Here is a 56,518-nt window from a genome sequence, read left to right as displayed (position 1 = left end):
GCTTCTCGCGTTCGCCGCTGCTGCCGCTGATCCGGCACAGCGACATCGAGGTCGTGACCGACACCTGGGGACGGCCCGCCATCCGGCTGTCCGGCGAGATCGGGGAACACCTGCGCGACACGAATGTGCACGTGTCGCTGACCCATGACGGTGACACCGCCGCGGCGGTGGCGATCCTCGAGGGCAGGTAGCCCGGGGCCGCTCAGACCGTCGTCGACTCCTCCAGGAGCAGATAGCCTGCGAGCATCCGCTTGAGTTCGGCGACGGTCTCGTCGTGGTCGTGGCCGTCCTGCACGGAGAAGCTCAGCAGCGAGTAGGCCGTGTGGACGAGCACCTGCGACATCATCTCGCGTCGCTCGCGTTGTGATGGCGTGAGCGGCGCGATGATTCGTGCGACCTGTTCGGCGAGCACTCGTTCGTTCAGCGATGCGGTGGCACGGGTCGCCGGTGTGGATTGAACGGCCAGCCACACCGCCCGCCGCGACGGATCGGTGCGCCACAGTGCCGCGAGGTGGTCGAGGAATTTCTCGAGCAGGCTCGGCCATTCCAGGGACGGCACCTCGGAGGAGAACGCGGTGAGTTCCTCACGGACGTCGACGGTGTCCTGGCGGTCCAGCTCGCACACGATGACGTACTTGTTCGCGAAATACTGATACAGGGTCCCGATGGGGACCTCGGCCCGCGTCGCGATCTCCTCGCATGTCAGCGACTCGAATCCGACATCGATCAGCAGCTCGCGGGCCGCTTCGAGCATCGCCTGGAACCTGCGCTTGCTGCGCTCCTGCGTGGGCCGCTTGCGCGGCACCAGCGGTTCGGCGGACTCGGACATCGGGGCCGGCTCAGACAGACAGGTCGCGGCGCAGCTTGGCGACGTGTCCGGTGGCGCGGACGTTGTACTGCGCTAGCTCGATCGTGCCGTCGGCGTCGACCAGGAACGTCGACCGGATGACCCCGGTGACGGTCTTGCCGTACATCTTCTTCTCCCCGAACGCGCCCCACTCGGTGAGCACCTTCTTCTCCGGGTCGCTCAGCAACGGGAACGTGAGGCCCTCGGATTCGACGAACTTCGCGAGCTTCGCCGGCTTGTCGGGGGAGATGCCGAGTACGGCGATGCCCGCCTCGTTCAGCTCACCCAGATTGTCTCGGAAGTCGCAGGCCTGCTTGGTACAACCCGGTGTGGCGGCTGCCGGATAGAAGTAGACGACGACCTTGCGGCCGGCATGGTCCGACAACGAGACCGGGTCGCCGTTCGCGTCGGGCAGGGTGAACGACGGGGCTTTGTCGCCCACGGACAGTCGGGTGGTGGTCTCTCCCATGAGAGCCAGGCTAGTGCATGGCCACATGCCCGGATGCCGGGATGTCGTAGCATCGAGACGCTGCCATCTGGTGGTTGGTCCTCGCATCCGGTCGGTTCTTCGGATGGCCGGAGGAGCGGAAGTCATACGAGAAGCGCCGGAAGGATGCAACGTGGCCGGAGATACCGAACGTATCGAGCAGGACATCGCCAAGGCCCGTGAGGACCTCGCCAGCACGCTCGACGCGCTGGCCGAACGCGCCAACCCACAGCGACTCGCTGACGACGCCAAGTCGAAGGCCCTCGCCACCCTGCAGACGCCCGCGGTCAAATACGCGATCGCCGGTGTCGGTGCGCTGGTGCTGCTCATCGTCGTCCGCAAGGTCGCGAAGTGATCGGCTGATCCCGCCAGTGGTGGAGCGAGCTCGCCCACGCAGGCCCGTCAGCGGCAGAAACCGCGCCGACCAGGCGATTTCACTTCTGCCGCGAGGGTCATGTAAGGTTCCATCTCGCAACGCCAAGCGCCATTAGCTCAATTGGCAGAGCAGCTGACTCTTAATCAGCGGGTTCGGGGTTCGAGTCCCTGATGGCGCACAGAGTCCCCAAGACGCCTCGCATCGAGCGGGGCGTCTTGTGGCATCTCAGAGGGTCTGGATCGTCGGCGGTGGTCGATGAACATCTGGTGAACGTTCGGCGTTTCGGGTGCGCAACACGCCACTCGAACGGATGACCGGCGAAGTGTTCGGTCCGATTTCTCGTACACTGGTCCGCGACATCGGGTTCGGAATGTCCGGTTCGGCGATTCGGGTTCGGTGTGCAGTTTTTCTCAGGTTGCGGGGCAGCGTGACCGACCGCTTCGGGGTCGGGACGCCGACAGGCGGGAGTGAGATGGGGATCGGTCGTACTCGGCGGATGCCGCTGATCATCAGCGGTGTGATGCTGGCAATTGTCGCGCTGGTGACGTCGTGCACGCAGGAGGCGTCGTATTCCGACAACGTCAGCAGCTCCAGTCTTTTCGACGACCTGCTCAAGCCGGGTCTCGAGATCACCGAGTGGGCCGAGCGCCCGCTGAACGACAACGCCGTCGGTGTGCAGCCCGGCGCGCCCATCAAGGTGAAGACCAGCGAGGGCACCATCAGCCGGGTGCTGATCAAGAAGTCCGACGGCACCCCCGTCAAGGGCACCCTCGCCGACAACGACACGGTCTGGGTGAGCGACGAAGCGCTCGGTTACAACCGCACCTACACCCTGGAGACCGACGCCGTCGGCATCGGCGGAGCGGTCACCAAGAAGGTCACGTTCACCACCAGCAGTCCGAACAACCTGACGCAGGCCTACCTGACCCCGAGCCCCGGCGAGACCGTCGGTGTCGGGCAACCGGTCGCGGTCAAGTTCGACGAGCCGATCGCGGATCGTCGTGCGGCGCAGCGCGCCATCCGGATCACCACCGATCCTCCGGTCGAGGGGGCCTTCTACTGGATCAGTCCCAGCGAGGTGCGCTGGCGGCCGGCCGAGTACTGGAAGCCCGGCACCAAGGTGCGGGTCGCGGTCAACACCTACGGCATCGATCTCGGTGACGGCCTGTTCGGCCAGGAGAACGTGCGTACCAACTTCACCGTGGGTCGCTCGATGATCGTCACGGCCGACGACAACACCAAGCAGGTCGTCTTCGAACGCGACGGCAAGGTCATCCGGAGCATGCCGACGTCGATGGGCAAGGCCGGCGACGAGACCGACAACGGTATCTACCTGGTCTCGGACAAGCACGACCACATCATCATGGACTCGTCGACCTACGGTGTGCCCATCAACTCGTCGAACGGTTACCGCACCCCGGTCGACTACGCGACCCGGATGTCCTACAGCGGCATCTTCTTCCACTCCGCACCGTGGTCGGTGTGGGCGCAGGGTAATACCAACACGAGCCACGGTTGCCTGAACCTGAGCCCGGCGGATGCGCTGTGGGTCATGGAGAACACCCTCCGCGGCGACCCGGTGATCGTGAAGAACACCACGGGTGGAACACTGTCGGGCACCGATGGTCTCGGCGACTGGAACATCCCGTGGTCAGTGTGGCGTAAGGGCAACGCCGACAACGCGTGACTTGATCGGCCGCCGTCGTGATTCGCAGCCGCTGACCGGGTGGGTCCGGTGATACATTCCCTTCGAATCTGATTCGAGGGGGACACGTGACCGGTCTCGGCCAAGTCCGCTGGCTCGGCCCGGTGTGCGCCGCTGCTCTACTCGCCGGCGGGCTCGGCGGCTCCGCTGCCATCGTGCACGCGGCGCCGTCGACCCCGCTGCCCAGTTCCGGGTGTGCGGCCGACCTGCCGCCGAAGCCTCAGAGAGGTCCGGCGGACCCGCGCGACCTCATTCCACGTCTCCCGGACCGGTTCAGCATCCCGCTGCCGTATCCGCGGATACTGCCGGTGCCGGAGCCGGCCCCGGAAAAGCCGGTGATCCGCATCCCGTCGCAGTAGGCGCCGAAGGATCCGTGTTCGGATCCGTGCCCGGACATCACCGACCCGCCCAGGCCGCGTCCGGGAGCCGGCGGGCCGGCGCTCAGTATCGAGTTTCCCAAGATCACTCTCGATCCGGCGCCGAAGAACATCCCGATCCCGGTGCCGAACCCCGACCCCCCGTCGGTGCCGCCACCACCGCCGGCAGCCGCGCCCGGGGTCGATCCCGGACCCGTCGCACCCAAACCGACGCCGCCACGCATCACCGGTGTCGATCTGGTCAGCACGGTCACCGGCAAGGGTTCGACGAGTCGTACCGACAAGCGATGGCAGATCCACGGGACCGACCTGGGCATCATGTGGGAGTCGCGGCCGGGGCAGGTGGCGATCGCGTTCGGAGACACGTTCGGCAAGGGATTCAGACCGCCCGGCGCCAACGGGCGAGACTGGCGCAGCAATGTACTGGGCTTCTCCACGGACAAGAAGCTCGCCGACGGCATGAGCATCGACACGATGATCCAGGACAGTCGGTGCCACGCCGCCGAACTCCTCAGCGCACGCCGCGTCGACTACTACGAGGTCACCGTGATCCCGACATCGGGATTCGCGATCGGCGACCGACAGTTCATGACGTACATGTCGGTCCGGACCTGGGGCAAGATCCCGGGTCTGTGGCTGACCAACCACGGCGGACTGGCCTACTCCGACGACGGTGGCTCCACCTGGACCAAGGACCCATACGCGCGGTGGGACAACATCTTCGGGACCAGTCAGTTCCAGGTGTCCTCGATGGTGCCGCACGGTGATCACGTCTACATGTTCGGGACGCCCAACTCACGTATCGGCTCGGTCGGTCTGGCACGGGTCCACCGTGATGACGTGCTCAACAAGACGGCCTACCAGTACTGGCGGGACGGGCGCTGGGTACCCGCGCGCGACGGCAATGTGGCGTCGGTGATCTTCGCGGGTCCGGCGGGCGAGGTGTCGGCCCGCTACGACGCGGAGTCGCAGCGTTGGCAGATGACCTATCTCGACGCCTTCCGCGGGTCGATCGTGATACGCACCGCGCGCGAGCCGCAGGGATTGTGGTCCGAACCAGCCGAGTTGGTGCATTCCTCGCGATACGCGCAGCTCTACGGCGGATTCTTGCATCCGTGGTCGAGTGGCGAGGATCTGTACTTCACGATGTCGACCTGGACCGAGTACAACGTCTCGCTGATGCGGGCCAGGGTCCGCTGACCCCGTCAACCCGAATCGCCGTCAACCCGAATCGCCCACCCGGAAGGTGCGGCTCGTGCCGGCGACGGCTCTCGTCGACCCGTTCGCAACCCTGCGGTCGCCGAAGTAGCGGATGCGGTACACCCCGGGCGCATCCACGGGCGGTCGCCAGGTGATCGTGATCCGCGACGTGTCCGCGCTGCCGGCCGGACGCGCCCACCGGAACTCCGTCGACCAGTCGTTGTCGTCGGCGACTGTCGTCCACTCGGTTCCGCTGCGCCGCTGCACTTCCAAGTAGGTCCGGCCGTGTCGGAAGTCGTTGTTGGGATGCGCGCCGACGAACTGCACGGTCACCGTCGAACCGGGGCGGTACTCGCCATCGGGTTGGCGCAGCACGTCGCCGTAGCGGCGTCCGGGTATCGGTCGGTCGGCGGGCACCGGCGGCACCAGATCGGGCTGCAGACCCGATTTGTCGATCGGTGCCGGGCCGCGACCGATCCTGCGACCGGACCTCATCGCGGCCGCGAGCGCGGCGAATTCCTGGAGATAGGCGGAGAGCGTGTAGCGGCCGTACTGGGTCTCGCCGCCTTCGTAGTGCTGTAGGTCGTATTCCTCGGGCGTCGTGACGTACTGGGTGTAGGCGTTGGCGAACCCTTGCACGAGGACGTTGTCGATGTCGGTCCGCAGCTCGTCGGCGACCACCTGACGGAGCCGGAGACCCGCGACGACGGTGACCTCGGCGGGCACGCCGACGAGGACGAGCTCGCCGATGCGCATGAGTTGCAGCGGTACCACCGACGGAATCCAGCCCGACGGCGGCAACAGGCCGAGCGGGAAGGCGATCAGTTTGGGCGCCTGCATGTCTCGCATCCACGGTGCGATCGGCGGGACGCGGTCCCCGCCGAGGGCGGCGACGAGGGGGTTGGTCATGCCCTCCACGAGGAAGGGGAGTGGTTGCTCGTAGTTGTCCTCGCTGCTGGTCGCCACTGCGCCGGCACCCATCATCGCGGGAGTCGTGGAGGCTGGCCGACCGTCGGGTGTGTACCTGCCCGAGATCTTGATCGATGACATGTCAACGTATTTCACGATCGAGTCGACGCCACCCCGCGTCATCGGCCGGGCCGCGTCGAATCCGGTTCTGCCGGCGACATACTGGCGCTCACCGATGACTTCGCAGTTTCGTCTGTTGTTCGTCGTCGGGCCGCTCGGCTCGAACGGCGCCAGTGCGAGATTCGGCGTCATGTCGCCGGAGTTGGTCTGCGGGAACGCCGCGACGAACCCCGGCTGGGTGCGTTCCCACAGATAGCTCGCATACCCCTTGTTGTCACCGGCGATGAGGACGTTGCGGTCGGTGAGGGACGTGCCGTGGGTCGGGAACCATGTGATGGCACCGACATCCCGGCCACCGGAACTGTCGTGCTGTCGTAGTCGCAGCACCGTGACCCGTGGGTCGATCGCGTTCGGGAAGTGGCGTCTGTCCGACGACGGGTTCGCGTCGAAGGCAACCCGGGATCGGTTGCGGCTGGCGTCGTGCAGTTCCTCGCGACCGATCGTGAGCGTGCCCGGTGCCAGATTCTCGTGGGCGCGAACGATGGCGGCGAACATGCCGTCGACCTCGGCGTCGTAGGAGTTCTTCTTGAACCCGAATGCGGCGAGTGAGTACGCGTAGTCCCAGGATGTGCCGCCGCAGGAGGCGTGGGTGTGCTGCGCGTTCAGGTTCACGTTCGACTCGCTGTAGAGAGACCCGAACCGGTTGCGCAACTTGGCCATCAGACCCATGTGGTGCGACTGGAACAGGCAGGCGAGGTCGGCGGTGAGGAAGACGACGCGCTTGCTGGTGGCGGGATGGACGATGATGTAGGCCCGCGCCCAGCATCGTTGGAGGAGTCCGGCCGCGACCTGCTCGGGATTCGAATAACCCATCATGCCCTGCCCGGCCACCGCGCCGGTGACGTCCGCGATTCCGCAGCCGACGAGATAGTCCGTGGACTCCGGCGGCGACGCGGAGGTCTCGCCTGCGGCGAGGGTGCTGCCGAGCGCCGCGCAGGCGGCGGTCGTGGCGGCGCCGGCCATCCACTGTCTGCGTGTGAGGTCCACGTGGCGTCCTTCCGGGCGTCGGACGACACCGTCAGACATGCGGTGTCATCGCGGCACGCACCCCGACGGTGCGGCCGTGTGATCGTGCCTCGCCAGAGGCGTCGACCTCAGTCCTTGTCGCTGTGGTCCTTGTCGCTGTGGTCCCTGTCGCCGGGGATTCCGACGATGAAACCGATCCCGATGATGATGCACGAGATCAGCGCGACAGCAGGCATGACCCAGTAGGAAGGCATGCAGTGGACGTTACTGCGCCACATGCTCATGCGCCGGGGTTCGGGGACTATTGAGGTCGAAGGTCCCCGAGCGCGGCGGCGAGGTAGTCGTCCTCGACTTCGTTGCCGGGCAGGTCGAGCGCGCGACGGTATGCGTCGGCCGCGCCGCGATCGTCGCCCAGCTCGGACAGCGTGAGTGCCCGGGCGATGTGGAACGGCCGGAACCGATCGAGTTGACTGTCCGACTGCAACCGGTCGAGCATCGCGATGCCGCGCGCCGGCCCGTAGGCGCGACCGACCGCGACGGCGCGGCCGACGCGCACCACGGGGCCGGGATCGTGCGCCTCTAGGAGCCGGTACAGGACCGCGATCTGCGCCCAGTCGGTCTCGCCCGCGGTAGGTGCCTCGGCGTGTACCGCCGCGATTGCCGCCTGGATTGTGTAGGGGCCGGCATCCGACTGTGCCGCAGCACTTTCGGCGAGCGCGATGCCCTCGACGACGAGGCTTCGGTCCCAGAGGTTGCGATCCTGGACGTCCAGCGGGACGGGTCGCCCGTCCGCGTCGAGTCGTGCCGGGCGGCGGGACTGGGTGAGCAGCAGGAGTGCGAGCAGCCCGGTCGTCTCGGCACGGGGGAGAAGTGAGCGCAGGGTGCGCGCGAGGGTGATGGCCTCGTCGGTGAGGTCGTCGCGAACGTGTGCGTCGCCGGTCGAACGGGCGAACCCCTCGGAGAACAGTAGGTAGACCACCCGCAGGACCCCACCGAGCCGACCTGGGAGGTCGTCGCCCCGCGGCGGCGTGAACGGAACGCCCAGTGCGCCGATCCGCTTCTTGGCGCGCACGATTCGCTGCTGGGCCGTCGGGACTCCGATGAGCAACGCATGCGCGACCTCCGCGGTGGTCAGCCCGGCGACGAACCGCAGGGTGAGCGCGATCCGGTCCTCGGCGCGCAGCACGGGATGAGTGCAGGCGAAGAACATGCCGAGTCGCTCGTCGGGGAATCGAGGTGGCGGCGCATCGGCCGGGTCCGTGAAATCCGCGTGCGCGGGGGCCCGTTCGGCCTCGGCGTGCAATCGGGCGAGCTTGCCTGCCAAGACCGATTCACGCCGCACCACGTCGAGTGCCTTGCGTTTGGCCGTCGTCGTCAGCCACGCCTCCGGCGAATCCGGGACACCGGTCCTCGACCAGGTGGTCAGGGCCTGGGCGATCGCATCCTGCAACGCGTCCTCCGCGAGGTCGAGGTCGCCGAATTTCCTGGTGAGAGTGGCGAGTACACGCGCGCGGACGTCACGGTCGACCGCGGACACCGCCCGGCGGGCCACGGACTCCGCGGAATCCGTGGCCGTCGAGCGGCGCGGAGCACGAGACATGGTTCAGTACGGCGCGAGCGGCCGGATCTCGACGTGACCGCCGGGCGCCGAGCCGGGGCTGCGTCGGGCCCACTCGATCGCCTCGTCGACGTTCGCGACGTCGATGACATAGACCCCGCCGACGAACTCCCGCACTTCCGCGAACGGCCCGGACGACGCCACCACCCGCTCGCCGCTGTCGTCGGTGTGCACGACCGCACGCTCGTCCTCGAGGGCAAACGAGCTGACGACGACACCGGCCTTGGTGATCTCCTCGTCGAAGGCGAAGAACTCCTCGGGGCTCGCGCCACCCTCCTCGCCGCACGCCGGATCGTTGACGTGTCCCATGAGCAGCAGTGCGTACTTCATCGTTCCTCCAGTTCTGCCGACTGCGAGTTGCAGGCCGACTGCAGTTCAAGGCCGATGTGGCCATGATGCCGAACCGGATCGGTCCGACACCATGGTGACGTACGACGGTTCCGGGTATCGACAGCCACGCGAAAAAAAGATCGCGACGCGAAAAAACCCCGTCTGCGAATCGCAGACGGGGCTTCGTCGGGGTGGATGACGGGACTCGAACCCGCGACAGCCAGGATCACAACCTGGTGCTCTACCAACTGAACTACATCCACCATCGGCGTCGGAAACCTGGGCGTACGCGCCGGGCCTCAGAGCCATCAATACTCTAGCGGGTCGATGCGGCAGAACTCCAATCGGTTACCCGACCTGCGGGTCAGGCGGGGCCGAGGTCTTTCACGATATCGGCGAGGGCGTCGGTGTCCGGGCCGGGAGCCGGGACGAAGGCCGCCGCGCGGTAGTAGCGCAGCTCCCGGATCGACTCGCGGATGTCGGCCAGTGCGCGGTGCGCGAGGCCCTTGTCCGGCTGGCCGAAGTAGACCTTGGGGTACCAGCGTCGGCACAGCTCCTTGATCGAGCTGACGTCGACCATCCGGTAGTGCAGGTAGGCGTCGAGTTCGGGCATGTCCCGGGTGATGAACCCGCGGTCGGTGGCGATCGAATTGCCCGCGAGGGGAACCGCGCCGGCGGTGGTCACGTGCTTGCGGATGTAGTCCAGGACCATCTTCTCCGCCTCGGCGAGCGAGACCGTGGACGCCCGCACCTCCTCGGTGAGGCCCGACGCCGCGTGCATCTTGGTCACCACATCCGGCATCGACGCCAGGGCAGCGTCGTCGGCGTGGATGACGACGTCGACGCCGTCGCCGAGGATGTTGAGGTCGCTGTCGGTCACGAGAGCCGCGATCTCGATGAGTTTGTCCGACTCGAGTCGGAGTCCGGTCATCTCGCAGTCGATCCACACCAGTTTGTCCTGCACGCGACAACCTTAGCCAACCTCACGCGCAGGGCCGCGGGAGATCGGCGCCCGGGGCTATCGTGTGCTCGTGACCGAAGCCTCCAGTCCCGCCCCCGGCAGTCCGACCCAGGGGAGTCCTGCGCAGGGCATCGCCGCGGGATACGCGTTCGCGACCCCCGCACTCGAACTGGGTGCGGTGTCGGTCTCCGGGCAGGTCGACCCCGATGCCAAGGTGCGAATCCCGCTGTCGATGATGAACCGGCACGGGCTGGTCGCCGGCGCGACCGGGACCGGGAAGACCAAGACGCTGCAGTTGATGGCCGAGCAACTGTCGAGCAACGGCGTCCCCGTCGTGATGGCCGACATCAAGGGCGACCTGTCGGGTCTCAGTCGGGCGGGCACGAGCAACGACAAGATAAACGAACGATCCCGGCAGACCGGCGACGATTGGCAAGCAGCGGCGCACCCGGTCGAGTTCGTCTCGCTGGGATCGGAGGGGATCGGGGTGCCGATTCGCGCCACGATCACCTCGTTCGGGCCGATCCTGCTCAGTAAGGTGCTGGGACTCAACGCGACTCAGGAATCGACCCTGGGGCTCATCTTCCACTGGGCGGACAAGAAGGGGCTGCCGCTTCTCGATCTCAAGGACCTGCGGTCGGTCATCGCCTTCCTCACCGGCGACGAGGGCAAGGCCGAACTGAAAGGGATCGGCGGTGTCTCGCGTCAGACGGCGGGCGTGATCCTGCGTGCTCTGTCGAATCTCGAAGCCGACGGTGGTGACACGTTCTTCGGCGAACCCGAGGTCGACCCCGCCGACCTCATCCGGGTGGCGCCCGACGGACGCGGCATCATCACGTTGTTCGAGCTCGGTACCGCCGCGGCCCGTCCCGCGCTGTTCTCGACCTTCCTCATGTGGATCCTGGCCGACCTCTTCGAGTTCCTGCCCGAGGTCGGTGACCTCGACAAACCCAAGCTGGTCTTCATCTTCGACGAGTCGCACCTGCTGTTCGACGATGCGTCGAAAGCCTTTGTCGACCAGGTCGTCCAGACCGTCAAACTCATCCGGTCGAAGGGCGTCGGCGTCTTCTTCTGCTCCCAGCTGCCGACCGACATCCCCAACGAGGTGCTGTCGCAGCTCGGTGCGCGGGTCCAGCACGCCTTGCGTGCCTTCACTCCCGACGATCAGAAGGCGCTGCGCACGACGGTCAAGACCTATCCGGTGTCGGAGGTCTACGACCTCGAGCAGGCGCTGACGTCTCTCGGCACGGGCGAGGCGGTCGTGACGGTGCTGTCCGAGCGCGGCGCGCCGACGCCGGTCGCCTGGACGGTGATCCGCGCGCCACGGTCGGCCATGGAGGCGATAGGTGGCGACGCGATCACCGCGGCCGCGAAGGCCGGACCGTTGTATGCGAAGTACGGCAGCCCGGTCGATCGGGAGTCGGCCTACGAGATGCTCGCCGCGAACACTCTCGCACCCGGTGAGCCGGCCGATGCCCCGGCGCCGGCTCCGGCCCCACCGCCGGCGCCGGTCCCGACACCGCCGCGCGCACCCGCACCGGAGTCTGCGCCCGAGGGGCCTGGACTACTGACCGAGGTGCTCACGAGCAAGCCGATGCAGAGCTTCCTGCGCTCGGCGGCGAGCGCTGCGGGACGCGAGTTCAGCCGCGCGATCTTCGGCACGGGGCGTCGTCGGCGGCGCTGAACGCTGTCCGGGACGATCCCTACTCGGCGCTGAACCTGCGGTAGAAGCCGCCGACGATCGGTGCCACCACGCCGCGGGGTGTGTACCCGCCGGCGACCGACATCGCCTTGGACAAGGTGCCCGGCACTACGCGCATCTTGTTGTGCGCCAACGCGTCCAGGCTCATGTCGGCGACCTTCGCCGAGGAGTGCCACAGAAAGTCCGGCACGACCTTGTCGACGATGGACGCGTCCTCGGGAGCGGGGGTGTGGGTGCGGACCGGTCCGGGCGCGAGCAGCGTCACGTGTACGCCCTGCGCGGACACCTCGCCGCGCAGCGACTCGCTGAAGCTGTTCACAAACGCCTTTGACGCCGCGTAGGTCGCATTGTTGGGGATCGGCATGTTGCCGGCCGCCGACCCGACCATCAGGATTCCGCCGGAGCCGCGCTTCACCATCTGGGGGAGCACCGCCAGGGTGAGGTCGTGGACGGCGTTGACGTTGAGTCGGACCTGCGCGCGTTCGTAGTCGGCGTCGAGATCGGCCACCGGACCGAACGTGGCGATGCCAGCGTTGTTGCAGAGGATCGAGATGTCGCGCCCGGCGAATTCGGCCGCGAGAACTTCGACCTTCGTCGGGTCGGACAGGTCGACGGCGCGGACCTCGACCGAGACCTCGTGTGCGGTGCGCAGTTCCCCGGCGAGCTCTTCGAGGAGCTCACCGCGGCGGGCGACGAGGATGACCGAGTGGCCCCGAGCGGCCAACGCGCGTGCGAGTTCCCGTCCGATCCCGGACGAAGCCCCGGTGACGACGGCGCGGGCGGTGGCGGAGGGCGGCGGTACCGGCATGTCGCAATGGTAGCCGCCGCCTCTCGTGCCGAGACCGACCGTCAGTCGATGCCCGCGGCGACCTCGGTGCCCTGGCGGATCGCGCGCTTCGCGTCGAGCTCGCCCGCGTAGTCGGCACCGCCGATGACGTGCGTGGTGACGCCGGCCAAGGTCAGCGGGTCGACGAGGTCGCGCACCGACTCCTGGCCCGCGCAGATCACCACGTTGTCGACCTCGAGGACGCGGGTCTCGGTGACGTTGCCCTCGTCATCGCGGAAGCTCAGATGCAGGCCCTGATCGTCGATCTTGTCGTACGATGCGCCGCTGATCTGCTCGACGCCCTTCATCTTCATCGTCGCGCGGTGAACCCAGCCGGTGGTCTTGCCGAGGGACTTACCTTGCTTACCGGTCTTACGCTGGACCAGGTAGACCTGGCGCACCGGCGGAAGCGGCCGCGGCTTGGTGACGAAGCCGGGCTTCTCCGGGTCCTCGGTGACGCCCCATTCCTGTTCCCACTCTTTGAGGTTCAGAGTCGGCGACTCGTCGGTCGTGAGGAACTCGCTGACGTCGAAACCGATACCTCCGGCACCGATCACAGCCACTCGCTTGCCGATCTCCCGGTGTCCGAGCACGGCCTCGGCGTAGGACATCGCCATCGGGTGGTCGACGCCGGGGAAGCTCGGGATGCGCGGCACGACGCCGGTTGCGACGATCACGTCGTCGAACTTCTCGGCGATGATCTGCTCGGCGTCGGCCCTGGTGTTGAGCCGGACCTCGATGCCGAGCACCTCGATCTGGCGGGTGAAGTAGCGGATCGTCTCCTTGAACTCCTCTTTGCCGGGAATGCGTGAGGCGATGGAGAATTGGCCGCCGATGGCCTCCCCGCCCTCGAACAGGGTGACCTTGTGGCCGCGCTGCGCACCCGCCACGGCGGCCGACAGGCCGGCCGGGCCCGCGCCGATCACGGCCACGCGCTTGGCCTTTCGCGTCGGGCCGAGGATGAGTGTGGTCTCGCGGCCGGCGATCGGATTCACCAGGCACGACACGTGTTTGCCGACGAAGGCGTGGTCGAGGCAGGCCTGGTTGCAGCCGATGCAGGTGTTGATCTCGTCGGAGCGACCTTCACGGGCCTTGTTGGCCAGGTGGGGATCGGCCAGGAACGGCCGGGCCATCTGGATGGCGTCGACTCGACCGTTCGTGAGGATCTCCTCACCGAGTTCCGGGGTGTTGATGCGGTTGGCCGCGATCAGCGGGATCGACACCTCGTCGCGCAGACGCTCGGTGAACTTCACGAACGCGCCACGCGGAACCGAGGTGACGATCGTCGGCACCTGCGCCTCATGCCAGCCGATGTCGGTGTTGATCGCGTCGACGCCGTACTGCTCGGCCTTGCGGGCCATCAGCGCGACCTCGTCCCAGGTCTGTCCCTTGCGGATGAGGTCGGCGATCGACTGGCGCAGGATGACGGGGTAGTCGCGCGGGACCTGCCGGCGGATCTCCTTGATGACCTCGACCAGGAAACGCTGGCGGTTCTCGGTGCTGCCGCCCCATTTGTCGGTGCGGTCGTTGGTGTGCGGGCAGAGGAACTGGTTGATGAGGTAGCCTTCGCCGCCCATGATCTCGATGGCGTCGTAGCCGGCCTTGCGGGCGAGCTTCGCGGACTGGCCGAAGGACCTGATGACGTGGCGGATGATCGGCTCGGTCATCCGAAGGTGCTTGAACGGGTGGATCGGCGACGGATCGGTGCCGGGGGCGACCTTGAACGGTGTGTAGCCGTAACGGCCGGCGTGGATCAGCTGCATGGCGATCTTGCCGCCCTCGTCGTGCACGGCCTTGGTCACGCGCCTGTGGCGGGTCATGTCGACGACGTTGGTCATCTTGCCGCCGGCGAACGCGAGCAGCCCGGTCCGGCTGGTTCCGAAACCGCCGGTGATGATCAGTCCTGCACCGCCTTTGGCGCGTTCGGCGAAGTACGCGGCCAGCTTGTCGGTGTCCCAGAACCGGTCTTCGAGACCGGTGTGCATCGACCCCATGATCAATCGGTTCTCGATTGTCATGCCCCCGATCTGCAGGGGCGTGAACAGGTGCGGATAGTGCTGGTTCGGTTGTGCCGTCGGGGCTGACATGGCGCGACCTTTCATCTCGGTGAACCTGGGTGGTCGGTGGGCGGTGTTGACTTGATCTGTGGGACTCGCGAATTCAGCTCTCGGACAATTCGCGTTCGAGTCCGTAGATGACCTCGTCGCACCACTCGATGTATCCCTGCTCCTGGCGGATGCCACCGCGTAGGACGAGGTACTGATGCAGCTTGCGGCCGAGGAGCGCGTCGGGATCGGGGTAGTAGTCGGCCTGGAAGCCGGTGTAGAGCTTGAGCTGCTCGAGATGTTCGTCGCGGTGAGCCTTGAGTTCACCGATGATCGCGGCGAGGTCGCCGAACTCCGCGGCCCGCAACTTCACGCCGATGTCGCTGCGAAGCGGTTGCAGCGGAGTCGGACTTATCGCCCAGTCGGCAAGTGCGTCACGACCGGCATCGGAGATCGTGTAGACCTTCTTGTCCGGACGACCGTCCTGGCTGACCGATTCGACGCTGACCAACTCGTCGTCCAGGAGCTTCTTGAGCGTCCGGTAGATCTGCTGGTGCGTGGCCGACCAGAAGTAGCCGATGCTGCGATCGAACTGCTGGCCGATCTCATAGCCCGTTCCCGGTCGCTCTGCCAGCGACACCAGAATCGCGTGTTCGAGCGCCATGGGAGCAAGCTAACACTGCAACAACGCACTATGCAACAAGGTGTATATGAGTCGAGTTGCATATCCCAGCGAGCGAAGCCGTCGGTGAGCGGACCCGAAGTGAGGCGTCGGCGGGATCCGTGCCGCACACTGTTCGGCATGAGTGAACCGGAGACGAGGTCTCTGAATCTGCTGTCGTGGAAGCTGACCGACAACGCCGTGGTGGCGCCGGAGGAACGGTTGACCTGGCCTCGCACGGTCAGCATCGGTCTGCAACACGTGGTCGCGATGTTCGGCGCGACGTTCCTGGTGCCGGTGCTGACCGGGTTCCCGCCATCGACGACGCTGTTCTTCTCCGGTGTCGGCACGATCCTGTTCCTGCTGATCACCCGCAACCGGCTGCCCAGCTACCTCGGTTCGAGCTTCGCCATCATCGCGCCCGTGACCGCAGCCGTCGCATCCGACGGCGCGTCGTCAGCGCTGGGTGGACTCGTGGCGGTCGGCGCGATGCTCGTTCTCATCGGTGTCATCAGTCATTTCGCCGGGGTCAGATGGATCGAGACCCTGATGCCGCCGGTGGTGACCGGCGCGATCGTCGCTCTGATCGGCCTCAACCTCGCGCCGGCGGCCAAGAACAACTTCGTCGAGGACCCTGTTCTCGCGACCATCGTGCTGGTGCTGCTGGTGGCCTCCGCGGTGCTGTTCCGCGGCTTGCTCGGACGACTGGCGATCTTCCTGAGCGTCGTGGTCGGTTATGTTCTGGCGCTGGTCCTCGACCGGATCGACAGCGACAACGACTTCATCGACACCTCCGGCATCGGCGACGCGGCGTGGATCGGTCTGCCCGACTTCCAGACGCCCACGTTCGACCTGGGTGTCCTGCCGTTGTTCCTCCCTGTGGTGCTGGTCCTGGTCGTCGAGAACATCGGCCACGTGAAGTCGGTGGCGATGATGACCGGCAAGGACTACGACGCCACCATGGGTCGGGCCCTGGCCGCTGACGGAGTGGCCACGATGCTGGCCGGCAGCGGCGGCGGTTCGGCCACCACGACGTATGCCGAGAACATCGGCGTGATGTCGGCGACCAAGGTGTACTCGACCGCTGCCTACTGGGTGGCCGGCGGCGCCGCGATCCTGTTGGGGCTCTCGCCCAAGGTCGGCGCCGTGATCGCCGCGATCCCACCCGGCGTACTCGGCGGCATCACGACCGCGCTCTACGGCCTGGTCGGTGTCATCGGCGTGCAGATCTGGGTGGCCAACAAGGTCGACTTCTCCAAGCCGATCAACCAGTTCACCGCCGCGATCCCGCTCATCATCGGCATCGCCGACTACACCTGGCAGGTCGGCGACCTCGTCTTCGCCGGAATCTCGCTGGGTTCGGTCGCGGCGCTGGTCATCTACCACTCCATGCGGCTCATCGGCAGATGGCGGGGGACCGTCGACGTGGGCCGGGACGGGCAGTCACCACGGCAGCCGTAACGGGATGTCGGGAATCGGGCCCGGCAGGTCGAGGTCGCCGTCGGCGCGATCGTTGAAGAGATAGAGCCACCACAGCGGAGCAGGCGCACCGAGCGGCGGCGGTGGGAGTTCGGGGACGTCGGGCCTGCGAGGGACGTACACGTCGGGCTCTGCGCCGACGATGACCTTCACCATGTTCTGGAAGGCGGTCGATTCCGGATCGTCCCAGTACGCGCCGTGCGTGATCAGCCCCCCGTCGACCGTGCGCTCGTTTCCGTCGACTGGGCGTCCATTTTCGTCGACTGTGCGGCCAGTGATGTCGACTGTGCCGGTGTCGAGCCGGATCACGCCGGGGGCGGTGTCGGGGTCGTGGCCATGGGGGTTCCCGGGGAGGGACTGCACGTAGTGGATCGGGTCGCCGGGGAAGGTCAGCGAATAGCGATCGACGCCGTCGGGATGTGGCGTGTCGTAGATGCCGGTACCCGCCGACGACGCGTAGACGACGCGATCGGGCGCGAGACCGAGTTGTTCGGCCGAGCCCACGATCGAGCCGCCGTAGCTGTGGCCGATGTAGGTGGTGGTTGCACCGGGTGCGTGGTCCGCGATCTCGGCGTCGAGTTCGTGGCCGAACAGTTCGAGGCGGTGGGCCATGGCGGCGGCGAAGCTCGGGCTCGCCGCCGCGCGCAGGTCCGGCGGGAAGTCGCCGTCGAGGTAGAGGAACACCGGGCCGCCGGTTCGTGCCGCGAGTTCGGTTGCCGCCGTTCGGTTGTGACCGACGGCGGTGTCGATGTTCGTGCCCGTGCCGGGAACGTAGGTCGCCGTGTTCGTGGTGCCGGCCCGCAACGATCCGATCATCTCGACCATGCGTCCCCGTGGGGTGTTGACGAAGGTGATGAAGGTTCGCTCGACCAGCCCGTCGTCACCGCGGCGGGCTTCGTCGGGACCGGTGTCGGGGCGGGGCTCGAGAAGCCCGCGCAGTGTCTGAGCTCGGCGGCCCTGTCCGCGGCCGGCCTGAACCTCGTCGACGAGGGCGTTGCGGATGTTGATCTCGTTGGCCTGGGCACGGATCGCGAACGGAATGCCCGGCAGATTGCCGAGGACGTGCGGATTCGCCTGCATCAGGCGTCGCACGTCGGCCGGCCTCATCTGTTCGACGACGTCGCGGACCTGGGCCGGTGTGAGGGTCTCCAGCATGTGGACGGCCGCGTCGGCATCCATCTCGGTACCGCCCGGCAACCGGACGTCGGGTTGACCGGTGATCATCGACGAGAGATCGGCCGCGAAACCCTCGAGTCGTTCGCCGTAGCGCTCGTCGAGTGTGTCGATGGTGTCGAGCGCGTCGGAGACGGAGCTCTCGAGGAGGGCGGCCTGGCCGGCGAGTCCGGTGTCGGGGTGGGTGACCGTGCCGTCGTCGAAGACGGTGAAGCCCAGGCCCTCTGCTCCCCGGACGACGCCCAGCGCGAAGTCGCGGGCGTGGGAGAGGTCGGCGCCGGCGTCGGTCGCCTCGTCGGCGACCATGTGCAGCACGTTGCGTACCTCGCCGGCGTGATCGTGTTCGGCCCAGATGACCTGGTGCGCCGCGTCGTGCGTGACACCCGACCACGACGACGCGGCGTCGAAGGCGCGTACCGCGGTGTCGAGGCCGGTGTCGAGGGACTCCGCGACCGCGGTCGCCGCGGACCCGGCGTCGGTGAACGTCTGCGGACTCCACGCGCGCAGTTGCGAAACGGTGGGCCGCATCAGCGGTCCTCGAGAGCCCGCAACCGCGCGCCCGAACGGGCATCGGCGGCCACGGTCGTCGAGTCGAAGATCCGCAGCATCTCGCCCATCGTGGTCAGACGTTCGCCGATCGAGTCGACCGCCAGTCGCGCGGGGCGGGCGGCCGCTGAGAGCGCACGCGCCACGCGACTCGATGGGCCGACGACCGCACCGATGGCCTCGACGTCCGCGGCGTGGATCGCGATCCCGGAAGCCCTCCAGGTACGCGCGATCTCCTGCACCTCGGCGGTATCGACACCGAATTGCGAAGTCCTTGAACGGCTTTCGCTTCGTCGCCCGCGGGACAGGGGCGGAAATCCGGACAGTGGGCCGGGGAGTGTCATGGTCCTCCAGGGAGTCGCGACCCACCGAAGTGTGGGGCAGGACTATGACGCACGGAGTGCCCGGAACGGTTCCCGGCGTCGGTCATGGACACACGGAGTGCCCCCGGCAGGACTCGAACCTGCGACCTAGGGATTAGAAGGCCCTTGCTCTATCCACCTGAGCTACGGAGGCTGACCGGCGCGCGCGTGAGAGGCACGTGGCGCCGGGCACAGAGAGTCTACGACACGGCGACCGCTGTGCCGCAGACCACGGCGGGCCAGGTCGAATTGGGATCGCGTCAGTTGCCGGTCCTACAGTTGAGTCATGACCCGCACGTCGACGCCCGCCTCCGCGGAGCAGCATCGCGACGCGATGAACGAACCGCGCGGCGTCGTCACCGCGATCCTGTGGGCATCGGGTTGGCTCGCCGCGATCGTCGCTGTCGCCGTCACCGCGATCTCCGCGGCGTCGGCGCTCCGGCTGACCGGCGTACCCGATCCGGGTCCGCTGACGACCTATGGTGCGCCGGCGCTGACGGCGGTCGGCGAGTTCGCCGCGGCGATCGCACTCGGGTCGGCGGTGTTCGCCGCGTTCTTCGTGCCGCCCCAGGCGAGCGGTGTGCTCGACGTCGGGGGCTATCGCGCCATCCGGATCGCGGCCGCCGGCGCGTTGTCGTGGTCTGTCTGTGCCCTCCTCCTGATACCCCTGTCGGCGTCGGAGGTGAGTGGGGCGCCGCTGTCGGAGGCGATCCGGCCCGCGAATCTGCTGACCGCGTACAGCCAGGTCGCCGAGGTGCGCACGTGGTTCTGGACGGCGGTGTTCGCGCTGGTCGCCGCCATCATCGCCCGGATGACCCTGCACTGGGGTCCGACGATCGCGGTCATCGCGTTCGCCGTCTTCAGCCTGATGCCCTCGGCGCTGGCGGGGCACTCCTCGTCGGGTGGCAATCATGACGTGGCCACCAACAGCCTGATCCTGCACATCATCGGCGCGACCCTGTGGCTCGGCGGTCTCGCCGCCGTCGTGGTCTACGCACTTGCCGACGGACGGTGGCGCGCACTGGCGGTCCGACGGTTCTCACGCGTCGCGTTCTGGTGCATCCTCGTCGTCGGCGCCAGCGGTGTCGTCAACGCTCTGGTCCGGGTGCCGCTCGGCGATCTGTTCTCCGACACCTACGGCCGTCTCGTCGTGGCGAAGGTGGTGGCCCTCGTCGTACTCGGCGGGCTGGGCGCCTGGCATCGCCGGGTGACCATCGCGCAATTGGACTCCGACGACAAGCCCTCGCTGTTCGTCCGGTTCGGACTGGTCGAGCTGGCGGTCTTCGCGGCGACCTTCGGTCTTGCCGTCGGCCTGGGCCGGACACCGCCGCCCCTCGTCGACACCGCGCAGATCTCGGCGACCGAGAACGCCATCGGGTACGACCTCGACGGCCCGCCGACCTTCGTCCGCCTTCTCACCGAGTGGCGCTTCGACCTGATCTTCGGACTCGCGGCCATCGTGCTCGCCGTCGTGTATCTGCGCGGTGTCATCCGTCTGAAGCGTCGCGGCGATGCCTGGCCGGTCGGACGCACCGTCGCGTGGGTCCTCGGGTGTCTGCTGCTGTTGCTGGCGACGTCGTCGGGATTCGGCCGGTATGCCCCGGCGATGTTCAGCATCCACATGATCGCGCACATGCTGATGTCGATGATGGTGCCGGTACTGCTGGTGCTCGGCGGCCCGGTGACGCTCGCGTTGCGGGCGCTGCCGCCGGCCGGTCGGGGCAATCCACCGGGCCCGCGCGAGTGGATTCAGCTCGGCGTGCACTCGGCGCCGTCCCGGATCCTGACGCATCCGCTGATCGCCGCGGTCATGTTCGTCGGCAGCTTCTACGTTCTCTACCTGGGCGGCCTGTACGAGGCCGTGGTCCAGTACCACGCGGCGCACCTGCTCATGAATCTCCACTTCCTGCTCAGCGGCTACCTCTTCTACTGGCTGGTGATCGGCATCGACCCCGCGCCACGTCAGGTGTCGCCGGTGGCGAAGCTGGGCATCGTGATGGGCTCGATACCGTTCCACGCGTTCTTCGGCATCGCCCTCATGATGACGACCGCGGTCATCGCCGAGACCTATTACCGCGGCCTCAATCTCCCGTGGAACTACGACCTGTTCGACGATCAGCGCGTCGGGGGCGGAATCGCTTGGGCCGCAGGCGAGATCCCGCTGGTGGTGGTCTTGCTCTCGCTGTTCGTGCAGTGGCAACGCAGCGACACCCGGCAGGCACGACGCTACGACCGCAACGCGGTACGCGACCACGACGCCGACCTCGGCAGCTACAACGAGATGCTCAAGGAACTCAACAAGCGCGGCTGAGCTGCAACAGGTCTCAGCTGGACCCCATCGACACCGTGCACACCGACGACACGGCCTGCACCAGGGCGCCGATGTGGAGCGGATCGAAGCCGTATCCGGCAGCGCTGGAGCCGGTCGCAGCGACCAGTTCCGGTGGGCAGCGGGGGCTCACCACGAGTCCGCGTGCAGCGGCCAGCCCGTCGACGACAGCCACGTTGTATTCGTTGATCGCCGTCCGGACCGGTCCGAGATCCGGTGTCGCGGGCGGGGCCGTCTGGCCGGGCAGCCGCCACCGGGCGAACAACCCGCGCTGTACGGTCTTGCTCGCCTCGATCTGGTCGCGGAACACCGCGCGTACGTAGGTGGGGTCGAGGTCACGGTCGAGAGCCAGCTGCGACACGGTGTCGAGGACCACCTGTTCGCGCGCCGGATCGTCGATGGCCGCACCGGAAGCCCACTTCGTCGCCGCGACGGTGTCGGCCAGTGCGAGTCGGCCCGCGATCGCCTCGGTCAGGCCCGTCACCGTCGGCTGTGTGCTCGGCGCCGCGCCCGATAGGGGTGGGGCCATCAGCATCGTGGCCGCCGCGATCAGACCGACCAGGAACACCCGCATGCGCATCCCGGAATTGTATGGGCGAGGCGCCAGGTGCACCGGTGATCTGTGGGTAACCCGTCGAGTTCTCCACAGCTGCGCGACGTCGACGTTTGCGGGCCCCGTCGCGGGTGATGCTGATGCGGCCACATCTTCCCGTGGCCGACACCCGTAGGAGACGACCATGTTTGAGACGTACACGACCGTCATCGGAACCGTAGTGTCCGATCCCCGCCGGCGGCAGACGACCACCGGTGAGGACGTGATCTCCTTCCGCGTGGCGTGCACCTCGCGCCGCATCGACAAGAACACCGGCGAGTGGACCGACGGTCCCACGCTGTACCTGACGGTCAGCTGCTGGCGGCGTCTGCTGACCGGGGTCGGCCTGGCGATCGCCAAGGGGCGGCCGGTGATGGCGCACGGTCAGATCAAGACGAACGAATACCCGTCGGCGGACGGCTCCCGACGTTCCGATCTGGAGATGACGGCGGTGGCCGTCGGGCTCGACCTGAGCCGTTGCGTCGTCACCTATCGGGGCACGCCCGCCCAGGGGCGTGCGGCCGAGGCGCCGGTCGTTGCGGCGGCGGTACCCGAGGCCCGGGAGCCCGCGGCGTGACCGTCGGTCAGATCCCGGCCGGTTCGCGCAGCGATTCAACGACGCGTCGTTCGACGAGCAATGGCACGAAATCGCGCACCCGGACGTCGCGGAAGTGGCCGTAGGCCTCGTCGACCGTCCGGTCGATCTCGAGCCGGGGCCGGCCGGGGTTCGACGCGCGAACCCGGGATCGGATCTGTTCGATGGAGCGCTGCTCGTCGTTGCTCGCGTGCATTCGACGACCGTATTGCGTCGCCCCCGCCCCGACAGTGACGCAGCACTCACCTCCGCGTGAAAACAATGAACATAAATGCCGGGCGGCCGCGGGCGGAGTCGGCGAGAGCGGGTGCGGCGCCCACCGGCGGGGCGATCGCCGGTGGGCGGCGACTAGGCTGGATTCGATATGTGCGCGCTCTGGCTCGCACCCCCGCTTCCGCGGCTGACAATCACACGGCATCGAGCAGGTCCGAAGGAGTTTTCACGTGGCTGAGTTCATCTACACGATGAAGAAGGTTCGCAAGGCGCACGGCGACAAGGTCATCCTCGACGACGTCACCATGTCGTTCTACCCGGGCGCCAAGATCGGCGTCGTGGGTCCCAACGGCGCGGGTAAGTCGTCGATCCTGAAGATCATGGCGGGCCTCGACCAGCCGTCGAACGGCGAGGCCTTCCTCGACCCCGACGCGACCGTCGGCATCCTGCTGCAGGAGCCGCCTCTCAACGAGGAGAAGACGGTCAAGGAGAACGTCGAGGAGGGCATGGGCGAGATCAAGGTGAAGCTCGATCGCTTCAACGAGATCGCCGAACTGCTGGCCACCGACTACTCCGACGAGCTGATGGAGGAGATGGGCAAGCTCCAGGAAGACCTGGACAACAACGACGCCTGGGATCTCGACTCCCAGCTCGAGCAGGCCATGGACGCGCTGCGCTGCCCGCCGGCCGACTCACCGGTCACCCACCTCTCCGGTGGTGAGCGCCGCCGCGTCGCGCTGTGCAAGCTGCTGCTGCAGAAGCCCGATCTGCTGCTGCTCGACGAGCCCACCAACCACCTCGACGCCGAGTCGGTCCTGTGGCTCGAGCAGTTCCTCGCGAGCTACCCGGGCGCCGTGCTCGCCGTGACACACGACCGGTACTTCCTCGACCATGTCGCGCAGTGGATCTGTGAGGTCGACCGCGGCAAGCTGCACCCCTACGAGGGCAACTACTCCACCTACCTGGAGAAGAAGGCCGAGCGTCTCGAGGTCCAGGGCAAGAAGGACCAGAAGTTGCAGCGGCGCCTGAAGGAGGAGCTCGCGTGGGTTCGTTCGGGCTCCAAGGCACGCCAGACCAAGAACAAGGCCCGACTGTCCCGCTACGAGGAGATGGCCGCCGAGGCTGAGAAGACGCGCAAGCTCGACTTCGAGGAGATCCAGATCCCGACCCCGCCGCGTCTGGGCGACGTCGTGGTCGAGGTCAGCCACCTCGACAAGGGATTCGACGGACGCGTCCTCATCAAGGACCTGTCGTTCACGCTGCCGCGTAACGGCATCGTCGGTGTGATCGGTCCGAACGGCGTCGGCAAGACCACGCTGTTCAAGACGATTGTCGGGCTCGAGGAGCCCGACTCGGGCAACGTGAAGGTCGGCGAGACGGTCAAGCTCAGCTACGTCGATCAGAGCCGCGCGAACATCGACCCGAAGAAGAACGTCTGGGAGGTCGTCTCCGACGGACTCGACTACATCGAGGTCGGCCAGAACGAGATGCCCTCGCGGGCGTACGTGAGTGCCTTCGGGTTCAAGGGACCCGACCAGCAGAAGAAGGCCGAGGTCCTCTCCGGCGGTGAGCGCAACCGCCTCAACCTCGCGCTCACCCTGAAAGAGGGCGGCAACCTGATCCTGCTCGACGAGCCGACCAACGACCTCGACGTCGAGACCCTCGGTTCGCTGGAGAACGCACTCGAGAACTTCCCCGGCTGCGCTGTGGTCATCAGCCACGACCGCTGGTTCCTCGATCGGACCTGTACCCACATCCTGGCGTGGGAGGGCAACGTCGAAGAGGGTCAGTGGTTCTGGTTCGAAGGCAACTTCGAGGCCTACGAGGCGAACAAGATCGACCGCCTCGGCGCCGATGCCGCCCGCCCCCATCGGGTCACCCACCGCAAACTCACTCGCGACTAATCCCTCTCCCGTCGGGAACGGGTGACTAGCATCGGCAGATGTGACGTCACTCGTTCCGGACGCGGTGAACCGCTACTTCAAATCGCGGACCGACGGGTCGGCGACTGAGTCGGCCGCCGACCAGGTCCTGCGGCACCTCGACGTGGCGCGGGTCCGCCGCCGCGGGCATGCGCTGGTCGAAGTGACCGCGGGCGAGGGCGGGACGGTCGAGATCCTCGTCGTGAACGACGACATGCCGATGCTCGTCGAAGCAGTCCTGGCCACGGTCGAGGCACACGACCTCACCGTCGACCGCATGGACCATCCGGTCATGCCCGTACATCGGGACCCCGACGGAACGCTCATCGGCATCGACGAAGGCGAGTCGGCCGCGGAGTCGTGGATCGTCGTCAGTGGGCTGACGCGACATCCGGGTGCCGATCCGGAACCCTTACGCGCCGACCTGCGCAGGGTGGTGGCCCGGGTGATCGACGTCGATGCCGATACGTCGGCGATGCGTTCTCACATGGTCGCGTGTGCCGCCGCGATGTCCGGCGCGGTTTCGGAGACCGACACCTCTGAGACCGACCACGAGGAGTACGCCGCCCTACTCGAGTGGTTCGCGGGCAACCACCTCCATCCGCTCGGCTGGTCGTGGGTGGGAGCGGACGGGTCCGAGGATGCCGAGCGCCTCGGCGTCTGGCGAACCGACTCCGTCGACCGCGACTTTCCCTCGGTCACCGACCGGCCGCTGGTACCCCGGGTCAGCCGGGTGTACGTCGCCACCGGCATCCAACGAACGAATTTCCCAGTGCTCCTGCAGGTTCCGACGTTCGACGAGAACGGCGAACACGACGGGGAGCATCGTTTCCTGGGTACGCTCACATCGGCGGGCAACCATCAGGCCGTCCTCGATGTCCCGGTACTGCGGACCAAGGTGCACGACGTGCTCGCACACGCGGGCGTCGACGAGGACTCCTTCGCCGGTCAGTCGATGATCGAGCTGCTGCAGAACTACCCGCTGGTGGAGATGTTCGCGTCCTCCGAGGACGAGCTCGAACGTCGCCTCACCGAGATGCTCGACGCGGTGGCGACGCGGTCGCTGCGCCTGTTCGTACGCACCAACTTCGACGGGCGCACCGCGGTTGCGCTCATCTATCTACCCCGGGACCGCTACAACACCCAGAGCCGGCTGGCCCTCGAGCGCGCACTGGTCGCCGAGGTGGACGGGACCGCACTGGAATACACGGCACGGGTCAGCGAGATGCCCCTGGCGTTGTTGCAGGTGCTGGTCTGCATCGACCCGGCAACCGCGGCCGAACTCGGTTCCGTGGACACCGGATCGCCGGCGCACGCACGGATGCAGGCCGCGCTGGCCGCCGCGATCCGCAGCTGGGACGAACGGGTCCGCGAACTGGCCACCGCCGAGGACCTCCCGGGACTCGACGGTGGCCCGGACGTGCTGCTGCGCCAGTTGTCCTCGTTGTCGGAGGACTACAAGGAACTCCGCCAGCCGCGTGCTGCGCTCGCCGACCTCATCCGCGTGGTGCGCCTGCAACCGGGTGAGATCGACGTGACCCTCGACGCCGCAGGCGAGACGACCGACGGGCAGCGGGACCGGTGGATCTTCACGCTGTACCTCTGCGGTGCATCGGCGACACTCACCGATGTGCTGCCGGTGCTGCACAGCCTCGGCCTCGACGTCCTGGAAGAACATCCCTACGAGATCCATCGCCTCGACCGAACAGTCTGCTGGGCATACGAATTCAGTGTGCAACTCGCGGCCGGGATGACGGTGGACCTCGACCACTCCGACGACCTCGCGGGCCGGTTCACCGAGGCGTTCCGGCAGATCTGGCTCGCCGGCGCGGATGTCGACGCCTACAACGAACTCGTCATCCGATCGGGCCTGGGCTGGCGATCGGCGGCGATGCTGCGGGCCTACGGGCAGTACCTGCGCCAGTGCGGGTTCTCCTACAGTCCGGCACACGTCGCCAGCGTCCTCGGTCAGCACCTCGCCATCACCCGGGGCCTCGTCGACCTGTTCGTGGCGTCGTTCGACCCCGTCACCGCCGACGAAGAGCGCCGAGCGAGACTTCGAGATCAGCTCCACGAGGAGATCGGACTCGTGCTGAGCCTCGATGCCGACCGCATCGTCTCCGCGTTCGCCGCCGTCCTCATGGCAACCGACCGCACCAATTACTTCGTCGGCGGCCGGTCCACCGGTGAAGACCACTGTCCGGTCATCTCGTTCAAACTCCGCCCGCGCGACATCCCGCAGACCCCGAAACCCCGTCCGCTGCACGAGATCTTCGTGTACTCGCCGCGTGTGGAGGGGGTGCATCTGCGGTTCGGATCGGTGGCACGAGGCGGTCTGCGGTGGTCGGACCGGCGTGAGGACTTCCGAACCGAGATCCTCGGACTTGCCAAGGCGCAGGCAGTGAAGAACGCCGTGATCGTGCCGCTCGGCGCGAAGGGTGGATTCGTCGTCAAACGACCGCCGCCACCCTCCGGTGACGCCGCACGGGACCGGGACGCGCAGCGCGACGAGGGGATCGCCTGCTACCGGCAGTTCATCGCCGGCCTCCTCGACGTGACCGACAACATCGACCTCACGACCGGAGAGGTGATCCCCGCCCGCGGTGTCGTCCGGCTCGACTCCGACGACACCTACCTGGTGGTCGCGGCCGACAAGGGCACCGCGTCGTTCTCCGACATCGCGAACGACGTGTCGACGTCGTACGGGTTCTGGCTCGGCGACGCCTTCGCCTCCGGTGGCTCGGCCGGGTACGACCACAAGGCCATGGGCATCACCGCTCGTGGCGCGTGGGAGTCGGTCAAACGCCACTTCCGCGAGATGGGTACCGACACCCAGTCGCAGGACTTCACCGTCGTCGGGATCGGCGACATGAGCGGCGACGTCTTCGGGAACGGCATGCTGCTCAGCGAGCACATCAGGCTCGTCGCGGCCTTCGACCATCGGCACATCTTCATCGACCCCGACCCGCAGGCGGCGGCGTCGTTCGAGGAACGCAAGCGGCTCTTCGGACTGCCGCGGTCCTCGTGGGCCGACTACGACACGGATCTCATCAGCGTGGGTGGCGGGGTGTGGGCGCGCGACCGCAAGTCCATCCCGATCACCCCGGAGATCGCCGACGCACTGGGCCTCGACGAAGCCGTCGGGGAACTCACACCGCCCGAGCTGATCCGCGCGATCCTGCTCGCTCCGGTCGACCTGTTGTGGAACGGCGGCATCGGCACCTACGTCAAGGCCTCGACCGAATCGCACGGGAGCGTGGGCGACAAGTCCAACGACCCGATCCGCGTCGACGGCAACGAGGTGCGGGCCAGGGTGATCGGTGAGGGCGGCAATCTCGGGGTCACCGAGCGCGGTCGGATCGAGTTCGACCTGGCCGGGGGCCGCATCAACACCGACGCCCTGGACAACTCGGCCGGTGTCGACTGTTCCGACCACGAGGTCAACATCAAGATCCTGCTCGACTCGGCGGTCTCCGCGGGTGAGCTCGACGCAGGCGATCGCGATCCGCTGCTGGAGTCGATGACCGACGAAGTCGCCGAACTCGTTCTCGCCGACAATATCTCGCAGAACTCCGAGCTCGGATTCTGCCGGACCTTCGAGCTGGATCGCGTGGCGGTCCACGCCCGCATGCTCGAACACCTCGCCGCCAAGCGGGGCGTCGACCTGCGTCTGGAAGCACTGCCCGAGGCGCGCGAACTGCGCAGGCGCGTCGGTGGCGAACTGCACCGCGGCCTCACCTCACCCGAATTCGCCACGCTCATGGCTCATGTCAAGCTCGAGTCCAAATCCGACCTGCTCGCCACCGACCTACCCGACAACGACGTGTTCGCACCCCGCATCGCGCGCTATTTCCCGGACGCGGTCCGCGCCAAGTACCCCGACGCGATCGGCGGGCACCGGCTGCGCCGCCAGATCGTGGCTACGACTCTCGTCAACGACGTCATCGACCACGCAGGCATGACCCATCTGTTCCGGTTGAGCGAGGGGAGCAGCTGCACCACCGAAGAGGGGGTGCGCGCATACGTGGTGTCCAACAAGGTCTTCGGCATGAACGAGGTCTTCGAGGGCATCCGGCACGCGCCCGCCCCGGTCGAGGCCGTCGACGAGATGATGCTCTACGCGCGACGCCTGCTGTTCCGTGCCTCCCGGTGGTTGCTCGCATTCCGGCCGCAGCCGTTGGCCATGGCCGCCGAGATCACCCGTTACGGCGAGCGGGTCGCGGCGTTGTCCGCCGTCGCCGACGACTGGTACGGCCCGACGTCGGTGCGCGATGTCGCCGAGCGTGCCCGGGGCTTCGTCGACCGCGGTGTGCCCGAGGACCTCGCGCACACCGTCGCGGCGAGCCTGCACCGGTTCTGCCTGCTCGACATCATCGACGCCGCCGAGATCGCCGACCGCGATGCTGCCGAGGTCGGCGAGCTGTACTTCGCGGTGATGGAACACTTCGGGCTCGAACAGTTGCTCACGGCGGTGTCGGACCTCGACTACGGCGACCGGTGGCACGCGCTCGCGCGACTGGCCGTGCGCGACGACATGCACGGTGCTCTGCGAGCGCTCACCCTGAAGATCCTCGAGGTGAGCGAGCCCGAGGAGAGCACGGCCGAGAAGATCGCCGAATGGGAGTCCTCGCAGTCCAGCCGGCTCAGCCGGGTGCGCAGCGTGCTCAGAGAGATCGACGAGACCGGGGCCGCAGATCTGGCCACCCTGTCGGTCGCCGCCCGCCAGCTGCGCAGCGTGATCCGCTGACGCCGCCGTCGGCAATCGTCTGCCGACCGGTGTCATGACGGCCTAGCCTGGGCGTATGACTCGAACAGCGCCGCGCATCTGCCCACTCTGCGAGGCCACCTGCGGTCTGACCCTCAGTATCGACCTGGACTCCACGACCGGCCGCGAGATCGTCACCGGGGCACGAGGCGACGCCGAGGATGTGTTCAGCGGCGGATACCTCTGTCCGAAAGGCGCGAGTTTCGCGCAGCTCGACAACGACCCTGATCGACTCGAACGACCGCTCATCCGACGCGGCGGCCGGCTCGTCGAGACCGATTGGGACACAGCGCTCGCGGCGGCCGTCGACGGTCTCGGTGAGGTGATCGCGACCTCCGGTGGCGAGTCGATCGGTTTCTACCTCGGCAACCCGTCCGCGCACACTGTCGCGGGCACGATGTACGCGCCGCTGCTCATCCGCGCGCTCGGGACCCGCAACGTGTTCAGCGCCAGCACGCTCGATCAGATGCCGAAGCAGGCGGCCACCGGTTATCTGGTCGGTCATGCGGGAACGTTCGCCGTCCCGGATCTCGACCGCACCGACCACCTCGTGGTCATCGGAGCGAACCCGGTGGTCTCCAACGGCAGTGTCACCACGGCCGCCGACTTCCCGGGCAAACTCGCCGCGCTGCGCCGGCGCGGCGGACGACTCACGGTCATCGACCCGGCACGCACCCGCACGGCCAAACTCGCCGACACCCACCTCGCACCGCGGCCCGGCACCGACGCCGCCTTGCTGGCCGCGGTGATCTGTTGCCTGTTCGACGAGGATCTCGTCGCCGACGACCTCGGCGGGATAGCCGCACATGTCACCGGCGTCGACGCCCTGCGACTCGAGCTGAGTGAGTTCACGCCCGAGCGGGTCGCACCGTTCTGCGGTGTCGCGGCCGCTGACATCCGGGATCTCGCGCGATCGATCGCCGCGTCCCCGTCGGCCGCCGTCTACGGCCGGATGGGCACCACGACAGTGCAATTCGGCACCTTGGGTAGTTGGCTCATCGATGTGGTGAACATTCTCACCGGCAATTTCGACCGGCCCGGGGGAGTGATGTTCCCGCTCGCGCCGACGGCGCCGTCGCCTCGCCCGGCCCGAGCCGGCCGCGGGTTCCGCACCGGACGGTGGCGCAGCCGGGTGTCCGGCCATGCGGAGGTCGGGGGCGAGCTGCCCGCCGTCGCGATGGCCGAGGAATTCCAGACACCCGGCGACGGACGGCTGCGCGCTCTGGTCACGGTGTCGGGCAACCCGGTGCTGTCCGCACCCAACGGCGGCCGTCTGGGGCGCGCACTCGACGACGCGCAGTTCGTGGTCTGCGTCGACCCGTACCTGAACGAGACGACACGGCACGCGCACGTTCTCCTACCGCCCCCGCGCCCGTCGCAGAGTCCGCACTTCGACGCCATCCTGAACAATCTGGCCGTCCGGGCCACCGCCCGCTATTCAGCGCCCGTGCTGCCGCTCCCGCCGGGCCGGCCCGACGAGATCGAGATCGTGTCCCGGCTGATCCTCGGCCTCTCCGGGGCCGGCGTCGATGCCGACCCAGGGCTCGTCGACGAGCAGGTCATCGCAGCGGCGCTGTCCAAGGAGGTCACCGACCCGCATTCACCGGTCGCAGGTCGCGACATCGGCTCCCTCGTCGCGATGCTGCCCGACGCGCCGGGACACCAGCGTCGACTGGACATGCTGTTGCGGATCGGCGCGTACGGAGACGCCTTCGGGGCACGCGACGGACTCACGTTCGCGGATGTGCTGGCCGCGCCTCACGGCATCGACCTGGGACCGATGCGGCCGCGACTCCCCGGAGTGCTCCGCACGGCGTCCGGCAAGGTCGAAGTGGCGCCGGACACGCTCATCGGGGATCTCGCCCGCCTGCGGGCGGCGGTGTCCGCCGACGCCGAGTCTGCTCCGGTCGCCGACGGCAGCCTGCTGCTGGTCGGCCGTCGCCACCTGCGGTCCAACAACAGCTGGATGCACAATCTCCCGGCGCTCACCGGCGGCACCAACCGTTGCACACTGCTCATGCATCCCGACGACGCCGACCGTCTCGGGATCTCCGACGTCGCCAAGGTCCGCGGCGCGGGCGGGTCGCTGACCGTTCCCGTCGAGATCACCACCGACATCCGGCCCGGCGTCGCGTCTCTGCCGCACGGGTGGGGTCACGACGTCGACGGCATCCGACTGGCCGTCGCCGCCGCCGAACCGGGTGTGAACGTGAACGAGTTGAACGACGGCGCGTTGCTGGATCCGCTGTCGGGAACCGTCGTCCTCAACGGTCTTCCGGTGGAGATCGCGCCTGCTTGACGTGGTGGCCCGGTGCGTAGGGTTGGACCGGGGCGGCCGCACACGGTCGCCTGAGGGACATCGATCCGATCCGCACAGGGCGAGACCGATCAGACAGGGGATGACGCACGTGCTCAACGAGGACGCCGGGACCACGACCGCCGACGGGTACCTGGTCAAGGTGCCGGTGCGCTGGTCGGACATGGATGTGTACGCGCACATCAACCATGCCCGGATGGTGACGCTGCTCGAGGAGGCGCGCATTCCCTGGCTCTTCTACGACGGCCGGCCGACCGCGCCCCTGCGGGACGGCTGCCTGGTCGCCGACCTGCATGTGAGATATCAAGCGCAACTGCGTCATTCCGAGGGGCCGATCGAGGTCACCATGTATGTGGAACGGCTACGGGCAGTCGACTTCACGGTCGGATACGAGGTGCGTGCGGCGGGCGCCGACCCGGCGTCGCGTCCGGCTGTCGTCGCCAGTACCCAGCTCGTCGCCTTCGATGTCGCCGGGCAACGTATCGCCCGACTCACCCCGGAACAGAAGGAGTACCTCGCGGGATTCCGCCGTGTCACAGGGGAATCCACTGCGCGGTCCGGCACGCCGAAGTGATGGAGCGGTTCATCGAGATCGCCTCCTCGGACCGGTCAAATGCCCTCGCGTTCCTCGCCCACGCGGTACGTCTAGACGACGCCGCCGTCGTGCGGGTGGCCGCGCGGTCGGATGGGCTGGTGGCGCTGTGGGCGCACACCGGATTCGACGTCCTGGCGACGCGTTCGGTGACCGGCCGCCTCGCACCCGCCGACCTGGTGTGCGACGCGTCGACGCTGCGGTCGGCGCTCGAGTCCGCTGATCCCGGGGCGCCGATCGATCCCGGGTTCTCGCTCGACAGTGCCTGGCGTGGAGCACTTCCCGCCGCGGTCGGCTACCGGCACATCGATGACGTGCCGGCGCGCAGCGTCGTCGAGCTGTCCCGGGAGGGCGCACGGGTCGCGCGCGAGGAGGGGAGTGGGCACGGTCCCGCAACCGGGCTGCTCGATCAGGACGTCCTCGAGGTGACGTCTGAGGAGGGCGCGCTACGGGCCGCGGTGAGCATGCGATCGGTCTTCGCCGTCACCGGAATGGGCTTCATCCGAGACGACGCCGGACGCGCGGTCACCGAGACCTCGGCCACGGACGCGATCGCGGCCGACGAACCGGTACGGATCCGCATGTCCGCGGCGTGGATTCGGATCGACGCACGCTTCGGGTCGGTGTACCAGCGGCGCCACCGCGACCTGGCGGTCACCGTCCTGAACTAGTTGGTGCCTTGGCCCGGTCGACGAGACCAACACCCATTCCCGACCGTCGAACATTTCGGGCGGTGCAGGCGGTCGGATGGGCGGCCATGGGCAAATGAACCCATCGACCCTGTTGTGCGCTCAACCCGTCGCGCCGTGTCCGCATCATCAACTTGTCGACCCTTGACTCGAACGTATATTCGAGTATTGTGGAGGCATGTCATCGGGGGCCGGATCCGCTACATCGGTGGACCCGTCACAGCATTCGGTCGAACCGCGTCTTCGTCCCGACCATGAACTGTCCGCTTCTGAACTTGTCGAGGTCTTGAGTCACTGTGCCGGCCTCGCCGCAGCGTCGGCGCATCGGATGATGGTTGTTGCCAGTCTCATTCACGATGAGCGTGAGATGGACTACGCCCAACAGCGGGCCGAGGTGCACAGCGGTGAACTCGACTCCATCGAAGCGTTCGAGAACCTGTCGGCCCGGGTGGCCGCGGGCGAAAAACCGTACGAGCGGTTCGGTCCGAACGGTCTCGAGCAGGCCATCGCCGAAGTCGGCGCCACTCTCACCGTCACACCGGCCGAGGCGAAAGATCTCATCGAAGCCGGTGACGCGCTGCGTTACCGGCTCGCGTTCACCGGGCACGCCCTGGCGTGCGGCCGAATCGACAAGCGCCGCTTCCTCATTGCACTCAAGCGCACCGACCTCATCACCGACGTCGATGAGATGCAGACAGTGGACGTCCATCTGGCCGAGGCGATCTTCGCGCGCGCACCGATGTCCACGGCACGGTTCACCGCCATGGTCGACGCCATCGTCGCCAAGTGGGCGCCCGACGCGGTCCGTCGACGCAAGGAGCGGGTGAAGTCTGATCGCAAGGTGACGGTCACCCCGGATCGGTTCACGCCCGGTCAGTCCCGGATCTCCGGCACGCTGCCGATCGCGGACGCTGCGCAGTTTGATGCCCGCTTGTCGTCGATGGCCACCGAGGTGCACACAGGCGACCCGCGCACCTTCTCTCAGCGTCGCGCCGACGCTCTCAAAGCACTCGCCCGGGGCGAAGCCGCCCTCACCTGCCGGTGCGACGACTGCCGACCAGCCGCGGCCGACACCGCCCCAGCCGGCATCGACGCCGATGATCTGGCGGACCTCGACGCGGTTAGCGCCGACACCGACACGGACACCGCTCGAACGCTGCTCGCCGAAACGGTTGTGACCGAACCGCTGACACCAGATGTCCCGCCGGCGACATCATCCGCTCCGTGTGCGACCTTCCACATCGTGGTGAATCTGTCGACGCTGATCGGTCTCGACGACGATCCCGCGTTTCTCGACCGCCACGGCATCGTCGATGCGGACACCGCTCGGCAGCTGCTCGCCGAGGCCCGTCGCACCTACATCCACCCCACCCCCGCCGAGCCCGACGCCCCACCGGCACCGGCATCAGCCCCCGACAGTTCGGCGACCCGGTACGCCCCGTCGAAGAAGCTCCAAGCGCTGGTGCGTGCGGGCGAACTGTGCTGCACCTTCCCGGGTTGCAATGCGCCGGTGTGGCAGATCGATCTCGACCACACCGATCCGTTCGACCACGCCGATCCGCGTCGTGGCGGCCCGACCGATGCGCGCAATCTGAAGCCGCTGTGCCGGTTTCATCACCGCATCAAGACCTTCACCAGCTGGCAGGACCACCAAGACGAATTGTTCACCGCCTGGTTCACCACACCCACCGGGCACATGTTCGTCGGCAACGCCTTCAGCGGGCGGGACCTGTTCAACCGACTCACCCCGCGGCGCCCACCCCATCACCCGGCACGGGCGAGGTTGGAGACGGTGCGCGACAAACATCTTCGCCGACAACAACGTGCCCAGAAGCGCTGGGACGACGCCAACCCGCCGCCCTTCTAGGCACCGGCGGCGCGAGGTGTGTACCGCGACTACTGAATCGAACCACTGGCTCTCGCCAGCTGCTCTCGATTCACACCAGCCATGCCGCCGCGTCTGGCGCGAGCATGCCGTCGACGAGAGGTGAACTGACGAGCAGCAATTCGCCGGGCGGGAGGGGGACCGGAACCTCGCCGGTGTTCAATGCGCAGACCAGCCGGCCCTCGGAGCGACGGAAAGCCAGGCACCCCTCGGGCGCGCCGTACCACTCGAGGTGCTCGCCGGCGAATTCCGGGCGGGTCACGCGTAGGTCGATGGCGGCGCGGTAGAGCGACAGCATCGATCCGACGTCCTCGAGCTGCGCTTCGACGGTGAGTGACTGCCACGATGCCGGCATCGGCAGCCAGGTCTCGGGCGACGTACTGAATCCGAACGGCGGCTCGGTCCCTTCCCACGGAATCGGGACGCGGCACCCGTCGCGGCCGCGTTCGGTGCGCCCGGAGCGTTCCCACACCGGGTCCTGCAGGGCGTCGTCCGGCAGGTCGTCGACGTTGGGCAGGCCCAGCTCCGACCCGTTGTAGAGGAAGACCGTTCCGGGCAGCGCCATTTCGACGACGAGCATCGCGCGCGCCCGTCGCGTGCCCCGTTCGAGGTCGAGTGCGCCGGTGTCCGGATCTGCGGCCGCGTAGCGGGTGACCTCACGGGCGACATCGTGATTGGACAACGTCCACGTCGGGGTACCCGACACCGACAACACCGCGTCCAGCGAGTTCTCGATGGCCTCCCTGATCGCGCCGGATTCGAACGGCGCCTTGGCGAGCCGGAAATTGAAGCCGAGGTGCAATTCGTCGGGACGCAGGTACTCGGCGAACCGCTCGTTGTCGCTGACCCAGATCTCACCGACGTTGGCAGCACCCGGGTACTCGTCGAGCACCTTGCGGATCTTGCGGTGGATCTCGTGCACCGCATAGTTGTTGAAGCGGGGATCGTCGTCGGAGTTCTGCAGAAGTTTGGTCGCCGACAGGTCCATGTCGGGGAGGTCTGCGGGTTTGGCCATCCCGTGGGCGACGTCGATCCGGAAGCCGTCGACGCCTCGATCGAGCCAGAACCGCAGCGTCGTCTCGAGGTCGGCGAAGACGTCGGGGTTCTCCCAGTTCAGGTCCGGCTGTTCTTTCGCGAAGATGTGCAGATACCACTGACCGGGCGAACCGTCGGCCTCGGGGACGCGGGTCCAGGCGGGTCCGCCGAAAATGCTGTGCCAGTTGTTCGGCGGCTCGTCGCCGTCGTCGCCGCGCCCGTCGCGAAAGATGTACCGCTCGCGTTCGGGACTGCCGGGGGACGCGGCGAGTGCTGCCCGGAACCACTCGTGCTGGTCACTCGTGTGATTGGGAACGAGGTCCATCGTCACGCGGATGTCGCGTTCATGGGCCTCTGCGATGAGGTCGTCGAACACGTCGAGATCGCCGAAGAGGGGGTCGATGTCGCGCGGATCGGAAACGTCGTAACCGTGATCTGCCATGGGGGAGGCCATGATCGGACTGAGCCAGATCGCATCGATCCCGAGGAGTTCGAGGTATCCGAGTTTGTCGATGACGCCGGTGAGGTCGCCGACCCCGTCGCCGTTGAGATCGGAGAACGAGCGCGGGTAGACCTGGTAGAAGACCGCGGACTTCCACCACGACGTGTCCGACGGATCCAACTGGGGGACAATGGGCGGCGCGACCGGCACATTCTCGGCAACTGTCGCCGCGTCGGCGGCCGGCTCGTCGAGCGCATCGACATCCGACTCGATCGCACCGTCGTCGAACGGCACGTCCTCGGGCTGACCCCCGTCAGATGGCTCGGCGGGGACAACATCTGTCTCATCGCTCACCGTGGTCATTGTGCCCTACCTGAGTTTTCTCGGAGAAATCCAGGTCAGTCGGCGAGTCGGTCGGCGTGTCGGACGGGAAACCGCTCTCAGATGGGGGAATTCATCATGGACTGGGCGGCCATCTCCATGTAGTCGATCAGCGCCTGGCGATGCGGGGCGTCGAGGGTGTCCTCGTCGATCGAGGCAATCGCGGTGTGCATGCAGCGCAGCCACGCGTCCCGCTCAATCGGACCGACACGGAAGGGATTGTGCCGCATACGGAGTCGGGGATGACCGCGCTCGTCGGAGTAGGTGCGCGGCCCGCCCCAGTACTGCTCGAGGAACATCCGCATCCGACGCTCGGCGGGGCCGAGGTCTTCCTCGGGATACAGCGGGCGCAACACCTCGTCGCGCGCCACCTCGGTGTAGAACACGGACGTGATCCGCCGGAACGTCTCGGCGCCGCCGACCTCGTCGTAGAAGGTCCGCGCAGGGGTTTCCGGCGCCGGTGGGGTCGGAGGGTGTGTGTTGGGTTCGCCGGTCACCTCCACCATTGTCCTCACCCGGGCCCCACCTCTCAACGTGGCGCCCGCATCAAGCCTGTGAGCTGGCCCGACACCGCGAAACAGCCTTCACGGAGAACTCGACCGTGATGGACTTGTGCTCGTCGGGTGGTGGGAGGCGAGATGACGCACAGATCACACGGTCGGACGGCACATGGGAAGCCGAGGTCGCGCGCCACCGATGAGGTGACGCCGTTGCGTGACATCGACGCCGAGGAGAACGCGGACGGCACCCGAGGCTGGACGCGCCGTCGAGTGCTGCTCCTCAATGCCACCTATGAACCGCTGACGGCCGTGACGGTGCGGCGTGCGGTCGTCCTGGTCCTGCGCGATCGCGCGGACCTGGTGCACGCCGACGAACATGGCGGTGCGATGCACTCGGTCGATACCGCGGTCCCGGTCCCGACGGTGATCAGGCTCCGGAAGTACGTTCACGTGCCCTACCGGGCGACCGTCCCGATGACGCGGGCGGCACTGATGCGTCGTGACCGGACACGCTGCGGCTACTGCGGTGCCCGGGCGACGACGATCGACCACGTGGTCCCGCGAAGCCGCGGTGGGACACATACATGGGAGAACTGCGTGGCGTGCTGTGCCTCGTGCAATCACCGCAAAGCGGACCGGTTGCTCGGGGAACTCGGGTGGACGTTGCGGACGGTTCCGGCCGCGCCCACGGGCAGGCATTGGCGCCTGCTGGCCACCATCAAGGACATCGATCCGGTGTGGCTGCAGTACATCGATGCGGGCGCCGCATGAGGTGTCACAGGGCCTCGGCGAGGTGCCGCACGCGTCTACGACGCGCTGTAGGCCCCGGTGCACCGGGCGGGGCCCGGTGGGTTAGATTGATCAACGATGACCTGCGCCGACAACCGGGCGGGTCCGGCGCGACCATCGAAAGGGTGACATGGACGTCGACAGCCTGATCGTCCCCATCGGAGTGCCAGTCACGATCGTGACGGTGCTCTTCGTGCTGCTCTGTGTTGTCGCGATGGTGTTCTCCTCCGGGGTCAAGTACCCGAAGGTCAAGGAGTACACCCTCGACCAGCAGTGGGAGCATGCACCGCTTCTCTTCAGTGCCACCGACATCGAACCGATGGCACTTCCGCAGCACGCGGAACCCGGCGACGTTGATGGGAGCTCGGCCAGTGGCAAGTGGTGAGGTTACGCACGCGAATGTGAGCGCCGAGATCGCGGCCCGTTCGGCCGCCGAACTCCCGCTGGGCGCAGTCTTCACCAACAGCGGCCGCATCTCCGCGGCGCGCTACCCGGGTGACGAGCCGACGACACCGCCCTTCAGCAAGAGGGACCTGATCGCTCTCGACGACACGCTCAAGGCCGCCAGCGAGAAGGCACTGGTCCGATTCTCGGTCTATGTCGGCGACCTCGACGGCGACCTGGAGAGCAGCGCCCGCGAGATCCTCGCGAAGTCGCCCGAGCCCGCATACGGCACCCTGATCGCCGTGTCGCCGAACTCGCGCGACGTGGTCATCGTGTCCGGCAGCAAGGTGTCGACCCGCGTGAACGATCGCGTCGCGGCCCTCGGTGTCACCGCCGCGGTCACCGGCTTCCGGCAGGGCAACCTGATCGACGGACTGATCGCCTCGCTGCGAGTGATGGCGACGGCCGCCGCAGCCGGCTGACCGCCCGCACCCACGACAACAAGGCCGCCCCACCGTTTCGGTGGGGCGGCCTCGTCGTCGATGCGGATCCCTCAGTGGGTGAGCACCTTCTCGTGCGCGCCGCGCGCGGTGGTGTCGTCCTCGTCGAGTTCGTCGTCGACCATGTTGCTCTCGTCGAACGGGGCCCGGCCCGAGAGCACCTCGTCGATGCGCTGCTTGTCGATGGTGCTGGTCCACGACCCGACGAGCAATGTCGCGACCGCATTGCCGGAGAAGTTGGTGACCGCGCGGGCCTCCGACATGAACCGGTCGATGCCGACGATGAGACCGACGCCGTCGAGCATGTCGGGACGATGGGCCTGCAGGCCACCGGCGAGGGTGGCCAGGCCCGCACCGCTGACGCCGGCGGCACCCTTGGAGGCGATGATCATGAACGCGAGCAGGCCGATCTGCTCACCGACCGACAGCGGGTCGCCCATCGCGTCGGCGATGAAGATCGACGCCATGGTGAGGTAGATGGCGGTGCCGTCGAGGTTGAAGGAGTACCCGGTGGGAACCACGACGCCGACGGTGGTCTTCTCGACGCCGAGATGCTCCATCTTCGCGATGAGGCGCGGCAGAGCGGATTCCGACGACGAGGTCGCGAAGATCAGGATGTACTCACGGGCCAGGTAACGGACCAGCTTGAAGATCGAGACGCCCGACACCGTCCGCAGCAGCACGCCGAGCACGCCGAACACGAACACCAGGCAGGTCAGATAGAACGCGAGCATCAGCGTCAGCAACTGCTGGACCGCCGCCCAGCCGGTCTGTCCCACGACGCTGGCGATGGCGCCGAACGCGCCGACCGGGGCGACCCAGAGGACCATCGTCAGCACCTTGAACACGAGCTTCTGGAAGTACGAGACCGCGGTCAGAATCGGGTCGCCGGTGCGACCCATGGACTGGATCGCGAAGCCGACAAGCAGTGCGATGAACAGTGCCTGCAGGACACTGCCGCCGGTCAGCGCCGACAGCATCGACTCCGGGATGATGCCCTGGATGAAATCGAGGGTCCCGCCGGACTCGTGTGCGTCTGCCGCGAGTTCCTGACCCTTGCCCGACACCGATTCGATGTTGAGGCCGTCGCCCGGCTGGATGATGTTGCCGACGACAAGTCCGATGGCCAGTGCGACGGTCGACATCGCCAGGAAGTAGAAGAAGGCCAGCCCGCCCACCTTGCCCACGGTCGCCGCTTTGCGAACTGAGCCGATGCCCAGCACGATCGTGCAGAAGATCACCGGCGCGATCATCATCTTGATCAGGCTGACGAACATGGTGCCGAGCACGCCGAGGTCTTTACCGACGCCGGGTGCCACGAGCCCGACGACGACACCCGCGACCACCGCGATGATGACGGCGATGTAGAGCCAGTGGGTGCGGTCGCGCTTACCCCGAGTGGGCGTGCCGGACGTATCGTCGGGCGTGGTCGCCGGATCGGAACCTTCTCCGGCCGGTGAGCCGCCGGACCTGCCTCGAATGTTCATCGGTGATTCTCTCCTCGTACACCTCGGACAACAGTGATTAGGATTGTGACCCGGTGGCGTGACCTGGGTCACGATTGTGTTCATTACGTTCAGACAGGGAACGAGGTCGGCAGGGATGCGGTGGTACCCGCGAACGCTCGCCGGGCAGGTCGCTGCGCTCGCCCTGTCGGTTTTCGTGGTCGTCGTGGTCGCCGAGAGCGTCCTGGCCGCCGTCGATGCCCGGATCGACGGGGACCGCGCGGCACGGGCGCAGGTGACCGGCGTGGCCGTCAGCCTCGCAGAGTCGCCGTCGACCGTCGCCGCACTGACGTCTCCCGACCCGAGCGCGGTTCTCCAGCCGGTCACCGAGCGCGTGCGCGCGGCGACCGGGATCGCCTTCATCACCGTGCTGGCCCCGGACCGGACCCGCTACACCCACACCGACCCCACTCGGATCGGTGAGCCCTACCTGGGGAGCATCGACGCGGCCCTGCGCGGTCAGACCGTGACCGAGAACTACACCGGCACACTCGGGCCCTCGATCCGGACCATCGCCCCCGTCCGCACACCCGATGGTCGCGTGGTGGGGATGGTCGCCGCGGGGATCACCCAACGCACGCTGACGTCGGCCTGGCGCGGTCAGCTGCCGCTGATCGCACTCGCCGCGTTCGCCGCCCTGATCACCGCGGTCGGCGGCGTGTGGTGGATTCGGCGACGGTTGCTGCGGCAGACTGGTGGACTCGCTCCGGACGAGCTGCGGTTGATGTACGACCATCACGATGCCGTGTTGCGCTCCGTGCGTGAGGGACTGGTCGTCGTGGAGGACGGCCGACCGGCGCTCGTCAACTCCGAAGCGCAACGGCTGCTCGGTATCGGACCATCGACGGCCCCCGCGGATCTGCCCGCGTTCCTCACCGACGGCGACGAGGAGACGGACGTGACCTATGCCGAGCGCGGTCGTGTGTTGTTGGTGAGCCGTTCCCCGGTGGCCGGCCGACGACGGTCGTCGGTGGTGACCATCCGCGACCGCACCGAGCTCTCGGAGGCGATGGGCGAACTCGACTCGATGACGCGGTTCGCCGAAGCGCTACGATCCCAGGCCCATGAGGCCGCGAACCGGCTGCACACGATCGTCGCCCTCGTCGAGATGGGCCGGCCCGAGGAGGCGATCCGACTGGCGACCACCGAGTTCGAGCTGTCCCAACAACTCATCGACCGGATGACCCAGGCAGTGGCCGAGCCCGCGCTGGTCGCCCTGCTGCTGGGCAAGACAGCGCAGGCTGCCGAACGCGGTATCCCGCTCTCGCTGACCGAGGAATCCCAGGTGAGCGATGCCGCCACCCGGGTTCTGAGCCCCGGCGAGATGATCACCGTGGTGGGCAACCTGATCGACAACGCACTGGATGCGTGCGACCCCGTCGACCCGTGGGTCGAGGTGACCGTGGTCGGCGACGACCGCATGCTCGACATCGTCGTCGCCGACAGCGGCGACGGAATGGATGCAGACCTGTTCGCCCTGGCGACGACCCGGGGCTACTCGACCAAGGCGGGTGGCGACGCCGCCGGCCGCGGACTGGGCCTCGCTCTCGTCGCCCAGGTCGTCGCTCGCCGACACGGGACGATGAGTGCCGAGAACACCTACGGTTCGGTCATCTCGGTGCGCGTACGCACCGACGCGGGAGAGGACGGACCGTGATCCGCGTGCTCATCGTCGAGGACGAACCGGTGATCGCCGAGGCGCACCGGGACTATCTCGCCCGACTGGGCGGATTCGAGGTCGTGGGGGCGGTGTCGACGGCGCAGGAGGCGCTGCGCATGGCCACCGCGGGACCGGTCGACCTGGTCCTGCTCGACCTGGGTCTGCCCGACGCCCGCGGGGTGGACCTCGCCTCCGCGCTGTCGGGAGTACGTCCCGCACCCGACGTCATCGCGATCACCGCTCAGCGCGACCTCGCGACCGTCCGCAGCGCCATGTCCCGCGGAGTGCTGCTCTACCTGCTCAAACCCTTCACCTTCGCCGCGTTCCGGGAGAAGATCGAGCAGTATCTGCGCTACCGCGAGGCCCTGACCGGCGACGCCGACGCGGTCAGCCAGCGCGACGTCGACCGTGCGCTGGCCGAACTGCGCACGAGCGACACCCGGCGGTCGGCGAAGAAGGGTGCCGCACCGCAGACCGAGGACGCGGTGAGCCGGGCGGTCCGCGACAGTACCGACGGTCTCACCGCCTCGGAGGTCGCCCGCGCCCTCGGATCGTCGCGGGTCACCGCGTGGCGCTACCTCGAGCGGCTCGCTGACGACCACGTCCTCGAGCGTGACACCCAGTACGGCTCCGCGGGCCGCCCGCAGGTCCGATATCGATGGCGACGACGCTGACGGTCGGTCGGCAGGCGATGCGCTCCGGTGAGGGGCCGACACGGCGGGCGTGAATGATGTCCGCCGCTAGCGGTAGGTGCGAACCAGGGGACAGGTGAACGGATCGCGCTCACCGATACCCACCTGGTTCAGGTAGCGGATCACGATGCCGTAAGACGTGAGTAGGGAGGTCTCGGTGTAGGTCACGCCGTGCCGGGCGCAATGGGCACGGACGAGGGGCTGCAACTTGGCCAGATTGGGTCGCGGCATGCTCGGGAAGAGGTGGTGTTCGATCTGATAGTTCAACCCGCCCATCATGAAATCGGTGAGTCGTCCACCCCTGATGTTGCGGGACATCAGCACCTGGCGCCGGAGGAAGTCCACACGTAAGTCCTTCGGTACCAACGGCATTCCCTTGTGGTTGGGTGCGAAGGCGCCGCCGAGCAGCATGCCGAAGACGGCGAGTTGAATGCCGATGAAGCACATCGCCTGCATCGGTGTCATCACCACGAACGGCACTGCGACGCCGAGTGCCAGGCGCGCCACGATGAGGGAGATCTCCAGTGCACGGTGCGGTACCGGCGTGCGCTCGGCGAGCCCGCGCAGGCTGGCGATGTGCAGGGACACGCCCTCGAGCGTGAGCAGCGGGATGAAGAGCCACCCCTGACGTCGTGCGAACCAGCGCGAGAAACCGGTGCGGGCCGCGGCGTACTCGGGCACGAAGGCGATGGCTCCGTCGGCGATGTCGGGGTCCACGCCGATCTGGTTGGGCGCCTTGTGATGCTTGTTGTGCTTGCCCCGCCACCAGTGCAGCGACAACCCTGCCCCCGACGCGGCGAGAAGTCGTGCCGCCCACTCGTTGGCGCCGGCCGAGCTGAACATCTGCCGGTGCGCGCCGTCGTGGCCGAGGAACCCGAAGTGCGTACTGATCACGCCGAGGGCGATGGCGAGGACGAGTTGCCACCAGGTGTCGCCGAGCACGACGACGAGAGTCCAGACGCCGAGGAAAGCGAGGACGGTGACGGTGATCCGGTGGATGTAGAAAGCCCGTCGCCGCTCGAGGAGTCCGGATGCGCGGACCTCGGCGGCGAGGTCCGTGTAGGAGCTCACGAACTTTCGGTTGACGGAGGGTGTGTCGATCGGGGACATGTTGGTCCTCGTGGCCTTCTGTGGGGGCCTGGTGCGCCTTCGGTAGGGAAACCGGAGCGCGTCACGAAATTCATGAACCGGACACAGATGGTCGCGGCGGCCCCGTCAGTATGCCAAAGATCGGAGGATCCGGCCGACCCTCTGCTTCGCGATCTCGAATGAGGCGTACGGTGGTGGTACAGGACCGGCACGAGTTCGGCGGAATCACCGCCCGCAGCACCGGCCCTCCGACCGCACGATTGCGGCGGAGTCAGGCATTCGACATGATCACCACCTCCCGGTTCCTCACCACCATTCCCCGACACCGTCCTCGTGCCGACGCGCATGACGACCAGCGGGTGCGACCCGACCACCTCGATCGGGGTGGGACGTTCTCGGATCTCCCTCTCGGACACCAAGAGTCGGTGCACTGATGGCTGCGCGAATGGATCTCCCACCCATTGCTCGCCGGCTCAACAACCGTCTGGCCGAGGGCGTGCACGCCAGTGGGCTCGACGACGAGACCGTCGCCGTGCTCCACGAGATGCGCTCACTTGTCGTCAACGCGGTGACCGAACTCGAGAACGACCAGATCATCGGCAGCGCGCTGACTCGCTGAGCGCCGATTCACCCTTCCCGGCGGTGGATCCAATGCCGTCGGGGCAATGGAAAGGGGCCGTCATGACGGTCATCATCGGAGTTGTGATCCTCGTCGCGGCAGTGCTCGCGGCGGCGGTGGGATTCATCGCCAACAACGGCAGCGCGCAAACACTGCCCCCGGACAGTTTCGCCGTCTTCGGTTATCACGTCACCGGAACGACCGGCGCGCTCCTTCTTCACGGAGTCGTGTTGGGCGCCCTGGGAATGCTGGGTCTGGCCATGATCCTCGCCGGGGCCCGACGCTCGTCTCGCCGGGGACGCGTGGCACGGCAAGAACTCAAACGATCCGAACGCCGTGTCGCCACATACGACAGCGGGGGTGACGTCCGGGCGCACCATCACCCGGACACCGCCACGGACACCTCGGACCAGCCACATCGAGCCGGGTCGTCACGCAGCTGGCGTCACCCACTGGCCAGTCGGTGACGCGCATGTCCGGGAACTCGACGGTGCGCGACGCCGGAGCCGACACCGCAGCGGACCAACCGGTGGTCGATGGTTCCGATGAACAACGCTTCTCGCTCAAGCCCGAAGGTTCGGCGCGGGGCTCGGTGGATGGCGCGTGGTGGCCCAGGACGCACGATCTCGCGTCCGAACTGTCCGCCATCACCCAGGTGGTCGGTCGCCGGCTGACCCGTCTCGAACGGGTCGGTTATCACCTGGTCGACTGGGACTCGGCAGCGTCCGGCAAATTCATGTTCGACGGGCAGACGGTGCGGCTCGAGGGTTTCCGGACGTGGACTCCCGGCATCGTTCGATTCATGGGTCCCGGCGGCGCGCTCACCGTGACGGTGATCGGCGTGGACACCGACCCGGAGGTGGCTCGTGCCACGATGACCCGCGCGACCGGCTCGACCAACACCGAGTCGGCCGCGACGCTCATCGACACGGCGGCCAGTGACGTGGCGGGCGCTCGCCAGGTGCGCTGAGACGTCAGCCTGCGGCGTCGAATGCCCGAGCCCGCAGCGAACGCGCGACACCGTCACGGCCCTCGGAGATCAGGCGCTTGAGCGCAGACGGATGGTCCCCGGACAGGAATTCCTCGGCGAGGTCGAGGGCGTGCTGCGACATCGCCCAATTCGGGTACAGGCCGATGACGACCGTCTGCGCGACCTCGCTGGACCGGCGTGCCCAGACCTTCGGAACGGCCTCGAAGTACTTCTCCACGTAGGGGTCGAGGAGGTCGCCCTGCCCGGGGCGGGCGAACCCGCCGATCATGGTGCGGGTGTACACATTCGAGAGCGTGTCGTCCTCGATGGCCCGAGTCCAGGTGTCCGCCTTGGCTTCCGCGAGCGGACGAGCCGCACGTGCCAGTGCCGCCGACCGGGTACCGGTCGCGGTGTTGTCACGCTCGGCCTCGGCGTCGATGACCGGCGTCGACGCCGGGTCGGTGTCGATCGCCCCGGCCGTGGCCAGCGCGGTCACCAGCTTCCACCGCAGGTCGGTGTCGACGGCGAGACCGTCGAGTCCGTGGTCGGCCGGGTCCGCGCCGTCGAGCAGGGCGCGGGCCACCTCGGTCTGGTCGTCGTTGATCCGGCCGGCGAGCCACGTGTTCGCGAACGCGAGCTGGTGGTCCGAACCCGGATCAGCAGCCCGAGCGAGTTCGAGCATGCGGGAGCTGAATCCGGGGCGGCCGGTGGTCGCCGCCCACTCGGGGTCGGCGTAGGACTCGATCGCCGTCGTCGCCTGCAACAGGACTCGCTGCACCACGCCGATCTCCGATTCCGAGGCGATGCCCCGACGGACGAGTTCGACGAAGTCGCGGGCCCGCATCTCGGTCTGGCGGGTCATCTCCCATGCCGCCGACCACACCAGGGTGCGCGGCATCGGATCGCTGATGTCACCGATCCGCGCGGTCGCGGTCGCGAGCGATTCCGGGTCGAGGCGGACGGAGGCGTAGGTCAGGTCCCCGTCGTTGAGCAGTACCAGATCTCCGCGGTCCACGCCGACGAGATCGGTGACATCGGTGCGTTCACCTTCGATGTCGAGCTCGACACTGTGGGTCTGCTCGATGGCACCGGACCCGTTGTCGGCATAGACGCCGACGCGCAGGCGGTGCACCCGGGTCTCACCGGCGCCGGGGGCGGCGCCGTCCTGGACGATGGTGAACCGGGTGAAGGCGCCGGAGTCGTCTACCTCGAAGTCGGGCCGGATGACGTTGATGCCTGTGGTGCGCAACCATTGATCGCCCCAGTCCGACAGGTCGCGACCCGACGACTTCTCCAGTGCGCCCAGGAGATCGGCGAATGTGGCGTTGCCGAACTCGTGTGCGGCGAAGTAGCTGCGCAGCCCGGCGAGGAAGTCCTCGAGTCCCACGTAGGCCACCAGCTGTTTGAGGACCGACGCGCCCTTGGCGTAGGTGATCCCGTCGAAGTTGACCTCGACGGCGGCGATGTCGGGGATGTCGGCGGCGACCGGATGGGTCGAGGGCAGCTGGTCCTGACGGTAGGCCCAGGACTTCTCGACGTTGGCGAAGGTCGTCCACGCGCTGGTGTACTCGGTCGCCTCGGACTGGCACAGCACCGATGCGAAGGTCGCGAAGGACTCGTTGAGCCACAGGTCGTCCCACCACTGCATGGTGACCAGGTCGCCGAACCACATATGGGCCATCTCGTGCAGCACGGTCTCGGCACGCCGCTCATAGAGGTACTTGGTGACGCGGGACCGGAAGACGTAGTCCTCGAGGAAGGTGACTGCGCCCGCGTTCTCCATCGCACCGGCGTTGAACTCAGGAACGAACAGCTGATCGTACTTGCCGAAGGCGTAGGGGATTCCGAAATTCTGGTGGTAGAAGCCGAATCCCTGTTTGGTCTCGGTGAACAGTCGCTCGGCGTCCATGAACTCCGCGAGCGATGCGCGGCAGTAGATGCCCAGGGGGATGTCGCCGTGCTCGTCGGAGTAGACGTCGGTCCATTCCGCGTAGGGCCCGGCGATGAGGGCGACGAGATAGGTGCTCATCGGGACGGTCTCCCGGAAACGATGCACCACAGCGGTCGTGGCACCGTCCGGTTCGCCAGGTGCCTCCGCGTGCGCGGCGTTGGAGATGACCTTCCAGTCCGCGGGAGCGGTGACGGTCACGGTGTAGGTCGCCTTGAGATCGGGCTGGTCGAAACACGCGAACATCCGCTTGGCGTCGGCGGTCTCGAACTGCGAGTACAGATACACCGAGTCGTCGGACTGGTCGACGAATCGGTGCAGACCCTCACCGGTGTTGGAGTAGGCGCAGTCGGCGACCAACGTGAGCGTGTTGTCGGCGGCGAGGCCGGACAGTGCGATTCCGACCGACTCGTCGAAGCCGGACACGTCCAGGTCGGCACCGTTGAGGGTTGCCGAGATCAGGGTGGGTGCGACGAGATCGACGAACGTCTCGCTGCCCTCCGTCGCGGTGAACCGCACTGTCGTCGTGGACCGGAAGGTCGCGGTCCCGGGAGCGCCGGAACCGTCGGTGAGGTCGAGCTCGATCTGATAGTTCGACACGTCGAGAATCGCTGCGCGGTCGCGGGCCTGGTCTCTGGTGAGGTTCGGAGCAGTCACGCAGGCCAGCTTATCCAGGTCAGGACGCGGGCGGCGCTCCACGCAGCCCGGCCGGGTTCAGGATCGCCCGGGCGATGGCCGTGAGTTCGTCCGCGATCCCGGGCCTGGACCGCAACCGGGGTGACTCGATGACCTCACAGGTGAAGCCGAAGAGCGCCTGGGCGAGCGCATTCGCGTCGGCCGCCGTCAGCAGTGGATTGTGGGCTCGCATCGCGTCGATCCATTCGGATCGATAGTCCGCCTGCGCGTTGCGCAGTCGCGTCTGGTCGGCGTCGGAAAGGTACATCAGGTCACCGGTGAAGACCGGCATGATGCGACCGTGGACGCCCAGGGAGTATTCGACGAACACCCGGATCAACACGTCGAGCGCGTCCGCCGGCGCAACATTGGTCAGCGCGTGGCTCGACACGTAGAGGATGCCCTGGACTCCGCGCCACAGGACGGCCAGGAGGAGATCGGACTTGCTGGAGACCTCCTGATACAGCGTCGCGACCGAGACGTCCGCGGCGCGGGCGACCTCATCGATACGGACGTCGGGGAAACCGCGCTCGGAGAACAGTTGTGTGGCGGCGTCGAGTATCCGCTCGCGGCGGGAGGCGGGGTGTCGGCGCGTGGGTGGGGTCTCCCCGCCGGTGTCCGGGTCGGGCGCAGGCGGCAGTTCGCAGGTGATGATCGAGTCCGCCACCGCGCGCTGCACCTGCATGAGGCGGGTCGGCAGGAGAGAGCCGCGCATCCCTGAGGTGTTGGAGAACACGCTGAGCACCGCCGCTGCCAGCGCCTCCGCGTCCGACGCCGCGATCTCGGGTCGCGTAGCGGCGATGAGCGAGGCGAAATGCCCGCTCAGCTGCTCGAAATACTCACCCATCACGCCGAGTTCGGCGGGCTGCAGATGATGTTGTTCGCGCCGCCACAGCGTCGAGACGTCTCGATGAGCGGTGAGGTCGCCGAGTCCGTCGAGGAAGAGGGAGAGCTGTTCGTCGGGCGAGCGGCCGTGAACCCCCGCGTCGGTCATGAGCCGCCGGACGAGCTCCACCTGGGTGGTCAGCGCCTGCGAGAGGATGTCGTGTTTGCCGGGGAAATGCCGGTAGACGGCCGGCCCCGTGAGACCGACTGCGGCGCCGATCTGCTCGATGCTGACGTTGCGGAATCCGGCGTCCTGGAAGAGTTTAGTGGCGGCCCGCACGATCTGCGCCGATCTCTGGCCGACGGACCTGGGTACGACCGCGCGGCCGCGCCGAACCGCCTGGATCGGCTCGTCCGGATCGGAGGGTGGTGGCGACGGCATCCCGGGTCCTGTTCCTCGGCGGTCCCTGCACCCTCTCACACCGCGTCCGGTATCGGCGTGCCTGATCCCCAGCCCCTTCTCGGCGTTCGGCGTGATCGGGGAGCAGTCGTGATCGGGGAGCAGTCGTGATCGGGGGAACAGTTCTGTGCACCGCGATGTTGATGCCTCCGACGGCGCCGCCCGGCCGGTGCCCGCTGAACAGCCGACTCTCGAGAGGACGTTCCATGTCAGTGCAGTCCCAGACCGCCGATCGCGTTGATTTCTGGTTCGATCCGCTCTGCCCGTGGTGCTGGATCACCTCGCGCTGGATTCTCGAGGCCGAGCAGGTCCGCCCGATCGACGTGCACTTCCACATCATGAGTCTCGCCGTCCTCAACGAGGGCAAGGACATCCCCGAGGAGTACCGCGAGGGACTCAAGCACGCCTGGCGCCCGGTCCGCGTCATCGCGGCCGCCGCCGCGCAGAAGGGTGACGAGATCCTGGCGCCGCTCTACACCGCGTTGGGTACCCGCATCCACAACCAGGGCATCCAGGATTTCGACGAGGTCATCGCCGGTGCGCTCGACGAGCTCGGCCTCGACGCCTCCCTGGCGGAGGCGGCCGACGGCACCGAGTTCGACGACGCCATCCGGACGAGTCATCACGCCGGGATGGACAAGGTGGGCGACGATGTCGGCACGCCCACCATCCACGTCAACGACGTCGCATTCTTCGGCCCGGTCCTGTCGCGTATCCCGCGCGGAGAGGACGCCGGGACAGTGTGGGATGGTGCGCGCGCGCTGGCGTCGTACCCCCACTTCTTCGAACTCAAGCGCACGCGTACCGAGGACCCGCAGTTCGATTGAGCAGTTGCCCGGATCAATTCGTCCGGGCGACAACGCACCTCGCGTCAGAAGTGTGGCGGGGGTTCGATCCCGTTGGGCAGTCCGCCGGGCGCGAGTGAGGCCGGATGTGGTGGCGGCGGGACCGCCACCACGTTCCCGCTGCCGACACCTCGGACGATCCGGCGCGGACGCAGCAGCATCGCCCCCGCGCGGGTGCGATCGCGGAGCGCGGCCGCACGCCAGGTCAGCACCGGATGCGACGACATCGCGTTGGTCAGGAAGGTGAAGAAGCCACGCTCGTGGGTCGCCCGGTCGGCGAACTGGTCGAAGTCCACTGCCGAGAGCATGTACTTGCCCGCGGCCAGGACGCCCATCGCCCCGGGCGCCCCGGCGGGTCTGGCGTAGTACCCGTAGTTGTCGGCGCTGTACTCCTGGGCGCGGGACAACGCGGCGCCGAGAACGGGGATGTTCATGCCGACGATCGTCGACAACTGCCGCCAGTACGAGGTGTGCCCCGCGGCGATGTGACCGACCTCGTGGCCGATGATGAACTCGAGCGCCTGCGGGTCCCGGGCCGCGCCGCCCACCTCGAACAGGTCGGAGTACACGACGACGAACCGCCGGAATCCGTGCCCGGACGCGAACGCGTTGATCGCTCCGTTGCCGAGGACGACATAGGCATCGGGCACGTATTCCAGTCCGAAGCGCGCCGCGGCTTCGACGACCATCCGGTGGCCGTCCGGGAACTGAGTCGGTGTCATCTGCACACCGTTCACCCGGGGCGATGCGTAGGTCAGGCCGCGGATCACGAAGAGTAGAAGCGGAAAAAGCAACGCGCCCAACAGGATCTGGTCGAGCGTGCCCAGTGCGACGAGCGCGATGATGGCCGCATAGCCCAGCACCGTCGCGAGGATCACCACCACGAGTGTGGGGATCTCCCAGGGATGAAGCTGCGGCCGCGCGGCGTAGTGGGCGGGGCGCAGCCACCGGCGGGTGGGATCGGTGGGCGCGGGCGGCGGCGGATCGGCGACACCCGGGACATTCGGAATGGGCGCCCGGGAGACGGGTGCGCCGGCGACCGGCTCGCGGGGGATGGGCAGGGGCGTGTCCACGCCCTCAATCTATAGTGGCGCCATGCGTGTCTACCTCGGTGCCGACCATGCCGGATTCGAACTCAAGAACCAGATCGCAGACCATCTCGCGGCGGCCGGCCACGAGGTCGTCGACTGCGGAGCCCATGAGATGGATCCCGCCGACGACTACCCCGCGTTCTGCATCGCCGCGGCGGCCCGGACCGTCGCCGACCCCGGCAGCCTGGGAATCGTGCTCGGCGGCAGTGGCAACGGCGAACAGATCGCTGCCAACAAGGTCCCCGGCGCGCGCTGCGCGCTCGCGTGGAGCGTCGAGACGGCCCAGCTCGCGCGCCAGCACAACAACGCGCAGCTGATCGGCATCGGTGGCCGTATGCACAGCACCGACGAAGCACTCGCCATCGTCGACGCGTTCCTGGCCACCCCGTGGTCGGAGGAAGCGCGACATCAGCGCCGTATCGACATCCTCGCGGAGTACGAGCGCACAGGCGAGGCTCCCGAGGTGCCCGGGGCTCCGGCCCAGTAGGTCACAGGCCGAGGCCGTGCCCGAGGGTCACACTCTCCATCGGCTCGCGCGCCGACAGCAGCGTCTGTTCGGCGGACAACGGGTCCGTGTCACCAGCCCGCAGGGCCGCTTCGCCGACGGCGCAGCGGAGTTGGACGGACTGACGTTCCATTCCGCCGAGGCCTGGGGCAAGCACCTCGTGCATCGCTATCGAGACGGCCGTGCCGAACGCTTGGTGCACATCCACCTCGGCCTCTACGGCGCCTTCACCGAGCTCGCCGTACCCGCGCCCGAACCGGTGGGTCAGGTTCGACTCCGCATCGAGACCGAGACCGCGGGCACAGACCTTCGCGGCCCGACGGCGTGTGAGATCTACCACCCTGCCGACCTGGAGTCGTTGATCGCCCGGCTCGGTCCGGATCCGCTCCGCCGCGACGCCGACGCCGAGCGGGCATGGTCGGCGATCTCGCGTTCCACCCGCCCCGTCGGCGCCCTGCTGATGGATCAGAAAGTCATCGCCGGAATCGGCAACGTGTATCGGGCCGAGATCCTGTTCCGGGCCGGCATTGATCCTATGCGGCCCGGAAAGCGTGTTCTCCGAAGCGAATTCGACGCGCTCTGGTCCGATCTGGTGGACCTCATGAGGGTCGGTGTGCGGCGCGGCCGCATCCACGTGATCCGCCCGGAAGACGATTCCGGAGCACCTGCCTACGCGCCGAATCGGCCGCGAACGTACGTGTACCGACGGGCCGGCGAGCCGTGCCGGATCTGTGGAACCCCCGTTCTGATCGCCGATCTCGAGGGCCGAAAGCTCTATTGGTGCCCCGTCTGCCAGACCTGACAAGTTACTCCCCGGTCGGTGTGGATAGCCGAACCTTAGTAGCATCGTGCGGGACCGTGAGGTCCTTACTTTTGCGAAGGGTCGGGGGATGACAAGAGGGGGCAGTGTGACAGTCAGCGAAAGCATCCGGTCCCATGCCGGACTGATCTCGCGGGGCGAGGTGTCTCCATTGAAGGACGTTCCTTTCCACGGCGCCGCGGACGCGCCGATCACCCGACGTGTGCTGGCGGGAGGTGACCTGTTCCCCGAAGCGGAGAAGCGTGTCGTGGCGCACGAGATGCGGGCGGTGTCGGCCGCCGCGCGTGAGTACTGCGAACCCCACGTGCACGACTGCCCGGAGATCAACATCCTGCTGTCGCTCGACCGTCTCGTCTACGAGATCACACTCGGCGACGAGGTCTACGAGGTCGAGGCTCCGGCGAGCATCTACATCCCGGCCGGGCTTGTGCACAGCGCGAACGTGATCGAGGGCAGCGGATTCTTCGTGGCGATCATCGAGACCGCCGACTACGTCGCGAAACCGCCGCCTGCACAGGCGTCCTGACCCCGATGCGGCTCCGGCCGCGGAGGAATCTCAGCCGACCCTCAGCGCGCTCGGGGACTGTTCACACATCCGGTCGCCAGGATGGATGAGGTGCAGCAGAGTGTAGGGACCCGCATCATGCGGCCGGACGACTCGTCGTCGGCGATCACCGTCTTCGTGGTCGGTGGAACAGGGGAGTCTTTCCCCGGCGACGCCCGGATCGAGGTGTCGGGTCTGCTCACGGGCGTGGCGGATGAACTCGACGATCGCTTCGTCTGCCGCTGGGTCGGATATCCGGCGAGCTACGGACCCGCGCCGTACTCGGCTGGGATGAGTTTCGTCGACAGCGTCGCCATCGGCGCGTCTCGACTGTGCACGGCCATCCGGGGCGCAGCGGGTCCGATCGCACTGGTGGGCTACTCGCAGGGGGCGGTGGTCATCCGGATGGCTCTCGCCGACCTGGCAGCCACCGGCACGCCCGATCTGGATCACCCCGATCTGGATCGCCCCGATCTGGATCGCATAGTCGGTGTGGGGCTCGTCGCCGATCCGCACCAGCCGCCGGGTGTGGTGCCCGGTTGCCACGGGTGGGGCGTGGCCGGCCCGGGAGTCGACCTCCCGGCAGGGCTCCCGGTGCACTGGGTGGGCGCCTCCGAGGACATGATCTGCAATGCGGACGCCGATTCACTGGTCCGCGACGTCGCCGATCTCACCGGTTCGATGACCTTCGCGGGACTCGGTCGGTGGGGTAGGAGCGCGTGGAAAGTGCTGCGCGCCAACGACTTGCAGAACGCCCGCCGGACATCCGTGCGCCCGGCCCAGTGGCGACGGGACCCGGGGCGACTCGTGGCGGCGTGGCGCGAGATCAGGTGCTACCTGCCGCCGCGGATACGCGTCAGCGGCCTGTGGGTGACGAATGCAGCGGGCGGGCGGCACACGTCGTACCACAGCGAGCCCTACCGCCGGACCTCGGTCACCGATCCCGCATCGACCGGCTGCCAGGTGATCGCGCGATGGCTACAGGTTCAGGCGACCTTCGGCGCCCGCGCCGTCGGCTAGCGCTGCATCGCGGATCGAACGCAACGCAGAGGGCCGGTCACCCGACGGTGACCGGCCCTCTGGTGTCAGCTCGTGACCTAGGTGTTCTGGTACTTCCCTCCGATGGTGTTTCGCACCACGATCGGGGTGTTGCGCGGGACGTTGTCGTAGACCCACTTGCCATGATCGGTGGTCACGTTGATGCAGCCGTGGCTCACATTGCTGCGACCCTGCTGGTTGACCGACCAGGGAGCGGCGTGGATGAAGATGCCGTCCCACGACATCCGGGTGGCGTACTCGACGTAGGTGCGGTAACCCTCGGCGGAGTCGACCGGGACACCGTACGTGGACGAGTCCATGTACATGTCGCGGTACTTCTCTTTGGTGTAGTAGACGCCGTTCGACGTCGGGTTCTTGTCCGAACCCATCGAGATCGGCATCGTGCGGACAACCTTGCCGTTGTGCCACCAGGTGATGGTGTGGGTGTTGTCGTCGGCGAGCGCGATGTAACCGGTCTCGGTTTTCACGTTCGGGATGGCCGGGCCGGCCGGCTTCTCCTCGGTCGTCGTCGACGGCGGCGGCTGCGGCGCCTCGGGGGTGCTCGGCGCCGGCGGGGTCGGCAGACCGGGGATCGCGGGGATCTCGACCGGCGGCAGGCCGGGGATCACGGTGACCGGAACGGCGTTCGCGACGCCGGGGAGTGCGAGGGCCATTGCCAGGACGCCGAAGACGACAGCCGTGAGGCGTCGTGCCGAACGGCGGCGCGGGGCGCGCGGGATCGGCGGGTGGGAATTCAACACAGGTCGTACCTTCGGTTCGATGGTTCTTTCCGCGCATCGGCCTGAGCGCGAATCCATCGTTACACAACCGTTGCCTGGGGTCCAAGGAGCCGGGCGCGCCGACAGACGCCGCGATCACGAACAGCCAGTACGACGTGGCAAAAACCCGTGGTGAGCGTAGTCGGCCATCCCACATGTGACGGTGATCACATTCGAGTCACCGCATGCCCCGACGGCGGCGGCTGGGACTCATCCTCGTCGATGTCTCGGCAATGTCAACAGGATCGTTTGTCCCAGTGTTACTTGGCCTTTGAAAACCGTTGGGTTGTGGGTCACGCGGGCTGGGGGTGCTCGGTGCGGACGTGGCGTGCCGGCTGCGAGCACGCCTCATCCCGGCACACGAGCATCACATCGACGCGGCCAATGCCTGCCTCCGACTCGGTGACGTCTCGTCGTGCGTACAGGGGCGCCCCGCAGGATTCACATCTGCGCTGAGTTTTCGTGTGGCTGGAAGACATGTGTCAACGGTACGCCGAGTGTGGTCTGGATCACAGGGCGACCGCATGCGTTCAGATGTGGTCCGGTCGGGTGACTCAGGCGGGGATTTGAGACGTCGCAAGCGGAATCGCATGTGGTCCGCGCGTCGCGGAGGAACGTCGACGGTGAGGGCGGTTCACAGCGTCCTCGGAAAGGAGTGTGCTTCTCACCCTCGCAACCTCTCCGGCACGAGAGGTGGCTCACTGTAAGGAAGGTCGATGACCAGACTCATAGCAACACTAACATTCGCTGCCGCGGCGTTCATCGGGAGTGCAGGACTCGCTGATGCCGAACCCTGCAAGATGGCCGTCGGCAACGGTCAGTTCGCGCCCTGTCCGCCGCCGATCGTCTCGACCGGCCCCGGGGATCCGTCGACGCCTGGACATCCGGAAGAGGAGGCGGCGCCGGAGATCGAGTACGAGTACGTGCCGTTGCCGCTGCCGTGGGACGAACCGCCGACGCCCTGAAACGTCAAAGGTCCGGAGGCGTGATGCCTCCGGACCCGGTGGAGCGGGTGACGGGAATCGAACCCGCGTAGCTAGTTTGGAAGACTAGGGCTCTACCATTGAGCTACACCCGCGTTGCTCGGTCGCCGTCGGAATTCCGGCGTCGCGTGCGATGAGTGACTGTACCGGCAGTGGCGCCGTAACCGAAATCGGGGTCGGCGGACCATGCCGCACCGGTCGGGCGCCCACACGGTCCGGGGTCGCTTCCGACACCCGTGCGCGGGGTCGGCCGAGATGGCACGTACTATCTCTTGTTGGCCCTGATGCGCGGTCGCCCTCCGGGGCTCTGTCGCGTGTACGGACCGCGGGATGTGGCGCAGCTTGGTAGCGCATCCGCTTTGGGAGCGGAGGGTCGCAGGTTCAAATCCTGTCATCCCGACTTGATCGATGTGGCCTGACCGGTCACCCGGTGTACGGCCCGCGAACGACCGAACTTCCACCACCGCAGATATAAGGAGCATTCAGGCGTGAAGAGCACTGTCGAGCAACTCACCCCGACCCGGGTCAAGCTCAACGTCGAGGTCCCGTTCGAGGAGCTGTCGGCAGACTTCGACCGGGCCTACCGGTCGTTGGCCCAGCAGATCCGGATCCCCGGATTCCGTCCGGGCAAGGCGCCCGCCAAGCTGATCGAGGCCCGCGTCGGACGCGACTCGATCCTCGCCCAGGTCGTCAACGACGCGATCCCCGCCAAGTACTCCGAGGCTGTCGCGGAAACCGAGACCAAGGCGATCGGCCAGCCCGAGATCGACCTCTCCGAGCTGAAGTACGG

At 67.5% G+C, this 56,518-nt stretch carries 51 protein-coding genes, 5 tRNA genes and 1 pseudogene (2 of these 57 only partly in view); 31 read left to right on the top strand and 26 right to left on the bottom strand.

The genetic code is table 11. The features are described from left to right. Positions 1-191 carry the 3' portion of a holo-ACP synthase gene (locus tag ACFW3F_RS01715; protein ID WP_033203568.1) on the top strand. 202 nt of this gene lie to the left of the window's left edge, so only the last 191 of its 393 coding nucleotides appear in the window; its start codon lies off the left edge, out of view; it ends in the stop codon at positions 189-191. A gap of 11 nt (positions 192-202) precedes the next feature. On the opposite strand, the gene ACFW3F_RS01710 is transcribed toward ACFW3F_RS01715, so the two are convergent. Further along, entirely contained in the window at positions 203-829 is a 627-nt protein-coding gene (locus tag ACFW3F_RS01710) for a TetR family transcriptional regulator (RefSeq protein ID WP_388053646.1), read from the bottom strand. A gap of 10 nt (positions 830-839) precedes the next feature. Then, on the bottom strand, positions 840-1,316 hold the full coding sequence (gene bcp / locus ACFW3F_RS01705; RefSeq protein WP_388053644.1) for a thioredoxin-dependent thiol peroxidase: 477 nt from the start codon (positions 1,314-1,316) through the stop codon (positions 840-842). 151 nt (positions 1,317-1,467) lie between these two features. Here bcp and ACFW3F_RS01700 point away from each other — a divergent pair, with 151 nt between their 5' ends. From ACFW3F_RS01700 to ACFW3F_RS01685, 4 genes and pseudogenes are all read left to right on the top strand, one after another. Next, positions 1,468-1,689 (top strand): DUF3618 domain-containing protein, encoded by a 222-nt coding sequence (locus tag ACFW3F_RS01700; RefSeq protein WP_388053642.1) that lies wholly within the window; start codon positions 1,468-1,470, stop codon positions 1,687-1,689. Positions 1,690-1,815: 126 nt separating this feature from the next. Then, positions 1,816-1,888 (top strand) — tRNA-Lys (locus ACFW3F_RS01695). Between the two features lie 318 nt (positions 1,889-2,206). Further along, entirely contained in the window at positions 2,207-3,397 is a 1,191-nt protein-coding gene (locus ACFW3F_RS01690; protein WP_388053700.1) for an Ig-like domain-containing protein, read from the top strand. Positions 3,398-3,519: 122 nt separating this feature from the next. Beyond that, positions 3,520-4,992 (top strand): annotated as a pseudogene (locus ACFW3F_RS01685) (DUF4185 domain-containing protein). 21 nt (positions 4,993-5,013) lie between these two features. On the opposite strand, the gene ACFW3F_RS01680 reads toward ACFW3F_RS01685, so the two are convergent. The 6 genes from ACFW3F_RS01680 to orn all read right to left on the bottom strand — a co-directional run bounded on the left by ACFW3F_RS01680 (position 5,014) and on the right by orn (position 9,959). Then, on the bottom strand, positions 5,014-7,068 hold the full coding sequence (locus ACFW3F_RS01680; protein ID WP_388053698.1) for a neutral/alkaline ceramidase: 2,055 nt from the start codon (positions 7,066-7,068) through the stop codon (positions 5,014-5,016). 107 nt (positions 7,069-7,175) lie between these two features. Then, positions 7,176-7,301, bottom strand: a complete 126-nt coding sequence (locus tag ACFW3F_RS01675) for a hypothetical protein (protein WP_388053641.1) — start codon at positions 7,299-7,301, stop codon at positions 7,176-7,178. 47 nt (positions 7,302-7,348) lie between these two features. Next, positions 7,349-8,647, bottom strand: a complete 1,299-nt coding sequence (locus ACFW3F_RS01670; RefSeq protein WP_388053639.1) for an RNA polymerase sigma factor — start codon at positions 8,645-8,647, stop codon at positions 7,349-7,351. Positions 8,648-8,650: 3 nt separating this feature from the next. Further along, complete coding sequence (locus ACFW3F_RS01665; RefSeq protein WP_388053637.1) at positions 8,651-8,995, bottom strand: YciI family protein; 345 nt, start codon at positions 8,993-8,995, stop codon at positions 8,651-8,653. Between the two features lie 190 nt (positions 8,996-9,185). Further along, positions 9,186-9,258: transfer RNA gene (locus ACFW3F_RS01660), tRNA-His, on the bottom strand. Between the two features lie 101 nt (positions 9,259-9,359). Next, the gene (orn, locus tag ACFW3F_RS01655) at positions 9,360-9,959 is read right to left on the bottom strand and encodes an oligoribonuclease (RefSeq protein ID WP_388053635.1); all 600 of its coding nucleotides are present in this window, start codon (positions 9,957-9,959) and stop codon (positions 9,360-9,362) included. Between the two features lie 61 nt (positions 9,960-10,020). On the opposite strand from orn, the gene ACFW3F_RS01650 reads away from it, so the two are divergent. Next, on the top strand, positions 10,021-11,640 hold the full coding sequence (locus tag ACFW3F_RS01650; RefSeq protein WP_388053633.1) for a helicase HerA-like domain-containing protein: 1,620 nt from the start codon (positions 10,021-10,023) through the stop codon (positions 11,638-11,640). Positions 11,641-11,659: 19 nt separating this feature from the next. Here ACFW3F_RS01650 and cmrA read toward each other — a convergent pair whose 3' ends face one another. The 3 genes from cmrA to ACFW3F_RS01635 form a co-directional block, all read right to left on the bottom strand. Continuing rightward, the gene (gene cmrA, locus ACFW3F_RS01645) at positions 11,660-12,466 is read right to left on the bottom strand and encodes a mycolate reductase (RefSeq protein ID WP_388053631.1); all 807 of its coding nucleotides are present in this window, start codon (positions 12,464-12,466) and stop codon (positions 11,660-11,662) included. A 41-nt stretch (positions 12,467-12,507) separates the two neighbouring features. After that, positions 12,508-14,571: an FAD-dependent oxidoreductase gene (locus tag ACFW3F_RS01640; RefSeq protein WP_388053629.1), complete on the bottom strand. Its 2,064-nt coding sequence runs from the start codon at positions 14,569-14,571 to the stop codon at positions 12,508-12,510. A 73-nt stretch (positions 14,572-14,644) separates the two neighbouring features. Next, positions 14,645-15,193 carry a PadR family transcriptional regulator gene (locus ACFW3F_RS01635; protein ID WP_388053628.1) on the bottom strand — a complete coding sequence of 183 codons (549 nt, stop codon included), beginning with the start codon at positions 15,191-15,193 and terminating at the stop codon, positions 14,645-14,647. Positions 15,194-15,331: 138 nt separating this feature from the next. Between ACFW3F_RS01635 and ACFW3F_RS01630 the strand changes: the two genes are divergently transcribed. Next, positions 15,332-16,651 (top strand): uracil-xanthine permease family protein, encoded by a 1,320-nt coding sequence (locus ACFW3F_RS01630; protein ID WP_388053626.1) that lies wholly within the window; start codon positions 15,332-15,334, stop codon positions 16,649-16,651. Here the strand turns inward: ACFW3F_RS01630 and ACFW3F_RS01625 are convergent. From ACFW3F_RS01625 to ACFW3F_RS01615, 3 genes are all read right to left on the bottom strand, one after another. Continuing rightward, positions 16,634-18,370, bottom strand: coding sequence for a hypothetical protein (locus tag ACFW3F_RS01625; protein ID WP_388053624.1), 1,737 nt, complete (start codon positions 18,368-18,370; stop codon positions 16,634-16,636). The genes ACFW3F_RS01630 and ACFW3F_RS01625 overlap by 18 nt on opposite strands. Next, positions 18,370-18,630, bottom strand: a complete 261-nt coding sequence (locus tag ACFW3F_RS01620) for a hypothetical protein (RefSeq protein WP_388053622.1) — start codon at positions 18,628-18,630, stop codon at positions 18,370-18,372. The genes ACFW3F_RS01625 and ACFW3F_RS01620 overlap by 1 nt, the downstream gene beginning before the upstream one ends. Positions 18,631-18,830: 200 nt before the next feature. Further along, positions 18,831-18,904 (bottom strand) — tRNA-Arg (locus tag ACFW3F_RS01615). Between the two features lie 132 nt (positions 18,905-19,036). On the opposite strand from ACFW3F_RS01615, the gene ACFW3F_RS01610 reads away from it, so the two are divergent. After that, the gene (locus tag ACFW3F_RS01610; RefSeq protein WP_388053620.1) at positions 19,037-21,061 is read left to right on the top strand and encodes a cytochrome c oxidase assembly protein; all 2,025 of its coding nucleotides are present in this window, start codon (positions 19,037-19,039) and stop codon (positions 21,059-21,061) included. Between the two features lie 13 nt (positions 21,062-21,074). Here the strand turns inward: ACFW3F_RS01610 and ACFW3F_RS01605 are convergent, their stop codons facing one another. Then, positions 21,075-21,659, bottom strand: a complete 585-nt coding sequence (locus tag ACFW3F_RS01605) for a chorismate mutase (RefSeq protein WP_388053618.1) — start codon at positions 21,657-21,659, stop codon at positions 21,075-21,077. Between the two features lie 157 nt (positions 21,660-21,816). Between ACFW3F_RS01605 and ACFW3F_RS01600 the strand changes: the two genes are divergently transcribed. Beyond that, positions 21,817-22,248 (top strand): single-stranded DNA-binding protein, encoded by a 432-nt coding sequence (locus tag ACFW3F_RS01600; protein ID WP_388053616.1) that lies wholly within the window; start codon positions 21,817-21,819, stop codon positions 22,246-22,248. 7 nt (positions 22,249-22,255) lie between these two features. Here the strand turns inward: ACFW3F_RS01600 and ACFW3F_RS01595 are convergent, their stop codons facing one another. Further along, on the bottom strand, positions 22,256-22,462 hold the full coding sequence (locus tag ACFW3F_RS01595; protein ID WP_388053614.1) for a three-helix bundle dimerization domain-containing protein: 207 nt from the start codon (positions 22,460-22,462) through the stop codon (positions 22,256-22,258). A 247-nt stretch (positions 22,463-22,709) separates the two neighbouring features. On the opposite strand from ACFW3F_RS01595, the gene ettA reads away from it, so the two are divergent. From ettA to ACFW3F_RS01565, 6 genes are all read left to right on the top strand, one after another. Beyond that, positions 22,710-24,383 (top strand): energy-dependent translational throttle protein EttA, encoded by a 1,674-nt coding sequence (gene ettA, locus ACFW3F_RS01590; protein WP_388053612.1) that lies wholly within the window; start codon positions 22,710-22,712, stop codon positions 24,381-24,383. 40 nt (positions 24,384-24,423) lie between these two features. Next, positions 24,424-29,148: an NAD-glutamate dehydrogenase gene (locus tag ACFW3F_RS01585; protein WP_388053610.1), complete on the top strand. Its 4,725-nt coding sequence runs from the start codon at positions 24,424-24,426 to the stop codon at positions 29,146-29,148. Between the two features lie 55 nt (positions 29,149-29,203). Next, positions 29,204-31,465: a molybdopterin-dependent oxidoreductase gene (locus ACFW3F_RS01580; protein WP_388053608.1), complete on the top strand. Its 2,262-nt coding sequence runs from the start codon at positions 29,204-29,206 to the stop codon at positions 31,463-31,465. A 100-nt stretch (positions 31,466-31,565) separates the two neighbouring features. Next, positions 31,566-32,057, top strand: a complete 492-nt coding sequence (locus tag ACFW3F_RS01575; RefSeq protein ID WP_388053606.1) for an acyl-CoA thioesterase — start codon at positions 31,566-31,568, stop codon at positions 32,055-32,057. Next, positions 32,057-32,746 (top strand): hypothetical protein, encoded by a 690-nt coding sequence (locus tag ACFW3F_RS01570; RefSeq protein WP_388053604.1) that lies wholly within the window; start codon positions 32,057-32,059, stop codon positions 32,744-32,746. The genes ACFW3F_RS01575 and ACFW3F_RS01570 overlap by 1 nt, the downstream gene beginning before the upstream one ends. A gap of 196 nt (positions 32,747-32,942) precedes the next feature. Continuing rightward, positions 32,943-34,631 (top strand): DUF222 domain-containing protein, encoded by a 1,689-nt coding sequence (locus ACFW3F_RS01565; protein WP_388053602.1) that lies wholly within the window; start codon positions 32,943-32,945, stop codon positions 34,629-34,631. Between the two features lie 70 nt (positions 34,632-34,701). Here the strand turns inward: ACFW3F_RS01565 and ACFW3F_RS01560 are convergent, their stop codons facing one another. Continuing rightward, entirely contained in the window at positions 34,702-36,489 is a 1,788-nt protein-coding gene (locus tag ACFW3F_RS01560) for an alpha-amylase family glycosyl hydrolase (RefSeq protein WP_388053600.1), read from the bottom strand. A gap of 77 nt (positions 36,490-36,566) precedes the next feature. Beyond that, positions 36,567-37,013, bottom strand: coding sequence for a globin (locus tag ACFW3F_RS01555; protein WP_388053696.1), 447 nt, complete (start codon positions 37,011-37,013; stop codon positions 36,567-36,569). Positions 37,014-37,145: 132 nt separating this feature from the next. Here ACFW3F_RS01555 and ACFW3F_RS01550 point away from each other — a divergent pair, with 132 nt between their 5' ends. The 3 genes from ACFW3F_RS01550 to ACFW3F_RS01540 all read left to right on the top strand — a co-directional run bounded on the left by ACFW3F_RS01550 (position 37,146) and on the right by ACFW3F_RS01540 (position 38,662). Next, a complete protein-coding gene (locus ACFW3F_RS01550; RefSeq protein ID WP_388053598.1) occupies positions 37,146-37,778 on the top strand; it encodes an HNH endonuclease in 633 nt (210 codons plus the stop codon). 148 nt (positions 37,779-37,926) lie between these two features. After that, positions 37,927-38,181, top strand: a complete 255-nt coding sequence (locus tag ACFW3F_RS01545; protein ID WP_388053596.1) for a hypothetical protein — start codon at positions 37,927-37,929, stop codon at positions 38,179-38,181. Continuing rightward, complete coding sequence (locus ACFW3F_RS01540; RefSeq protein WP_388053594.1) at positions 38,168-38,662, top strand: DUF5130 family protein; 495 nt, start codon at positions 38,168-38,170, stop codon at positions 38,660-38,662. The genes ACFW3F_RS01545 and ACFW3F_RS01540 overlap by 14 nt, the downstream gene beginning before the upstream one ends. Before the next feature lie 71 nt (positions 38,663-38,733). Here the strand turns inward: ACFW3F_RS01540 and ACFW3F_RS01535 are convergent, their stop codons facing one another. Then, entirely contained in the window at positions 38,734-40,167 is a 1,434-nt protein-coding gene (locus ACFW3F_RS01535; protein ID WP_388053592.1) for a cation:dicarboxylate symporter family transporter, read from the bottom strand. A gap of 115 nt (positions 40,168-40,282) precedes the next feature. Here ACFW3F_RS01535 and ACFW3F_RS01530 point away from each other — a divergent pair, with 115 nt between their 5' ends. Further along, positions 40,283-41,842, top strand: a complete 1,560-nt coding sequence (locus tag ACFW3F_RS01530) for an ATP-binding protein (RefSeq protein WP_388053590.1) — start codon at positions 40,283-40,285, stop codon at positions 41,840-41,842. Next, positions 41,839-42,519, top strand: a complete 681-nt coding sequence (locus ACFW3F_RS01525; RefSeq protein WP_388053588.1) for a response regulator — start codon at positions 41,839-41,841, stop codon at positions 42,517-42,519. Before ACFW3F_RS01530 ends, ACFW3F_RS01525 begins: the two co-directional genes overlap by 4 nt. 66 nt (positions 42,520-42,585) lie before the next feature. Here ACFW3F_RS01525 and ACFW3F_RS01520 read toward each other — a convergent pair whose 3' ends face one another. After that, positions 42,586-43,647 (bottom strand): fatty acid desaturase family protein, encoded by a 1,062-nt coding sequence (locus ACFW3F_RS01520; protein WP_388053586.1) that lies wholly within the window; start codon positions 43,645-43,647, stop codon positions 42,586-42,588. A gap of 412 nt (positions 43,648-44,059) precedes the next feature. On the opposite strand from ACFW3F_RS01520, the gene ACFW3F_RS01515 reads away from it, so the two are divergent. The 3 genes from ACFW3F_RS01515 to ACFW3F_RS01505 all read left to right on the top strand — a co-directional run bounded on the left by ACFW3F_RS01515 (position 44,060) and on the right by ACFW3F_RS01505 (position 45,215). After that, positions 44,060-44,245, top strand: a complete 186-nt coding sequence (locus tag ACFW3F_RS01515; RefSeq protein WP_388053585.1) for a hypothetical protein — start codon at positions 44,060-44,062, stop codon at positions 44,243-44,245. A 62-nt stretch (positions 44,246-44,307) separates the two neighbouring features. Continuing rightward, positions 44,308-44,712 (top strand): hypothetical protein, encoded by a 405-nt coding sequence (locus tag ACFW3F_RS01510; RefSeq protein WP_388053583.1) that lies wholly within the window; start codon positions 44,308-44,310, stop codon positions 44,710-44,712. 5 nt (positions 44,713-44,717) lie between these two features. After that, complete coding sequence (locus tag ACFW3F_RS01505; protein ID WP_388053581.1) at positions 44,718-45,215, top strand: DUF5994 family protein; 498 nt, start codon at positions 44,718-44,720, stop codon at positions 45,213-45,215. Positions 45,216-45,219: 4 nt separating this feature from the next. Here the strand turns inward: ACFW3F_RS01505 and pepN are convergent, their stop codons facing one another. Together pepN and ACFW3F_RS01495 are read right to left on the bottom strand one after the other, a co-directional pair. After that, positions 45,220-47,820: an aminopeptidase N gene (pepN, locus tag ACFW3F_RS01500; RefSeq protein ID WP_388053579.1), complete on the bottom strand. Its 2,601-nt coding sequence runs from the start codon at positions 47,818-47,820 to the stop codon at positions 45,220-45,222. A gap of 19 nt (positions 47,821-47,839) precedes the next feature. Continuing rightward, positions 47,840-49,105 (bottom strand): TetR/AcrR family transcriptional regulator, encoded by a 1,266-nt coding sequence (locus tag ACFW3F_RS01495; protein WP_388053577.1) that lies wholly within the window; start codon positions 49,103-49,105, stop codon positions 47,840-47,842. 224 nt (positions 49,106-49,329) lie between these two features. On the opposite strand from ACFW3F_RS01495, the gene ACFW3F_RS01490 reads away from it, so the two are divergent. Beyond that, positions 49,330-49,950, top strand: a complete 621-nt coding sequence (locus ACFW3F_RS01490) for a DsbA family protein (RefSeq protein ID WP_388053575.1) — start codon at positions 49,330-49,332, stop codon at positions 49,948-49,950. Positions 49,951-49,994: 44 nt separating this feature from the next. On the opposite strand, the gene ACFW3F_RS01485 is transcribed toward ACFW3F_RS01490, so the two are convergent. Beyond that, positions 49,995-51,041: a M48 family metallopeptidase gene (locus ACFW3F_RS01485; RefSeq protein WP_388053573.1), complete on the bottom strand. Its 1,047-nt coding sequence runs from the start codon at positions 51,039-51,041 to the stop codon at positions 49,995-49,997. 22 nt (positions 51,042-51,063) lie between these two features. On the opposite strand from ACFW3F_RS01485, the gene ACFW3F_RS01480 reads away from it, so the two are divergent. The 4 genes from ACFW3F_RS01480 to ACFW3F_RS01465 all read left to right on the top strand — a co-directional run bounded on the left by ACFW3F_RS01480 (position 51,064) and on the right by ACFW3F_RS01465 (position 53,948). Next, a complete protein-coding gene (locus tag ACFW3F_RS01480; protein WP_388053571.1) occupies positions 51,064-51,546 on the top strand; it encodes a ribose-5-phosphate isomerase in 483 nt (160 codons plus the stop codon). 16 nt (positions 51,547-51,562) lie between these two features. Next, positions 51,563-52,366 carry an Fpg/Nei family DNA glycosylase gene (locus ACFW3F_RS01475; protein WP_388053569.1) on the top strand — a complete coding sequence of 268 codons (804 nt, stop codon included), beginning with the start codon at positions 51,563-51,565 and terminating at the stop codon, positions 52,364-52,366. A 106-nt stretch (positions 52,367-52,472) separates the two neighbouring features. After that, on the top strand, positions 52,473-52,910 hold the full coding sequence (locus ACFW3F_RS01470; RefSeq protein ID WP_388053567.1) for a homocitrate synthase: 438 nt from the start codon (positions 52,473-52,475) through the stop codon (positions 52,908-52,910). Positions 52,911-52,991: 81 nt separating this feature from the next. Further along, positions 52,992-53,948 (top strand): PE-PPE domain-containing protein, encoded by a 957-nt coding sequence (locus ACFW3F_RS01465; RefSeq protein ID WP_388053565.1) that lies wholly within the window; start codon positions 52,992-52,994, stop codon positions 53,946-53,948. A gap of 77 nt (positions 53,949-54,025) precedes the next feature. Here the strand turns inward: ACFW3F_RS01465 and ACFW3F_RS01460 are convergent, their stop codons facing one another. Both ACFW3F_RS01460 and ACFW3F_RS01455 read right to left on the bottom strand, forming a co-directional pair. Further along, positions 54,026-54,784: a L,D-transpeptidase family protein gene (locus ACFW3F_RS01460; protein ID WP_388053563.1), complete on the bottom strand. Its 759-nt coding sequence runs from the start codon at positions 54,782-54,784 to the stop codon at positions 54,026-54,028. Between the two features lie 254 nt (positions 54,785-55,038). Then, positions 55,039-55,224 carry a hypothetical protein gene (locus ACFW3F_RS01455; protein WP_388053561.1) on the bottom strand — a complete coding sequence of 62 codons (186 nt, stop codon included), beginning with the start codon at positions 55,222-55,224 and terminating at the stop codon, positions 55,039-55,041. Between the two features lie 237 nt (positions 55,225-55,461). On the opposite strand from ACFW3F_RS01455, the gene ACFW3F_RS01450 reads away from it, so the two are divergent. Continuing rightward, positions 55,462-55,710: a hypothetical protein gene (locus tag ACFW3F_RS01450; RefSeq protein WP_388053559.1), complete on the top strand. Its 249-nt coding sequence runs from the start codon at positions 55,462-55,464 to the stop codon at positions 55,708-55,710. A gap of 39 nt (positions 55,711-55,749) precedes the next feature. Here ACFW3F_RS01450 and ACFW3F_RS01445 read toward each other — a convergent pair. After that, a tRNA-Gly gene (locus ACFW3F_RS01445) sits at positions 55,750-55,823 on the bottom strand. A 231-nt stretch (positions 55,824-56,054) separates the two neighbouring features. On the opposite strand from ACFW3F_RS01445, the gene ACFW3F_RS01440 reads away from it, so the two are divergent. After that, positions 56,055-56,128, top strand: a tRNA-Pro gene (locus tag ACFW3F_RS01440). An 88-nt stretch (positions 56,129-56,216) separates the two neighbouring features. Beyond that, positions 56,217-56,518 carry the beginning of a trigger factor gene (tig, locus tag ACFW3F_RS01435; RefSeq protein WP_388053557.1) on the top strand. It continues 1,066 nt past the right edge of the window, so only the first 302 of its 1,368 coding nucleotides appear in the window; it begins with the start codon at positions 56,217-56,219; the stop codon falls past the right edge of the window.

The organism is Gordonia sp. NPDC058843 (genome assembly GCF_042743165.1).
Classification (GTDB): domain Bacteria; phylum Actinomycetota; class Actinomycetes; order Mycobacteriales; family Mycobacteriaceae; genus Gordonia.
Note: the sequence above shows the minus strand (reverse complement) of the source record. Positions and strands in the feature narration are given on the sequence as shown.

Bases quoted from the DNA above. Each gene is read 5' to 3' on its own strand.
- ACFW3F_RS01575 (WP_388053606.1), top strand. From the start codon at position 31,566: ATGACGCACGTGCTCAACGAGGACGCCGGGACCACGACCGCCGACGGG.
- ACFW3F_RS01530 (WP_388053590.1), top strand. From the start codon at position 40,283: ATGCGGTGGTACCCGCGAACGCTCGCCGGGCAGGTCGCTGCGCTCGCC.
- ACFW3F_RS01610 (WP_388053620.1), top strand. From the start codon at position 19,037: ATGACCCGCACGTCGACGCCCGCCTCCGCGGAGCAGCATCGCGACGCG.
- ACFW3F_RS01690 (WP_388053700.1), top strand. From the start codon at position 2,207: ATGCCGCTGATCATCAGCGGTGTGATGCTGGCAATTGTCGCGCTGGTG.
- ACFW3F_RS01480 (WP_388053571.1), top strand. From the start codon at position 51,064: ATGCGTGTCTACCTCGGTGCCGACCATGCCGGATTCGAACTCAAGAAC.
- cmrA (WP_388053631.1), bottom strand. From the start codon at position 12,466: ATGCCGGTACCGCCGCCCTCCGCCACCGCCCGCGCCGTCGTCACCGGG.
- ACFW3F_RS01520 (WP_388053586.1), bottom strand. From the start codon at position 43,647: ATGTCCCCGATCGACACACCCTCCGTCAACCGAAAGTTCGTGAGCTCC.
- ACFW3F_RS01535 (WP_388053592.1), bottom strand. From the start codon at position 40,167: ATGAACATTCGAGGCAGGTCCGGCGGCTCACCGGCCGGAGAAGGTTCC.
- ACFW3F_RS01670 (WP_388053639.1), bottom strand. From the start codon at position 8,647: ATGTCTCGTGCTCCGCGCCGCTCGACGGCCACGGATTCCGCGGAGTCC.
- ACFW3F_RS01600 (WP_388053616.1), top strand. From the start codon at position 21,817: ATGTTTGAGACGTACACGACCGTCATCGGAACCGTAGTGTCCGATCCC.
- ACFW3F_RS01570 (WP_388053604.1), top strand. From the start codon at position 32,057: ATGGAGCGGTTCATCGAGATCGCCTCCTCGGACCGGTCAAATGCCCTC.
- ACFW3F_RS01555 (WP_388053696.1), bottom strand. From the start codon at position 37,013: ATGGTGGAGGTGACCGGCGAACCCAACACACACCCTCCGACCCCACCG.
- ACFW3F_RS01545 (WP_388053596.1), top strand. From the start codon at position 37,927: ATGGACGTCGACAGCCTGATCGTCCCCATCGGAGTGCCAGTCACGATC.
- ACFW3F_RS01515 (WP_388053585.1), top strand. From the start codon at position 44,060: ATGGCTGCGCGAATGGATCTCCCACCCATTGCTCGCCGGCTCAACAAC.
- ACFW3F_RS01640 (WP_388053629.1), bottom strand. From the start codon at position 14,571: ATGTCAGCCCCGACGGCACAACCGAACCAGCACTATCCGCACCTGTTC.
- ACFW3F_RS01580 (WP_388053608.1), top strand. From the start codon at position 29,204: ATGACTCGAACAGCGCCGCGCATCTGCCCACTCTGCGAGGCCACCTGC.
- ACFW3F_RS01635 (WP_388053628.1), bottom strand. From the start codon at position 15,193: ATGGCGCTCGAACACGCGATTCTGGTGTCGCTGGCAGAGCGACCGGGA.
- ACFW3F_RS01510 (WP_388053583.1), top strand. From the start codon at position 44,308: ATGACGGTCATCATCGGAGTTGTGATCCTCGTCGCGGCAGTGCTCGCG.
- ACFW3F_RS01505 (WP_388053581.1), top strand. From the start codon at position 44,718: ATGTCCGGGAACTCGACGGTGCGCGACGCCGGAGCCGACACCGCAGCG.
- ACFW3F_RS01675 (WP_388053641.1), bottom strand. From the start codon at position 7,301: ATGCCTTCCTACTGGGTCATGCCTGCTGTCGCGCTGATCTCGTGCATC.
- ACFW3F_RS01455 (WP_388053561.1), bottom strand. From the start codon at position 55,224: ATGTCTTCCAGCCACACGAAAACTCAGCGCAGATGTGAATCCTGCGGG.
- ACFW3F_RS01665 (WP_388053637.1), bottom strand. From the start codon at position 8,995: ATGAAGTACGCACTGCTGCTCATGGGACACGTCAACGATCCGGCGTGC.
- ACFW3F_RS01490 (WP_388053575.1), top strand. From the start codon at position 49,330: ATGTCAGTGCAGTCCCAGACCGCCGATCGCGTTGATTTCTGGTTCGAT.
- ACFW3F_RS01560 (WP_388053600.1), bottom strand. From the start codon at position 36,489: ATGACCACGGTGAGCGATGAGACAGATGTTGTCCCCGCCGAGCCATCT.
- ACFW3F_RS01630 (WP_388053626.1), top strand. From the start codon at position 15,332: ATGAGTGAACCGGAGACGAGGTCTCTGAATCTGCTGTCGTGGAAGCTG.
- ACFW3F_RS01710 (WP_388053646.1), bottom strand. From the start codon at position 829: ATGTCCGAGTCCGCCGAACCGCTGGTGCCGCGCAAGCGGCCCACGCAG.
- ACFW3F_RS01550 (WP_388053598.1), top strand. From the start codon at position 37,146: ATGACGCACAGATCACACGGTCGGACGGCACATGGGAAGCCGAGGTCG.
- ACFW3F_RS01460 (WP_388053563.1), bottom strand. From the start codon at position 54,784: ATGGATTCGCGCTCAGGCCGATGCGCGGAAAGAACCATCGAACCGAAG.
- ACFW3F_RS01595 (WP_388053614.1), bottom strand. From the start codon at position 22,462: ATGCACGCGAGCAACGACGAGCAGCGCTCCATCGAACAGATCCGATCC.
- ACFW3F_RS01625 (WP_388053624.1), bottom strand. From the start codon at position 18,370: ATGCGGCCCACCGTTTCGCAACTGCGCGCGTGGAGTCCGCAGACGTTC.
- bcp (WP_388053644.1), bottom strand. From the start codon at position 1,316: ATGGGAGAGACCACCACCCGACTGTCCGTGGGCGACAAAGCCCCGTCG.
- ACFW3F_RS01565 (WP_388053602.1), top strand. From the start codon at position 32,943: ATGTCATCGGGGGCCGGATCCGCTACATCGGTGGACCCGTCACAGCAT.
- ACFW3F_RS01465 (WP_388053565.1), top strand. From the start codon at position 52,992: ATGGATGAGGTGCAGCAGAGTGTAGGGACCCGCATCATGCGGCCGGAC.
- ACFW3F_RS01450 (WP_388053559.1), top strand. From the start codon at position 55,462: ATGACCAGACTCATAGCAACACTAACATTCGCTGCCGCGGCGTTCATC.
- ACFW3F_RS01605 (WP_388053618.1), bottom strand. From the start codon at position 21,659: ATGCGCATGCGGGTGTTCCTGGTCGGTCTGATCGCGGCGGCCACGATG.
- ACFW3F_RS01495 (WP_388053577.1), bottom strand. From the start codon at position 49,105: ATGCCGTCGCCACCACCCTCCGATCCGGACGAGCCGATCCAGGCGGTT.